Origin of the sequence: Flavobacterium soyae (assembly GCF_021245985.1) — a bacterium.
GTDB lineage: Bacteria > Bacteroidota > Bacteroidia > Flavobacteriales > Flavobacteriaceae > Flavobacterium > Flavobacterium soyae.
Map to the genome: position 1 here is coordinate 1 of NZ_JAJQXA010000025.1, position 45,702 is coordinate 45,702.

Genomic DNA, 45,702 nt, shown 5'->3' on the forward strand with positions numbered 1-45,702 from the left:
CCTAAAATCAGCAAGAAATAAAAAATTATCTTGAAAGTGGAATCCGAAAAACCTGAATTAATGTTTTTAGTGGACAATCTTGTTTTTACCAAAAAAAAGAAGCTGTCCTTTTGAGACAGCCTCTTTTGCTTTTTACTTAAAAATCATTAAGATTTCAATTCTGCAAAACGGCTAAAATTGCCCCTTAAAATTGTAACTATAACGTTATAATTGTTTATTTAGAACTATTCTTTGTGAAAATAGAGGTAAAATCCCACTTACTTTATAACATCTAATTTCGACTTTGTTAAAGAAAAGATTTTAAAATATCAATAATTCATTTTTTTAATACAAAATTGATATTTTGACAAAAACAAGCAGTGAAAATCGTTTTTTAACAATAATAATTTTTGAAAAGGCGACTTCTATTATATTATTTTTAATTATCGGCTTTAATGCTTAAATTTGCCTCAAAAAAATAAATCTGCCTTAATTATGAATATTTATAAGGATTATATCCAAGAGATTGAAGAACGTAAAAATCAGGGACTTCACCCAAAACCAATCGATAGTGCTGAATTATTAAGCGAAATTATTGCACAAATTAAAGATTTAGATAACGAGTATAGAGAAGATTCTCTTAAGTTTTTTATTTACAATACTTTACCAGGAACAACAAGTGCTGCTGGTGAAAAAGCCCAGTTTTTAAAAGAGATTATTCTTGGGCAGACTGTAGTAAAAGAAATTACACCGGCTTTTGCTTTTGAATTATTATCACACATGAAAGGCGGACCTTCTATCGAAGTTTTGCTTGATTTAGCTTTAGGGAATGACACTGCAATTGCAAAAGATGCAGCAAAAGTTCTTAAAACACAGGTTTTTCTTTATGAAGCTGATACAGACCGTTTAGTAGAGGCATTTAAAAATAATAACGCAGTTGCTAAAGAAATTCTTGAAAGTTATGCTCAGGCTGAGTTTTTTACAAAACTGCCAGAAGTAGCTGACGAAATTAAAGTAGTTACTTTTATTGCTGGTGAAGGTGATATCTCAACAGATTTACTTTCTCCGGGTAATCAGGCTCACTCACGTTCAGATCGTGAGCTTCATGGTCAATGTATGATTACGCCTCAGGCACAGCAAGAAATTAAAGCCTTACAAGCACAACATCCTGATAAAAGTGTAATGTTGATCGCTGAAAAAGGAACTATGGGAGTAGGATCTTCAAGAATGTCAGGAGTAAACAACGTGGCACTTTGGACAGGAAAACAAGCAAGCCCATATATTCCATTTGTTAATATCGCTCCAATTGTTGGTGGAACAAATGGTATTTCTCCAATTTTCCTAACAACTGTAGATGTTACTGGTGGTATTGGTTTAGACCTTAAAAACTGGGTTAAAAAGGTTGATGCAAATGGTAATGTTGTACGAAACGAAAACGACGAACCAATTTTAGAGCAAACCTATTCTGTTGAAACGGGTACAGTTTTAACAATCAATATTAAAGAGAAAAAACTTTATAACGGCGATCAGGAATTAATTGATATTTCTAAGGCGTTTACGCCTCAAAAAATGGAATTCATTAAAGCCGGTGGTTCATACGCAATTGTATTTGGTAAAAAACTTCAAACATTAGCGGCGAAAGTTCTAGGTGTTGATGCTCCTCTTGTATTTGCTCCATCAAAAGAAATTTCTCATGCAGGACAAGGACTTACTGCGGTAGAAAAAATCTTCAACAAAAATGCTGTAGGTATAGCTCCGGGTAAAGTATTACACGCTGGTTCAGATGTTCGTGTAGAAGTTAATATCGTAGGTTCGCAAGATACTACAGGTCTTATGACGGCTCAGGAATTAGAATCTATGGCAGCTACAGTGATTTCACCAATCGTTGACGGTGCATACCAATCAGGTTGTCACACTGCTTCGGTTTGGGATAAAAAAGCGCAGGCAAACATTCCGAAATTGATGAAATTCATGAACGATTTTGGTTTGATTACAGCTCGTGACCCAAAAGGTGTTTATCATTCAATGACAGACGTAATCCATAAAGTGCTTAACGATATTACTATCGACGAGTGGGCTATCATTATTGGTGGTGACTCTCATACAAGAATGTCAAAAGGTGTTGCTTTTGGTGCTGACTCAGGAACTGTTGCTCTTGCACTTGCTACTGGAGAAGCTTCAATGCCAATTCCTGAATCTGTAAAAGTAACTTTCAAAGGAGATATGAAAGGTTATATGGATTTCCGTGATGTGGTTCATGCTACACAAGCGCAGATGCTTCACCAATTTGGTGGAGAGAATGTTTTCCAAGGTAGAATTATTGAGGTTCACATTGGAACACTTACTGCTGACCAAGCCTTTACATTTACAGATTGGACTGCAGAGATGAAAGCAAAAGCGTCTATCTGTATTTCTGAAGATGATACTTTAATTGAATCATTGGAAATTGCAAAAGGCAGAATCCAGATCATGATCGATAAAGGAATGGATAATGAGAAACGTGTTCTTCAAGGATTAATCAATAAAGCAGATAAGAGAATTGCAGAGATTAAATCAGCAGAGAAACCAGCTTTAACTCCAGATGCAAACGCTAAATATTATGCTGAAGTTGTAGTTGATTTGGATCAAATTTCAGAGCCAATGATTGCTGACCCAGATGTAAATAATGTTGATGTTTCTAAAAGATATACTCACGATACAATCAGACCGCTTTCTTTCTACGGAGGTGTGAAAAAAGTAGATCTTGGATTTATTGGATCTTGTATGGTTCACAAAGGAGATATGAAAATCCTTGCTCAAATGTTGAAAAACGTAGAAGCACAAAATGGAAAAGTTGAATTTAATGCTCCGCTAGTTGTTGCTCCGCCTACATATAATATTGTAGATGAGCTTAAAGCTGAAGGTGACTGGGAAGTTTTACAAAAATATTCAGGTTTCGAATTTGATGATAATGCTCCAAAAGGTGCTGCGCGTACTGAATATGAAAATATGTTATACTTAGAGCGTCCGGGATGTAACCTTTGTATGGGTAATCAGGAAAAAGCAGCAAAAGGTGATACAGTAATGGCAACTTCAACACGTCTTTTCCAAGGAAGAGTTGTAGAAGATTCTGAAGGTAAAAAAGGAGAATCATTGCTTTCTTCTACGCCAGTTGTAGTTTTATCTACAATTTTAGGCAGAACCCCAACATTAGCTGAATATACAACGGCTGTAGACGGTATCAACTTAACTAAGTTTGCGCCTTCTAATAAATCGTTAGTAATGTAATCTTACGATTATTAATATTTCAAAAGCCCGGGTGATAAACTCGGGCTTTTTCTTTTCTGACTCTTCTATTTTTTGTAACTTGTCATGTTCTAAATAAAAAAAACAAAAACAATTATAACTTATGGCTTTTGATATTGAAATGATAAAAAAAGTGTATGAGAACATGCCGGATCGTGTTGATAAAGCACGCGAGATTGTTGGTCGTCCACTTACTTTAACGGAGAAAATTTTGTATAATCACCTTTGGGATGGAAATCCAGCGAAGGCATTTGGAAGAGGAGTAGATTATGTTGATTTTGCGCCAGATCGTGTAGCATGTCAGGATGCAACTGCTCAAATGGCATTATTACAATTTATGCATGCTGGAAAATCTAAAGTAGCAGTACCTACAACGGTTCACTGCGATCACTTGATTCAGGCTAAAGTAGACGCTGCAACAGATTTAGCGAGAGCAAAAACACAAAGTAATGAAGTTTTCGATTTCTTATCGTCAGTTTCTAATAAATACGGAATTGGTTTCTGGAAACCGGGAGCCGGAATCATTCACCAGGTAGTACTTGAAAATTATGCTTTCCCGGGAGGAATGATGATTGGAACCGACTCTCATACTGTAAATGCAGGTGGTTTAGGTATGGTAGCCATTGGTGTAGGTGGAGCCGATGCTGTAGACGTTATGTCGGGTATGGCTTGGGAACTTAAATTTCCTAAACTAATTGGAGTTAAATTAACTGGTAAATTATCAGGATGGACAGCTCCAAAAGATGTAATTCTTAAAGTTGCCGGTATCCTTACTGTAAAAGGAGGAACTGGTGCAATCGTTGAATATTTTGGAGAAGGTGCAACTTCTATGTCATGTACTGGTAAAGGCACTATTTGTAACATGGGAGCAGAAATCGGAGCTACAACTTCGACTTTTGGCTATGATGCTTCAATGGGGCGTTATCTGCGTTCTACAAACAGAGCAGATGTTGCTGATACTGCTGATAAAATCGCTCCATATTTAACCGGAGATCCAGAGGTTTATGCAAACCCGGAAAAATATTTTGATCAGGTTATCGAAATCAATTTATCTCAATTAGAACCACACTTAAACGGTCCTTTTACTCCAGATTTAGCTACTCCAATTTCTAAAATGAAAGAAGAAGCAGTCAAAAATAACTGGCCGTTACAAATTCAGGTTGGTTTAATAGGTTCTTGTACAAACTCTTCTTATGAAGATATTTCCCGTGCAGCTTCATTGGCAAGACAAGTTGCAGATAAAAATTTAAAAACAAAAGCTGAGTTTACCATTACCCCGGGTTCTGAAGTAGTTCGTTCTACAATCGAAAGAGACGGGTTTATTGATACATTCCATAAAATTGGAGCAACTGTTTTTGCTAACGCCTGCGGACCATGTATTGGTATGTGGGATAGAGAAGGAGCAGAAAAAGAAGAAAGAAATACTATCGTTCACTCTTTTAACCGTAACTTCTCAAAACGTGCAGACGGTAACCCTAATACATTGGCTTTTGTAGGTTCTCCAGAATTAGTAACTGCAATGGCTATTGCCGGAGATTTAGGCTTCAACCCATTAACAGATAAATTAATTAACGAAGACGGTGAAGAAGTAATGCTTGACGCTCCAACAGGAGACGAGCTGCCTTCTAAAGGTTTCTATGCCGAAGATCCAGGATTTCAGGCTCCGGCGGCAGATGGTTCAGGCGTTCAGGTTGTAGTAAATCCTGCATCAGAACGTTTGCAATTATTGGCTCCGTTTGATGCCTGGGATGGTAAAAACATCACAGGTGCTAAATTGTTAATCAAAGCCTTCGGAAAATGTACTACTGACCACATTTCTATGGCCGGGCCATGGTTACGTTTTCGCGGACATTTAGATAATATTTCTAACAATATGTTAATTGGAGCTGTAAATGCTTACAACCAAAAAACAAACTCGGTAAAAAATCAATTAACAGGAGAATACGATGCAGTTCCTGCTGTTGCACGTGCATACAAAGCAGCTGGAGTTCCATCTATCGTTGTGGGAGACCATAACTATGGTGAAGGTTCATCTCGTGAGCATGCTGCAATGGAGCCTCGTTTCTTAGGAGTTAAAGCAGTATTGGTAAAATCTTTTGCCCGTATTCACGAAACAAACCTTAAAAAACAAGGTCTTTTAGGATTGACTTTCGCAAATGAAGCAGATTATGATAAAATTCAGGAAGATGATACTATTAACTTTACTGATTTAACTGAGTTTGCTCCGGGAAAACCATTAACATTAGAGTTCGTTCACGCAGATGGTACAAAAGATATTATCTTGGCAAACCATACCTATAACGAAGGACAAATTGGATGGTTTGTTGCGGGTTCTGCATTAAACTTAATTGCAGCTGGAAAAGCTTAATCTTAAAATTTATTACATACCAAAAACGCTCTGTGAAAACAGGGCGTTTTATTTGTATTATTAAAGGTTTTCCATTATTTCCTCCAATTAAAAATATTTTATCATCAATCAGGATTCCATTTTACTACTTTGGCAGCCGCCATATTTGAAAACTTATACCCGGTAATATCGTAAATGAATTTTTATCCTTCATTTACCGTTCTGCATGAAGTCCTGTTTTATTCCCTTCAGAATCAATGATTATGGCAATAAACCCAGCTGGAATTTGTGTTTTAGGTACAATGATTTTTCCTCCGTTCTGTTCTACTTTGTCAAGAACTATTTGAATTTCAGGATAAGCATTTATGTATACTAATGATCCTTTGTCAGAGGGATGATTAGTATCTGATTTTGTTAAAACTCCTGTTATTCGTCCTGATGTTGCCTGAATAATTTTTGGGTCATAAGGAAAAAATGTCAGTTCTTCATTAGTTTCAGGAAATAGACGAGTAGTCATTTCAATGTCTAATATGGTTTCATAAAATTTTTTAGCTCTTTCTGTGTCTATTACAGGAATTTCAAACCAAGTTAAAACATTGGTTTGTTCATCAATCTTTTTCAGCTTTTTCATAATGTAATTAATTTTTAACAAAAATGAAAAATGAAATTTGAATAGACCTGTGACAAACGTCACATAATTACGACAGGGTTCTGCGCTTTCTAATTCGACTTAATGTTTCTCTTGAAACTCCAAGAAATGAGGCCAATTGTGAAAGTGGAACTCTTTGCAAGATTTCAGGGTGCATGGTTTCTAAATATTGCAACCGTTCCTGTGCTGAATAAAGTTTGAACAAAACAGAGAATTCTTCTTGTTTAGAGGCAAATAGGCGAATACAATTACGCCCCAAAGTTTCTATTTCTATTGCTTGTTTTGCTGCTTGAAATAATCTATCCTTGTCAAAAATTATGGCAGTTAATGGTTCGCAGGCTGCAATGTTAAATTCGGTTTTCTGTCCGCTGCCAAAACTGCTGATATTTGTAGCAATTTCATTTTCAAAGAAAAATCCTGTGTTCTTAACAATACCATCTATTTCGTAATAGCTTTTGCAATACCCATTGTCAATATAAAATAATGAATTACAAACTTGTCCTTGTTTTAGTAGAAATTCATTTTTCTTAAATGCTCGTTTCTCCAATGCAGGCTGCAGCAATTCCCAGTTTTCATCAGAAAAATTTGTCAGCGTACGGATATATTTTAAAAGATTGTTCATTGTTTATACGGATTTCTGTAAAATTCAGGCTAGCGTTTCATCAGGCTGCAGATGATAAAACATCATCCAAATCTAAATCGTTAGGTTTTAGTTCAAATTTAGTGATTGATTTTTTGATAGCAACCGTAAGCTTTATTTTTTCTAGTAATACCTTATGAAAGCAAAATTTGCTCTATGTTATTAAAGGCAGTAAGTTTGTTAATTAGTTTTAACCAAATCTGATTCTGGAGATAAAGTTTTAATACGATTTGGTATTGTATTTTCAAATTCCTCAATGGAAATGCTATAGGTTTTATCAGATGGCATCTTAGAATAATCATTATAAGTATAACCGCCAATAATGTACAATTTATTATTGTAGAAATGCATCGCACCAAATTTTAAAGGAAGATCAACTAAATATTCTTTTAAGATTTTTAATTTTATATCATATGCATACATTTTTTGATCTTCAAAAAAACAGATGATATTATCATGATAAGTAATGGCAGGTCTTTCCAAAACCGAAAAAAGGCAGCCTTCTGTCTGCCATTTTCGGTAATTAAATCGAAAGTCTCAATTTCAGATAAAAGCTTTCCGTTATTTCCTCCAATTATATAAATTTTGCCATCTTTAGAAATGACCCAAAAGAGAAAATAGGGTTTTTGAGTGGAGCTAATAACTCATAACTTAATTTTGATTTTAGCTTAACTCATGATTAGCTTTAATTGTTAATTCAGATAAATCTTCTGTCTTTTGTTTTAAAATAACTTTGAAATTTACTTTTTTAAGTTCATTTACGGTGATTTTTGTTGTCTTGTAACTAATGTGAGAGAATTGTAGGGTGTCATTTTCATGGAAATTAATTTCGGATTTTAAACTAAACTGCCCTTTATTATTAGTTAAAGCGGTTATATTTTTAGATAAATAAAAAATATTTACATCTTGAACAGGTTGATTATTGGCAGAATCAACAATTCCTTTTAACTCTTGCGCAATTGAAAATATCGGAAATAAAAGAAAAATGAAAAGTAGTTTTCTTACAAGTTTTAAGGCTAAGTTATTTTTAGTTTTTATGAATTTTATGATTATTCTTAAAAAACTGCGGTTCAAAAAGTTGGCTCAATTTTTATGCCGAGCTTGTTAATTTGAAGTAAATTAGTTGTTAAAAAAGGTTTGTTTTTTAGTTTAAAGAGTTAAATTCGCCTTTTTAGGTAATATATTAGCGCTCTTTTGAGTTTAAAATATTGTCTAAACTTAAAAAGGGTTAATAAACTTTAATAGGTAAACATGGTTTTTAGATTGATTATAGTATTGTTTTTTTTTAGTGTTGGAGTTTTTTCTCAGGAAAAATTTATCAAACATAAAATCTCAAAAGGAGAAAATCTTACTGTAATTGCTAAAAAATATGGATTAAAAGCTAAAGATATTAAAGAGGCAAATCCTGACGCACCTAAAGTTTTAAAACTCAATTCGATTTTATTAATTCCGAATAAAAGCACAAAGACTTCACAAAACACTACCCAATCAATTGCAGACAATACTTCTGGTTCGCATGAAATTTTACAAAAAGAAACGCTTTGGGGAATATCAAAAAAATATAATGTTTCTGTTGAAGATTTAAAAAAAGCAAATCCCACATTAGAAACGGAAGGATTGAAAATTGGCCGGAAAATTATAATTCCAATAAATAGTAATTTGGCAGTTTCTGAAAATACAGTAAAAAATCCAGAACCGGAAAAACAAGAAACAATTCCTTCTGCATATACTGAAATTATTGTTGAAGTAAAGCCCAAGGAAACAAAATTTTCAATAGCCAGGAAATACGGAATAACTGTTGCAGAATTAGAGCGTCAAAATCCTTTTATTAAAAGGAAATTAGCTGTGGGTTACATGCTGAAAATCCGTACTTCAGCAGTAAATCAGGATATAAAAGATGCTTCTATTGCTGCTCAAACTCCGGTTTCTGAAAAAAATATTATTAAAAATAATGTTCCAGGAATTGATTTGAAACAAGATGATAGTACATCTGCGGCAACTTCAGAAAGTACAATTAAAGCTGACGAAGGAAAAACAGAAATTGATCCTGCAGCAGATGTTGAAATTGTTGTTGAAGTACAGCCAAAAGAGACAAAATATGCAATAGCCAGGAAATATGGAATAACAGTAAAGGAATTAGAACGTCAAAATCCGTTTATAAAAGGGAAACTTCCGGTTGGGTACGTTTTAAAAATAAGGACAACCAAAGAAAAAGCAGATGCTGCCGGCTCTGTAAGTTCTCCTGAACCTCAATTAAATGAAAATCTGGCTCCTGCAGCTCAAATTGCAGACAATTCAGTAATTAAAAAAGATTCCACTTTTGTTTACAATGGTAATCACTCTGATTTAATTGATCGATTAATTCTAACCGCAACAGAAAATATAGGTACCCGTTATCGTTCTGGAGGAACTACAAAAGCTGGTTTTGATTGTTCTGGTTTAATGTTCTGTACCTTCGGGAATTTTGATATAAAACTGCCAAGAAGTTCTATTGAGCAATCTCGCATTGGGACAAAAGTAGCTGCTACAGAAGCGCAAAAAGGAGATTTAATTTTCTTTAAAACTAACGGAAGACGTCAAATTAATCACGTAGGAATGGTAGTTGAAAATACTGACGGCGAAATTAAATTTGTTCATTCCTCGACTCATGGAGGTGTTATGATTTCTTCAACTAAAGAAGCATATTACCAAAGAGCTTTTTCACAAATAAACCGAGTTCTAGAATAAAAAATTACTGGTAAGTTGTTTTTTTAATTCTTCGATCGGAAAAGGTTTATTTAAAAAATCCTTTACATATATATTCTTTTTTATACGCTCAATCTCTTCCTGATCTAGAGTTGAAGACATTACGAAAATCTGAATCTCGTTTTTAATTTCTTCATTTAATGTTTCGAATATATCCAGAAATTCAAAGCCATTCATTATCGGCATCTGAATATCTAATAAAATAATTAAAGAGCGGCAGATTCTTTTATTTTTAATAATCCACTGCAAACCTTCAAGTCCGTTATTGGTCACAAAAACCTGATCTATATCCAGAACTTTTTTCAGCAGTTTTCTGGTAACAAGCTGATCAATTAAATTATCATCAATTAATAAAAATGATGGTTTAAGCTCCATAAGAAGTAGGTATTGTTACAATGAATTTACTCCCAATATTGCTTTCAGAAAATACCGAAATATTTCCTTTAATATTTTCTACTGCTTCTTTAACGATATACAGACCTAATCCTGAACCTTTGTTTTTGTTTGTCCCAAAATACATTTCAAAAATATAATCCTTACAATCGTCGTTAATTCCAATTCCATTATCAGCGACTTCAATTTTATTAAAACCTTCATGGATATAAGTTTTGATAGAAATAAACATCTCCTGTTTAGTGTTATCAGCATATTTAATAGCGTTAGAAAGTAAATTGCTGATAATGATTTTTAAACGAAGACCATCACTTTCAATCTGGTCAACTAATAGTTCCTGTTTAAAGGTTATTTTACTGGCATTTTCAATATGCATCAATTGCGAAATAGCTTCATTAAATATCTCCTGCAGACTTACAGGTTCCATAATAATTTGCTTTCTTTTATTCTTAGAATAGTCAATAATATCGCTGATAAATTGATCCTGCTTAGCAAGGCTCTGATGCATTAAACGCAGATAATCTTTTATTTGATCAACATCATCCTCTAATTGTGTAATTTCTATTAAGCCTTTTAAAGAAGTTATGGGCGATCTTAAATCATGTGAGGCGCTGTATACAAAACGGTCTAACTCATTATTTGCTAAAATTAGATTTTCATTTTTAATTTCAATTTCTTTTTTTGAAACAATTAAACGTTTTACCATTATTGAATAATAAGAACAAACACTTAAAATAATAATTAAAGTAAAAATAATATTAGTAATGATAAGTAGGTTTTTGATTTTACGGGTTCCTTCTCCCAGCGTATTCGAAAAATTTCGTTCGTTAATAGTCAGCTTATTGCTAATATTGTTTATTTGATGAAGAAAACTTATTTGATCAGCAGCAGTTAATGTGTTATGCTGTATTTTGGCATTAACCTGAGTTCCAATGATAAAAAGTTTTTCTATTAAAGCATCTCCTTCTTCCCATTCATGAATAGCCTTTGCTAAAAATGGAACTTTTTTAAAATTCACAAATAACCAAACAAGGTCATCTAAATCATCCTTATGATTTCGACCAATTGTAAAACCCTGCCTTGCGACTTTATTATCGCCGACTTTTAAAAGTGTTTTTCTGGCAATTCCGTCACCTTGAGGAACTTTTAGTTCTTCTGTATATAGTTTAAACTGATTTGGGTCTTTGTTGTATAGATAGGTAATGAGATGAAGCGAAGCATCTTTTTGTCCTTTGGAGTAATGAGATTCGCCGTTTACATATGCTCTGTTTGCAGATAATATTTTGATCGTAAAAAAGTTGATGCAGATTAACAATGCACAGGAAATAAAAACGATCAAAATTAAAATAAAAACATTTGGTAAGCGAAAGCTTTTTAAAGATCGAATCTTGTACATGATTTCCATATTAGTAGGTTAATATTAATATCCGGTCTAAATCAAGCTTGTATAATTTTCTCTTTTAGAATAGTTTTGAGGCAGACTATTTTAAAGGTAGAAAATGAACAATTGTTAATGAAAATACTTAAATTTTAAGACTTATCGAGCCTTTAACCAAATTTAATAAAAAATATGAATCTTTTTACAAGGAGCTGTTTTTTTCTTGTTAATTTTTATATTTTAGTTTTAAATTTCTGATAGTTAATTGTTTGTGTTTGCTTTTGACTATTGAAAACTAAAAGGTTGAATTTAATCATTATTTTGTTTGACACAAAACGTTGTAATGAAGAATTTTTTTTTGTTTAATAAAAAAGGCTGTATAATAGTGTTTGTTTAAGTTTTAAATATCACTATTCCAGTTCATGCAAAAATGACTGCATCCATTTTTGCATTTCGTATTTCTTCTTTCAGTATCTGTTATTTTAAAGATCCAAAGCATTGACGTTATCGTTTTTTTATTTTCAGATTCAGGAAGTTAAACCAACTTTTGTAATGCAATTTTTGTTGGATAAGTTTTTAGAAGTACAATTGGGGTATAAGTTGGTTTTAACGGAATAGTATTTATTGCCGTTTGATAGGTTTCTGTATTATAATCGGTTTTATTTGGAATAGAATTAATAATATAATTATTCAAAGTGATAAAAAGGCTGTGAAAGTCATATCCATTATCATCTAGCAGCAGTTGTAATCCTATTTTAAAATCAATTTTATCTTGTGCAATTTGATTAATAAGTTTTTCTCTAAAATTCAAATCCACGATGCAGTTTTATTTAAGTTTTGAATGCTTTAATTTATTTTTTTTTGCTGATTTTGTGTTTAAATCCCCGATTATAAGGCATAATTCTATTTAATTCCGACAATTGTTTCAGAAAAAAAAGAAAAATATTTTTGATCAGACAGTATTTCTCTTACCTTATTTAGTGTTTCAGATTTTATTTCAGAAGTGTAACTATCGCCTAAAAAGCCAATTTTATCATAAGATACTAAAATTGAAATTAGATCAAGGAATGACTCAAAATCTTTTGAAATATAATTTACTACTTCAAAATTTTCTTCATCTAATAAAGCAATTTCATTGGTTTCTTTTATTACAATTAATAAGTCAGAATCACGAAAACCAATACTAACGAAATCTTTATGATCTTCATGATTTTTTAGTGTAAAACCTAAAAACGAAAAATTTTTAAAATTTACATTTTTATTGAATTGCTCCAATAAAATTGCATTTTCTAGAAATACAGCATTGGGTTTTATTGAAATTGAAAAATCAGAACTTATTTGTTCAGCATAATCCTGATCAAAACCCTTTTTTAGAAAATCTTCGATTGTAGGACAGACGTTTTTAATAGCGTCGATTTTGGTTTTTAATGTAAGGCTCATAATGTGATTTAATATTAAAATAAAATTAATCTGTAAAAAATGTTTACATTTTAAAAAGCAGTATTTAGTAGCTAAAGTATTAATATTATTTTAATTTAAAGGAATACTATTATAAAACAAGATTTGATAAAATAATTGTTTTAGAAATAATTAATTATTATGTAGTTTTCAGATTGTTTTTATTACTATCTGCAGACTTAATTCAAATTTATACTCAAGAGGCTGATTATGTTATAAATTTTTAATAATCTAAAATCTATAACAGAAAATCTAAAATTTCAGAAAAAAGTATATCTTTAACCAACCCAAAAACCAAAAAAATGCAAGAAGAAAACCAAGAACACTTTAAAAGAGAACTAGGATTATTAGACGGAACCATGCTTGTAGTTGGTTCTATGATTGGATCTGGAATATTTATTGTAAGTGCCGATATCGCCAGACAAGTAGGATCTGCCGGATGGCTTACTTTAATTTGGCTGATTTCAGGATTAATTACCATTATTGCAGCCGTAAGTTATGGCGAATTAAGTGCGATGTTTCCAAAAGCCGGAGGACAATATGTATACTTAAAAGAAGCTTACAACAAATTAATTGCCTTTTTATATGGCTGGAGTTTTTTTGCCGTTATTCAAACCGGAACAATTGCAGCAGTTGGAGTTGCTTTCTCAAAATTTGCCGCTTATTTATACGAACCTTTGAGTGATGAAAATATACTTTATGAAATAGGTTCTTTCAAACTAAATGCTGCGCAGTTAGTATCGATTTTTACTATTATTTTATTGACTTATATTAATAGCCGCGGTGTTAAAAACGGAAAAATTCTTCAAACCGTTCTTACGATTATCAAAATTTTATCATTGCTTGGATTAATTGTTTTTGGATTAACGCTTGCAGCAAAAGCTTCGGTTTGGGATGCCAACTGGGCTGATGCCTGGAATACACGTTCGTTTGACAAAGAAACGGGTTCTTGGCTGCCAATTGGCGGAACAGCTTTAATTACAGGAATTTCTGCCGCTATGGTTGGATCATTATTTTCGAGTGATGCCTGGAACGGAGTTACTTTTATTGCCGGTGAAATTAAAAATCCAAAACGTAATGTAGGTTTCAGTTTATTCCTGGGAACTTTTATCGTAACAATTATTTATGTACTAACTAATATTATGTATCTGGCTGTAATTCCGTTAGAGGAAATTGCAACAGCAAAATCTGATCGTGTGGCAGTTGTAGCTTCACAATATATTTTCGGAAATATTGGAACGTTGATTATCGCGATTATGATTATGATTTCGACTTTTGCCTGCAACAACGGATTAATTATGGCCGGTGCGAGGGTTTATTATACAATGGCAAAAGATGGTTTGTTCTTTAAAAAAGCGGCTGTTTTAAACGAAGCAAGTGTTCCTGCCTGGGCGCTTTGGGCACAATGTATCTGGGCTTCTGCTTTATGTTTGACCGGAAAATACGGCGATTTATTAGATTTCGTAATTATCATTGTTTTGATTTTCTATATTCTAACAATCTACGGAATCTTCATTTTGCGTAAAAAAATGCCAGATGCAGAAAGACCTTATAAAGCTTTTGGATATCCATTTTTACCATTATTATACATTATTACAGCAACGGCAATTTGTGTTTCATTATTAATTACAAAATTCTCAACCTGCGGATGGGGAGTATTAATTATGCTTACAGGAATTCCGGTTTACTACTTAACAAAACCAAAAGAGTAAAAATTTGTTTCAAGTTTGAGGTTTCAAGTTTAAACTTTATAAATAATAAAAGCGCCTTGATAACCTCAAGGTGTTTTTTTGTGCAGCAAATTTATAATCAAAAATAAAATTCTTCAAAAAGTCTGGAAAATGTGCCCACGGATTTTATGGATTAAATGGGTTATTATTTTTGAATCGCATAGTAAAAAAGAGACAGCGTAAACCCGTTTAATCCGTAAAATCCGTGGGCAAAATAAAAGAATTAAAGGTTAATTAAATCGTTGTTAACTCTTTCTTCTGTTGGTCTCAGGAAAATAAGATATATAATAATAAGAAGTCCAAATAATACGAAATCTGGTTTTAAAAACAATATTAAAAAAGCTGCCCCTTCTAAAATTGCCCATCTCATTATAGAAGCTGTCTGATAAATGGGGAACTTGTTTTCAGTTTTTAATTTAGGATCAATTTGTTTTAATTGTGATTTGAATAAAAAAGTGCTCAAAACAAAAGCCAAAACAGGGATGAAAACATAGATCAATGATGATGAATCAATATTGGGAATATTTAGTTTTTCGACTGAAAGTTCGCCTAAAAAGAAATAAACAGCAATTGTTCCTGCACAAACTGCAAGGTGAATAATCTGAAGAGTTTTGATTTTTTTGGTCATGATTTGTTTTTTATGCAAGGTAAAACTAAATACATTAGAAATATAAAACTTTATGTTTTCGTGTTTGAAGACAAAAAATGCAGCAGAGAAAAACAAAAAAGGCACTACAATTATGCAGTACCTTAATATGTAAAAATCTATGAATGTTGTAAATTATAAAGCAACAGTTTCAGCAGATGATTTTATAGTTGAATTAATAATAGCTATAGTAAGCGGGTCTGATTCTCCAGAGAAAAAAGCATTTAAAATTTCCTGAAATATTGGATTGGTATTTTCGGCCATCGAAAAAAGAGTCATCGATGAACGCAATTTTCGAGCGTCTAAATCGCCAAAAATCCCGTCAGCTGATTTTCTTTTAAAAGTCAATAAGATTTCAGAAATTTCAATAAGATGTTTTCCTAAAATAGGATGCTCCAGAAATTCTGAAGCTTCTTTTAGATCGGCAATCGCATAAAGATTTGAAGTATCACTAGTGCCCAATCCTTTAATCTGAGGAAAAATAAACCACATCCAGTGTGTTTCTTTTTTTCCTTTTTTGATCTCGGCAAGGGCAGTAAGATAAAGTTTATTTTGCGCATCCAAGAAACGCGTTAAATCATTGTTTGAATAAGCCATTTTGGTATTATATTTTAAAAAAGGGTTGCAAAACTAGTAAAAAAGAAAGGGTCTGCCTAATAAAACCTTCATACAATCAGTATTTTAACTTTTTTCGACAGAATTTTCCTTATCGTTATTAAACGGTAAAAAAACTCATTTTGAATTGTTTATAAATCATACACTACGTTTGGTTTGTCTAAAAGTAAGGTTGATTCTTGGTAAAACATTTCGTGCTGTTTTAGGAATCTGATGCTGCCAAAAACTATTTGTTGTTCCCGCCATGAGTAAAAAAGATCCATGATGGAGCGGAATTTCGACTTGCGGAATTTCCTTACTGTATTTATGACGAAGCCTGAACATTCTCGTTTCTCCAAAAGTGACCGAAGCAATAATAGGATTTGGTCCTGTATTATGTTCTTTGTCGCTGTGCCAGCCCACGCCGTCATTTCCATCTCTGTATAAATTAAGTAAAACGGTATTAAAATCCTGCTGTGTTTCTTTTTCTACGCGGCCTCTAATAGTTAGTAATTCATAGTTCCAGTCGGGTCCTTTTTGATCTGCTCCGGGATTATCTTTATCTTCATACCAAGCAATCATTCTGGGAACTGTATAGGTTTTGTCATAAATTTCCATTTCATATTCTCTCCATTTCGTCTTACGAAGCAGTCTTTCGTAAAAACGATCCGATTCTTCTTTTGTGAAGAAGTTATCGATCAAAATTAATTCAGAATCAGGAATGTCAAACACTTTTTTTCCTGCCAAACCTGTGGTAAATAATTCGGTGTCGTTAAATAATGTCATTTTTCCATTTATTTTTTGTCAATCTCAATCCAAACAGGGGCATGATCGCTTGTTTTTTCCCAGCCCCGTACATGACGGTCAACACCGCCTGAGCGTAATTCTTGGACTATTTGCGGACTCAGTAAAAAATGATCAATTCTTAAACCGGCGTCTCGCTCATAAGCATTTCTAAAATAATCCCAAAAAGTGTAAATTTTCTCGTCAGGATATAATTTCCGAATAGCATCTGTCCATCCCTGCGAAACTATAGCTGCAAAAGCTTTTCGAATTTCAGGTCTGAAAAGAGCATCGTTACCCCATTTTTCGGGTTTGTAAACATCCAGTTCTGTCGGCATAACATTAAAATCGCCAATCAATATTGCTGGAATTTTTAGATTCAATAATGTTTCTGCATGTTCAGCAAGACGATCAAACCATTTCAGCTTATATTCAAATTTCGGGCCCGGCAAAGGGTTTCCGTTTGGCAGATAAAGACAGCCAATCACAATTCCATTAATCAAAGCTTCGATATAACGGCTCTGAATATCTTCATCATCTCCCGGAAGAATGCGTGTTACTTCTTCAATTTCCATATTTCGGGCAAGAATCGCAACGCCGTTCCATTGTTTTTGTCCGTGCCAAATGGCATTGTAACCTGCATCATTAATTGCTTTAAACGGAAAATTATCCTGCGGCGCTTTTAATTCCTGCAGACAGACAATATCTGGAGCCGTTTCATCAAGCCAGCGCAATAATACAGGTAAGCGTCCGTTTATTCCGTTTACATTATATGTTGCTATTTTCATGGTGCAATTAATTAATTTGTATTATTAAATTTACTGATTATTAAGCATTTAATCTAAATAGATTTTCTATTCTTATTTTAGTAACTGTTTGTTAAATAATACTTTACCCGGGTATTTTTCTGCGAAAGCAAAAATCAGCTGTTCAATATATTGATTGCTTTTATAAGTTGTGACATAGTTTTTTATTTCTACGGGATCATGAATCGAAATATCTGATGGAATGTATCCCATACCATAAAAACGACCGTTTTCGATCCAAATACAGCTGCGTTCTTCTTTTGATCTTCCTTTGTCTATAATGGCAAAAGTTGGCCTGTTGTTTAATAAAAAATCAATTGCGTTATCAACTTGTTCATTGTGAAGTAAAACATCAGGTAAGCTTTTTGTATCATTATTTTGAAATAAATCCCCTTCTTCCGGTCTTGTATACTTGCAAAAGCGATGATCAATTTCAAACTGCTCTGCCAGGCTTCGTAGTAAATTAATCCCATCGTACTGGCTGTTAAATTCATGGATACAAACCTGAAATTTGCTCACTTTTCCAATTGCCAGATATTTATAACCGTTTCGGGCTTCGTATTGATAAATTCCAAATTTTGCTTCAAAACGTTTTAAGGCACGATTATAAGTTGGCCAGAGTTTTTTGATTTCGGTACATTCTAATAACAAAGCCATTAATTCAGTAGCGCAGATTTCGAAAGAAATTCCATAAATGTCCCTTAAAAAGTGCTGCCTTTGCGGGTTGATGTTATTACCGCTGAAATGAGAAGCCACACGTTTTTTTAAGTTGATGGCTTTTCCAACATAAATCACCTTTTTTTGTTGATTATAAAAATAATATACGCCCGGTTTTTCGGGTAAATTATTAAAATCATCAGGCGGAAGATTCGGTGGTAAACGTTGATCTTGTGCTGTTTTTTTGATCATTTTATCGATTTCTCCGGCATCGTCCCATTCCAGTAAAAGCGAAAATAATATAGCCGTTGCATCTGCATCTCCGCCGGCGCGGTGTCTGTTTTCTAAACCTATATTTAAGGAGTTGCAAAGATTTCCTAAACTGTAAGAACCTAAACCCGGTTTGATTTTTCTGGCTGCACGAACGGTACAAAGTTTTTTTGCCGACCATTTAAAACCTGCTTTTTCAAGTTGATGATGAACGAATGAATAATCGAAGTTTACATTATGGGCAACAAAAATACGATCAGTAAGCATTTCTAATACTTTTTCTGAAATGTCATCGAAAATAGGTGCATTAGACACCATTTCGTTATTAATACCTGTTAATCCAAAAATAGAAGGAGGAATGTCTTGCTCTGGATTTACAAGTGTTTCATAACGGTCAAGTACATTTTTGCCATCATGAATAATAATGGCAATTTCTGTAATGCGGCTGCCACTGGCATTTCCGCCTGTGGTTTCAATATCGACTATGGCATACTCCGTATTTCTCATCTGTATATAACGTAAAACCGATTGTTTTTCTGCTGCTTATATTTAAACTTTAACCGTAATAACATCTTTGAGCAAAGTAGAAAATTTGGGAGATAATCTGTTCTGCCTCATTTTCCATTGCCGTCCCAAAGACTGTACACCGAATTTAATTTTATTATTACCATAACTTTGGTTCATTTTATCAATCACACTCATTAAAGGCTGATGTTTAGGATTCGAAGTTTCGAATAAATTAAGCTGTGTTTCACTATTTGGTGTTAATCCCATTACGATTACACCAGCTTTTTTATAACGATAGCCTTTTTTAAAAATAGCTTTAAATCCTTTTTGTGCGGCTTCATTGAGTTCTATCGTCGAATTGGTTGGAAAATTAGTAGTGATGGTAATACTTCGTGAATAGTGTGATTCCTCGTTCTTTAAAAAACTAGTCTGGATAAAAACCGTTACCATATTACAATGACAATTCTGACGTCTTAATTTTTCAGCACAGGAAGCTGTAAACGTGCTGATTCGTTCTGAGATTTCTTCATAAGTGGTATATCTTTTTTCGAAAGACCTTGTAGTGGCAATCATTTTCCGGTCTGCGGCGGCTTCTAATTCCAAAGTTGGTTTCCCTTCTAATTCATGTTTTAACCGAAGCCCGACTACAGACAGTTCTTTTCTTACCCAAGCATCCGGAAGCAGGGTAAATTCATATGCTGTGTTGATTTTTTTTAATTTAAGCCGTTTGGCGTGTTTTCTGCCAATTCCCCATACATCTTCAATTTTAGCCCACTTTAATGCTTTAATTCTTTTTTCTTCTGAGTCAATACAATAAACACCCTGCGTACGATCTGCAAATTTTCGGGCAATTTTATTCGCCATTTTTGCCAAAGCTTTGGTAGGAGCAAAACCTATACTAACAGGAATGCCTGTTCCTTGTGTCACTTCTTTCCGCATTTTTAAACCCAGTATATTCAGATCAAATAAATCGTAACCTGAAAATTTCAGGAAGGCTTCATCAATACTGTAAATTTCGATTTCGGGAGTATAAGTTTGCAGCAGGTTCATGACCCGATTGCTCATATCGCCGTATAACGGATAATTAGAAGAATAAACAAATATGTTTTTTTCTTTAAAAACAGATTCATACTTAAAAGCCGGAATAGCCATTGGTATGCCAAGGGCCTTAGCTTCATCAGAACGTGAAATAACACACCCGTCATTATTAGAGAGAATAACGATAGGTTTTCCTCTTAAATGTGGATCAAATACTCTTTGACACGAAGCATAAAAATTGTTACAATCGACTAAAGCAAACATTTTCTAAATGTGTTTTTTTATTTCTATTTTGTCAGTCTGAGCAAAGTCGAAGACCTTTTGTGTTATAAAGCGCTTCGACTTCGCTCAGTGTGACATTCAACTTAAAAAGATTTAATACTATGAACCACAATTCCCCAAATTACAAAATTATTTTCCGGGGTTACTTTTATAGGCTGGTAATCTTCATTTTCGGCAATAAGCCAGATTATGTCTTTTTCTATTCTGATACGCTTTACAGTAAACTCGCCATCAATTTGGCAAACAGCAATTTTATTGTTTTGTGGTTCCAGGCTTTTATCAATAATCAATAAATCGCCATCATTGATACCGGCATTTTTCATAGAATGTCCTTTTACCCTGGCAAAATAAGTAGTGTATTTATGTTTGATAAATTCTTTGTTGAGATCAATCGATAATTCGATAAAATCATCAGCAGGCGAAGGAAAACCTGCGCTGATACCAACGTCAAAAAAAGGCAGCATTACCTTCGAACTTACATCCGGGATGTACAATTCTATTGATTTTGTGGTATTTATATTGCTCAATTTCATAATCACTTCAAAAAAGTTTTTTTGTATAAAGCAAAATTAGTACAGATAATAACATTTTTTTATATATTTGCTGTTCTAAATTATAACAAATTAATTATGTCCTTATTTTCAGACAACATCAGAGCATTAAGGGTTAAGCATAAAATATCGCAGGAGAAATTAGCTGGAAACCTAAAGATTACCCGAGGTAGATACGTTAAATATGAAGACGGAACTTCAGAAGCACCGTATGATATTTTAAAGCAGATTGCTTTATATTTTCATATGAGCATTGATTTATTATTGTCTGTCGATGTGCGTAAAATTGACGTGGAAAATTTGATAAAATTAGAAGGCAATCGACTTATTTTGCCAATTCAAGTGGATCAATTTGGAGAAAATTATATCGAAATTGTATCTCAAAAAGCAAAAGCAGGCTACTTAAACGGATATGCCGATCCGGAATACATTGAAAGTTTACAGCAGGTTTCACTCCCGTTTTTAGGACCGGGCAAGCACAGAGGTTTTCCTGTAGAAGGCGATTCGATGCCGCCGCATGAAGATGGTTCAATTATTATTGGCCGTTATGTAGAAAGGCTGGGAGAGGTGATGGATGGCAGGACGTATATTTTGATTACCAAAAATGAAGGGATGGTATACAAACGTCTCAATAAAAATAAAAAGAACGCTTTGGTTTTAGAATCGGATAATAGTTTTTATCCAAATTATGAAGTGAAAGCTTCTGATATTTTAGAGATTTGGGAATACGAATGCAGCATTGGCCGATCAGATAAAAAACAAACATTATCTGAAACCGAAAGCATGAAAGAACTGCTTTTAGAAGTTAAGAGAGAAGTTATGGAGATTAAGAATAATACGACGAATGCATAAAAGTTTATTTTAGCATAAAAAGATTTTTATAAATTCTGAAAAGTGCAAATGGACAAAAAAGTTCTTAAATTTTAACTCCTCTTTTTCTATAATTGACTGTGACAGACATGGATTTTATCAGCCAATATTTTGCGTTATTTCCATTTGCTGCTTTTCAATATATTTGGTCAAACGATCTTTCCTTTATAAATTTAATTTCCTTTAACAATCGCCGATGCAATTTGTCCGCAATGATGTGAATTGTGAAAAAGAATAATAGATAATAATTTAATTCTTGGAACTGTTCCTAAAAAAGAAGTTTCTACTTCTTCGAACCAATCCTGATCAGAAGAATTATTTATAACATCTTCGAGTGTTTTGTATCCTTGTTCTATAAATGTATGACTTGTTTGAAGATCATAATCTTTTCCGGTATCAGATTGTCCGATTGTTGTGTTTTCGACATCCGTTTTATTTCCAAAAAACGTTCCCAGAATGTTTGCTGTTTCTCCAATATGTCTGTAAATAAATCCAACCGAAGCTGTTTTTTCATTCAATTGAAAGCGGCTGTTTTCCAGAGTTATATTTTTAAATGTAAGATTACAGACAAAGCGGTTATGATCTAAAAGATCAAGCAAGATTTGTTTTTGCATGATTTCTAATTTTTTAAATTAATCTTTCTTTTTGTTCAAAATAATTTCCAGTCTGCTGAGTTTGTTTTCCCAGAACTGGTCAAAATGACTGATCAGCGCTTTAACATCATCAAATCCTTTTTGATTTAAAACACAATGACGTTCCCGTCCAATTTCCTGGATAGAAATAAAACCCGCCAGCTGCAATATTTTAATATGTTTTGAAACAGCAGGACGGCTCATATCAAAGTTTTCAGCCAGCGCATTTATATTATACGTTTCTTTAGTAAGCAATTGCAGAATTTGCCTGCGGCTTGGATCTGCAATTACTTGTAAGGCATCAAGATTAGGCAGTGACATTATTTTTCATTTAAAAGATTCTCCACTTTCTCCATTTTTTTCAGCCAGCCTTCTGTCATTCCGGTTAGGATTGAAACATTTTCTTCTTTAAATCCGGTATGAAGGAGATGCAATTCGGTACCATTATCTTTTTTTTCCAATGTCCATTCGACAATAGTCTCAAAGATAGTTTCATCATTTCCTGGCCCCCCTTTCCAACTGTAAACAAGTTTTTTGAAAAGAACGATTTCTAATATTTTGCAATGAAAAATTCCATCAAGATTTAAACTTGGAATCGGATTGGTACGAAATGTAAAATGATGTCCTAAAAGAAGTTTAAAATCATTTGGCATGATCCATTGTGCAATTAATTCTGTCTCTGTAAGATACATCCAAATCTCCTCAGGAGTTTGACTGTAAAACCATTTGTGGTTAATTTCTGTCTTCATATTTAAGTAACTTTAAGGTTACACAAATTTATATGTAACTTTTGAGTTACGCAAATATTTTTAGATTTTTTTTTATGAATACTGTTAAGAGTGAACTACTTAACTTTATTAACCAGATGATAGTAAGCGATAAATGAATCTTTAAAAAACCTTCACAAAACTCAAACCATATTGCTGTCCATTATAAAAAGGTGCAATCATAGAAGTTGACTTAATTTCAGATGATGACTTGAATAATTTTTTAGTAATATATGGATTCATCCAATAAGCAATTTTTGTGCTCAAAATGCCAATTCCGGCCCCTGCCGCAACATCGGTTAACCAATGGCGATTGTTATAAATTCTAAATAATCCGGTTCCGGTTGCGACGGCATAACCGGCAATTCCGTACCAAATTGATTTGTCTTTATATTCCTGCCATAAAAATTCGGCTCCGGCAAAAGCAGTGGCGGTATGTCCTGAAGGAAAAGAGTTGTTCGAGCTCCCGTCAGGTCTTTGTTCATGTACAATCGATTTTAAACCTAAAACGGTTGTTGCCATAATAGCGTACGAAGTCACAAATATAACAGAACGGTCACGCATATTATTTTTACCTTTTACACCAAATGCATTCAAAGCATAAACAGATGCCGCAGGTGCGTATTGTGAAAAATCATCAATTGTAATTTTCTCATCAATATCTTCGGTAACTTCAGCTTTGATTTGCGAATTGAAACTCAGCAGCTGATCGCTTTCCAGACCTATAACTTCGTAGCCAATTAACACCCCAGGAATAATTAATTGTTTGTAATTGAATTTTAAATGATTTGAAGTGCTGTCAATTTTTGTAATGGAATCATTTTGTTGTGCATTCGCAGAAAATAAACCGAATAGGAATATCAGAGAAATTGTTTTGTAAAACATCTTTCATTATTGTTATAAATTGCAATAATAACGAAGGCATGATCTAACTATTTTTTGCTTAATTGAACCTTAAGCGAATATTAATTAATGGAATATGAATGACAATGAAAATAACAAATTCAATAAACGAGTAATTTTAATATGTTGTGAATTTGATGTTATCTCACATTTTTAAGCCCCGAAGGGACAATTTATATTACAGGGCCGGATTTCCGGTTAAAATATATTCATATTGCAAAAGGTTCACAGGGACGATCGTATTGTTTAATAGACAGCCCTGCAATATGGATCGAGCCTGCGGCTTTTTATAATTTTTTCTTTTAACAATTAATCTTATATTTTCAACGAAAACCAAAATGTACTTCCCAATCCCAAATTACTTTCTACACCAACATTTCCATTCTGCGCTTCAATAAATTCTTTACTAATCGCTAATCCCAATCCCGTTCCGGATTTCTGGCTTCCCGGGACTTGAAAATATTTATCAAAAACTTTGTCTTTATACCTTGTGTCAATTCCTTTTCCGGTGTCGATAACCTGAAATACGATTTGGTTGTTTTCTTTTTTTAATTTGATGAAAATGGTACTTTTTTCGGAAGAATACCGAATTGCATTTGACAAATAATTAATCAAAACCCAGCCTGTTTTTTCACTGTCGGCTTTCACGTCTTGCAGATTTTCATCAGCATCAATTATCAGTTTTATCTGCTTTTGATCGGCCTGGACTTTTACGGCTTCAACAGCGTAATTTACAATTTCGTGCGGGTTGCTTTTTTCGATGTTCAGCTGAATATTTCCAGTTTCCAACTGCGATAAATTAAGCAGTTCACCTGTAATTTTCAACAGCCTCTGACTATCATCTTTAATACTTTCAACTAATTGTTTCTGATCGTCGTTCATATCGCCCGTTTTACCATTTTCAAGCAATTGAAGGCTTAATTTTATAGAAGCAATTGGTGTTTTTAATTCGTGCGAAACTGTTGCAATAAAATTGGTTTTAGCAAAATCCAGTTCTTTAAAAAGCGTAATATTTCGCAGAATAATCACATCGCCAATATTGATTTCTTTTTCTTCCCCGGTTGGGATTATAGTAATGTTAATAATTTCTTTTTCGAAATAGCTTTCTTTTCCGTGAGCAAAAATTTTAAGTGGTTGTTTTTTAGGAGACTCACTATTTTCTTTTAAAATTAAAGAACGAATCAAATCATTTGATAAAGCTAAATCTGAAGCCGATTTTCCAATAACATCTTCCAGTTTCATTCCAACAATTTTGAGAGCTTCATCATTGGCAAATAAAACGATATGTTTATTATCTAAACCAATAATTGGATCATGCATATTATTAATAAGCGTTTCCAATCGTTTCTTTTCGAAGAATAGTTTGTATAAATTACTATCATTATATTCCTGAAGTTTCTGCGCCATCGTATTAAACGATTTTGCCAAATCTCCATATTCGTTATGATTGGTAAAATGAACGCGTTCAGAATAATTTTTATTCGCAATTTCCTTAATACTCAGCGTTAATTCTTTTATTGGGTTTGCAATATTAGTTGGTAAGTTGATTAATAAATTAAAAGCAATCAAAAAGCATAAGGTTCCCACAATGGCAATCCATAAATTGGCAGTTTCGGCGGTATGTTTGGCGATATCGCTTTTTTGTTTTATGGCATTCATATTGAGTTTCATGATCTCAAAAATATCCTGTCTGATTTGCATTTTTAAAGATTCATCAGAGCTGTTTTTTTCTAAAAGAGCAAAGCTTCTTTCGAGATTATCCGTTTCTTGTTTCTCTCCGGCTTCAGTAACATTTTGGGTTTGTTTATGAAGATTATCTTTAAAAATAATAATTGCATTATCTTTACTAGTATTAATTTCGTCTAAAGACAAAAGCATGTTTCGCGAATATTCAAGCGTATTATAATTCGCTTTCAGAATATTTTCAGTGTCTTTTTTTATAGAAAAAATATAAAAGGCACTCACTAATGTGAGTATTATTATTAGTACAAATAATAATCCAACTCCCAGATTCAATTTGGTTTTAATTCTCATTTTATAAAACATTTAATTTTTTTTGAACCATATGAGTGATATAAGAAAATATAAGGGGATGTATAATTAAGGAAGGAGCAAAAGACTTTGCAGTCTTGCGCCTTCGCGAGCAAAAATCCCAGCAAACTTTGCGTTTAAAAAAATTAACGCCCAGTATTAAATGAACTTATATAACTTATATGGTTTAAAAATTTTTCATGACAGGATAACAAGATCAACATTTGATAAAGACAGTTTGTTTAACAAACGTCTGAAAATTGTTGTAGACAAAATTACTTTAAATAAATTCAAATGCGGTTTTCCGATACATACAGTTGTAATTTGTTTTTCTTCGACGGTAATTAAAATCGCATCGGCAATATTTTTGTTTTCTAATTTAATTACTTCTGCGCCTAATTGTACGGCGAGTTTAAAATTATTAATTAAATGTCTCTGTTTGTCTAAAGCAATTTTTGTACTGCTTTCCTGCGGAGTTTCTACATACAAAACATACCAGCTTCCGTTGTAATAACTTGCCAGTCGCGCCGCTTTTCTAATTACAATTTTGGCCGTTTTATCATTACTGCTAATACAGGCCAAAAGTTTCTCATGTCGTAAAGCATGAAGATTCGGAACTTCATTTTCTACTTTTCGAACGACCTGACTCGCTACTTCTTTCAAAGCCAGTTCTCGAAGCTGTAAAATTTGTTCCGATTTAAAAAAGTTCGTTAAAGCCGTCTGAATTTTATCCGGAGTATAAATTTTTCCTTCTTTCAAACGCGCAATCAAATCTTCAGATGTTAAATCGATATTTACGACTTCATCTGCCAATCGTAAAACATTATCAGGAATACGTTCCTGAACATCAATGTTTGTAATACGCTTTACATCTTCATTTAAACTCTCAATATGCTGAATATTTACAGCCGAAATTACATTAATTCCAGCCTCCAGAATTTCTAAAACATCCTGCCAGCGTTTTTCATTTTTGCTTCCTTCAACGTTCGTATGCGCCAATTCATCAACAATAACCACTTCGGGTCTAAGATTGATGATGGCTTGAACATCGAGTTCTTCAAGTTCTTTTCCTTTATAAAAAATAGTCCGTCTCGGAATTATAGGCAGACCTGCTAATAATTCATGAGTCTCCTTTCGCATGTGCGTTTCGATGTAACCAATTTTTACATCAATTCCGTTTTTTAATAACGAATGTGCTTCCTCCAGCATACGAAAAGTTTTGCCTACACCGGCACTCATTCCAATGTAGATTTTAAACTTTCCTTTTCGTGATTTCTGAATTAAATCTAAAAAGTGCTGAGCATTATTTTCTTTTTCTTCTTTCATAGTTTTGCCACGAAGGCGCTAAATCACAAAGTTTTTTATTTTTTTAGCCACAGATTACACAGATTACACGGATTAAAAGGATTATTGCATGCTTTGTGTTGTTTATTTGCCACAAATTACACTAATTTCCACGAATTATATTTAATAAAAATTAGTGAAAATTAGTGTAATTCGCGGCAGAAAAAAAATCCTTTAATCTGCAGCAGGAAATATTTTTCTAAAAAGAAATCGCCAGCGAAGTCGTTACAAATGTATTTGTATCCGTTGGAAGATTATCTTTATTTGTGAAGATTTCATCTTTACTAGAAAGATTTCTGGCTTCAATTCTAAACATAACATTATCAGTAACTAAGTAATCAAAGTTAGCTGAAAATCCATAAGTTTTAAAACCATTTGGAGTTTCTGTTGCAATAATTACACCTTTTTCATCACTATAATATTCACCGCGTGCCGCAAGCTGAATTTTATCTGTTGGTTTGTATTGCAGAATCAAAACGGGTGAAAACCAAGTATCATATTTATTACTGCTTTTAGCCGATTGCTGGGATCCAACATCAAAACCGGCCGTAACATTTGTTTTCTCTGTTACTTTAAACTGCCCATAAAAGTTATTAAAATAACGCCATTTTTTGTCAATATCCGGCTGTTCATTTCCAACATAAGTACTCCAGTTCAAAACCACTTTATCTGATGGTTTGTACGTAACCTGAGTTCCAAAAGCAGGCGTCTGATTTCCTTCTGCTTTCTCAATTCTCTGCCAGCCATTTAAGTACATACCAGCCAAATACCATGCTCCAGATTCAGAAGTATAACCAATTTTAACTCCCGTTTCATAATAAGGAGAATTCTCAGCCAGAATACTTCTCGTTAAAGTCTGGCAGTCTTTTCCAATTGCACTTTCAAAACCAATATGCGAAGGCATAATTCCGGCATCAATCCATAAATTATGGTTTTTCGAAATCTTTACCCCAACATTTGCTTCATAAACATTTTTCAATAAACCTTGCTCGGCAGCCATATTATATTCAGCATAAGTTCCGGCCATTAAAGCAAAATTTCCACGAATATTTTCTTTCGAATAATTCACTTTTGCCATACCTAAATTTAGGTTTACCTCGTTGCTTTTATTGTAACTGTAAAAAAATCCCGGGCGTGTATGATCTTCCGGTTTTGCAAAATCATAACTATAATAAGCATCTACATATCCTGAAAACGTAAACGGACTTTTTGATTCTTCTTGTGCATGTAAATTGCTAAAACCAAAAGCGATTAAAGCAGTAAGTATTATTTTTTTCATTTTTGTGGTATTCTATTATTTATTAGTAGATTTTTTAGGAGCTAATCCCGCTATCCGTTTCAATCTTTTTCTGGCTAAAGGAGCCAGAAAAAGGATTTCCACTACTATCGGGGCTAGGGCATTTGGGGTAAAAAGGCGTTTTGTTTCCTGCAAGGTTTTCAAAACCTTGTAGGTATTTAATTTTAAAGATTAGTTTTTATCGTTTAGTTTGTCATTTCGACGAAGGAGAAATCACACTAGAAATTCCGCACAGTTAATTGCCAATCTTTGTCGAATTACTAGTGTGATTTCTCCTTCGTCGAAATGACAAGAATGCGCATAGAACAAGAATGAAAATTCGTATCAACTAGTCTATCATACCTGCAAGGTTTTTAAAACCTTGCAGGAGAAAAACTTAGAATCTCAGTATCTTAGAACCTTAGCATCTTAGCGAAGCTGATCCAGCGCCACATTCAATTCCAAAACATTAACCGTTTCAGGTCCAACAACAGCGGTATTAATTTTAGATTCAACCAAGGCTTTTACTTTGGTTTCATCCAGTTTTCTTTCTTTAGCGATTCGTTTTACCTGAATCAAAGCACCTTGAGGAGAAATATTTGGATCTAAACCACTTCCTGAAGCTGTAACCATATCAGATGGAATTTCAGATTTTTTCAAGTAAGGATGAACTACTAAAAAAGTATCAATTCTTTTTTGAACTAAAGCCAAATAATCGGCGTTACTTGGGCCTTTGTTACTTCCGGCACTTCCTGCAGCATTGTAATCAACAGCCGAAGGTCTTCCCCAGAAATAATTCGACTTATCGAATTTTTGACCAATTTTTTGATAACCAACAACTTTTCCGTTAACCGAAATAGTTTCTCCTTTTCCTTGATTTGGAGCCAGTTGTGCAATTCCGTAAATTGCTAAAGGATAAATCACTGCAAATAAGATTAAAGTAAGCAGTGTAAGTTTTAATAGTGAAAATATAGTTTTCATTTTTTTCATTTTTAGAGGTTCTAAGGAGCTAAGGTTCTAAGGGACTAAGAAAAAACTTAGCACCTTAGTATCTCAGAACCTTAGTAACTTTTATTTACATAAATAAGGCAACCAGTAAATCAATAACTTTAATTCCGATAAATGGAACAATCAATCCGCCAAGACCATAAATCAAAAGGTTCCTTTTTAAGATGGCACTTGCTCCAATTGGACGATAATCAACACCTTTCAGCGCAAGCGGAATCAAAATTGGAATGATAATCGCATTGAAAATTACAGCTGATAAAATTGCACTTTCTGGACTGTGTAAGCGCATAATATTTAAACCTTGCAAAGCAGGAATTGCTGTAATGAAAAGTGCCGGAACGATTGCAAAATATTTAGCAACGTCATTAGCGATTGAGAACGTAGTTAATGTTCCACGAGTCATTAAAAGCTGTTTTCCAATTTCAACAATTTCAATTAATTTTGTTGGATCATTGTCTAGATCGACCATGTTTCCTGCTTCTTTTGCAGCCTGCGTTCCGCTGTTCATGGCAACTCCAACATTTGCCTGAGCCAAAGCCGGAGCATCATTTGTTCCGTCACCCATCATGGCAACCAGTCTTCCCTCGGCCTGTTCTTTTCTAATGTAATTCATTTTATCCTCAGGTTTAGCTTCGGCAATAAAATCATCAACACCAGCTGCTTCGGCAATAAATTTAGCCGTAAGCGGATTATCTCCTGTTACCATTACCGTTTTGATTCCCATTCTGCGTAAGCGTTCAAAACGTTCTTTCATTCCGGTTTTTATAATATCCTGAAGTTCGATAACACCTTGAACTACATTATCTTTAATGACAACCAGCGGAGTTCCTCCATTAGATGAAATCGTAATCACCTGCTGTGCAGTATCTTCGGGGAAAGCATTTCCTGCCTGCTGCGCAATATTCTTAGCCGCATCCTGCGCGCCTTTTCTAATATTAGTTCCGTCTTTTAATACAACTCCAGAAGTTCTGGTTTCGGCAGTAAATTTGATCGTATGTGAAATGTTATCTGTGAAATGTGAGATGTCATCCTGCATTTTACCATTTAAGTTGATCGTTTTACTCAACTCAATAATACTTTTCCCTTCCGGAGTATCATCTGCAAGCGAACTCAACACAGCAGATTTAATAAAATCATCTAAAGAGATTCCCTTTGTTGGATAAAAATTAGTTGCTTTTCTGTTTCCAATTGTAATTGTTCCTGTTTTATCTAAAAGCAGTACATCAATATCTCCAGCAGTTTCAACCGCTTTACCCGATTTTGTAATTACATTAGCTCGTAAAGCTCTGTCCATTCCCGCAATACCAATTGCAGAAAGCAGCCCTCCAATAGTAGTTGGAATTAAACATACAAACAAAGCAATGAAAGCCGCAATCGTGATGGGTGCATTTGCATAGTCGGCAAACGGTTTTAGCGTAACGCACACAATCACGAAGATTAAAGTAAATGCGGCTAATAAAATGGTTAAGGCAATTTCGTTTGGTGTTTTCTGACGGCTCGCACCTTCAACCAAAGCAATCATTTTATCTAAAAAACTTTCGCCAGGTTCAGAAGTTACTTTTACTTTAATTTTATCAGATAAGACTTTTGTCCCTCCGGTTACAGATGATTTATCTCCGCCAGCTTCCCGGATTACAGGAGCACTTTCTCCAGTAATGGCACTTTCGTCGATAGTAGCCAGACCTTCGATAATTTCACCATCGGCAGCAATTAAATCACCGGCTTCACAAACGAAAATATCGTCTTTTTTTAATGCCGAAGAGCTAATGTTTTTAATTTCTCCGTTTGGCAAAATTTGTCTAGCAGGAGTTTCTTCTCTTGTTTTTCGTAAACTGTCGGCTTGTGCTTTTCCTCTTGCTTCGGCAATTGCTTCGGCGAAATTGGCAAATAAAAGTGTTGCCAATAAAATTAAAAATACAATTAGGTTATAAGTAAAACTACCCTGATCATTTGCTCCCATTAATATGGATATACAAACGGCAAACATAATGGCAGTTCCAATTTCTACGGTAAACATTACCGGATTTTTGATCATCAATTTTGGATTAAGCTTCACAAAAGACTGCGCTAAGGCTTCTTTTACTTGCTTACTTTCAAACAATGATGTGGATTTATTAGTTGTCATTTTCTTGTAAAAAGTTAAATGTTATTTGTTAAATGTTATGCCCTAAAAAACACATAGATTATAGAACATAGCCAGGCGGTTTCAACCGTTGGGACGCAGCGTATATCGCAATCTGTCTCTCCGCAATCCGTTTCCCGTGGTTTCAACCACGGGCTATATTGAATTGCCTAACTATGTGTGAAAACGAGTTTTCTTTTATTCTTTTTTTATAGATTTAAATTCTATGTTTCGATGTGTTTAAAATATCCAGCATTTTTATTTTAGTGTAAAATATTCCGCTAAAGGACCAAGCGCCAACGCTGGGAAGAATGATAAAGCAGCGATAATTGCGATTACAGCAAAAGTCATGATTCCGAAAATTGATGTATCAGTTTTTAAAGTTCCTGCACTCTCTGGAATGTATTTTTTACCTGCCAGTAAACCTGCAATTGCCAATGGACCAATAATTGGAATGAAACGGCTTAACAGTAACACAATTCCTGTAGTAATATTCCAAAACGGATTATTATCTCCCAGACCTTCAAAACCAGAACCATTATTGGCCGCACTTGAAGTGTATTCGTATAACATTTCTGAAAATCCGTGATTGCCGGGATTATTTAACCAGCCTGTTGCGTTTCCGTTGAACCAATAACCCATTGCAGTATCATGTGCAGCAAAATAAGAAGCTAAAGCAGTTCCGGATAATATTAATAATGGGTGAAGAATAGCAATAAAAGCGGCAATTTTAACTTCCCTGGCTTCGATTTTCTTCCCTAAAAACTCAGGAGTTCGGCCTACCATTAATCCAGAGATAAATACAGCCAGAATAATGAAAATGTAATAGTTTAAAATACCAACCCCACATCCGCCGTAATAGGCATTCACCATCATAGATAATAATTGCATAGCACCAGAAATGGGCATTGAACTATCGTGCATACTGTTTACAGAACCTGTAGAAATTACCGTTGTAGCAATACTCCAGAAACCTGACATTGCGGGTCCAAACCGAACTTCTTTTCCTTCCATCGCTCCAGTTGTCTGTGCAATACCCATTTTTTCGATAGCAGGATTTCCGTTGATTTCGCTTATAACTGTTGGAACTACCAAGAATAAAAATCCAACGGTCATTACCCCAAAAATAATATTAGAAAGTTTTCTTTTGTTTAGGAAAAAACCAAGAGCAAAAATCATCGCAAACGGAATAATCATCTGTGCCCAAAGTTCAACTTGATTAGTAAAATAAGTTGGATTTTCTAATGGATGCGCTGAATTGGCTCCAAAAAATCCACCACCGTTTGTACCAATATGTTTGATAGCAATAAATGCAGCAGCAGGTCCGCGAGAAACTTCTACATGATCGCCTTGTAAAGTTGTAATAGCATCTTTACCTTCAAAAGTCATTGGAGTACCACTGAAAACTAATATAATAGCCACAACTGCTGAAAGCGGTAATAAAACACGAGTACAGCTTTTGATGAAATAATTGTAAAAATTACCTAATTGCTCTGTCGTTCTTTCTTTCATTGCGGTAAAAATCATTGCGGCAGCAGCCATTCCGATACCAGCAGAAACAAATTGAAGGAACATCAGGAGGATTTGTGAAAGGTAAGAAACCCCGCTTTCGCCTGAATAATGCTGTAAGTTACAATTGACTAAAAATGAAATAGCTGTATTAAATGCCAGATCAGGTGTCATAGATGGGTTGTTATCCGGGTTAAGTGGCAAAGAACCCTGAAATAATAAGACAAAAAAGCAAAGAAAGAACCAAACCATATTAATACTTAAAAGTGCTTTTAAGTGTTGTTTCCAGTTCATTTCTTCGGCAGGATTTATACCACTGATTTTAAAGATAAATTTTTCAATTGGATTGAAAATCGGGTCAAGAAGTGTTTTATCTCCCAAATAAACTTTAGCAATATATTTTCCTAAAAGGATTGCTAAAATAATAGTTAGGATAAAAATACCAATGACGCCTAATAATTCTGTGTTCATATATTTAATATTAGATTGTTGATTTTAGATTTTAGATTTCTTTGAGACAATCTTAAATTCTAAAAATTCATATTTTAAAATTTTTCGGGTTTGATTAATACATAAACCAAATACACGAAAACGGCGATTGAAATAATAAATAGTGCGGTCATGATTTAGATTTTTTCAAAAAATTCAACAGAGAGAAAACAAATTGCAAACAGTAAAACTGCCAGTGCGAGTAAAAGAAAAGTGACCATAGGATGATTATTTTAGATTTTAGATTGTAGACTTTAGATTTTAGATTTTTCCGATTAAACAGTTAACCAATTGAACTTTTATACACCCGAAGCATTGACCTGCTTGATATATTCTGCTTTAAGCGTTTGTGGAAAAAGATGTGAAATATTGCAGTGACGTACTTCCATAAAAGAAGAAACCGAAAAAACATACACATTAGAAATGGCATTTTTAGTTTCGATACTTCCGGTTATAAACAAACGTTCAGCAAGAGCCAGACATTTCTTAGCTCTCACGATATTGCCGGAAATAATCGATTTTTTAGTGATTTCGGCAAATCGCTCCGCTTGTTTGTAGATTGAGGTAACTTGATTTTTCATTTGAAATGAATTTTTAATGTTCTCTCTCCTTATGCCAAAATATGTTCCGAAAAAAAGAAGTTATAGGTAAAGTGCTGTCAATAAAAGGAATGTAGTTTTATGCTAAAAATCGGGCATAAAAAAAGCCTATCATTTTGATAAGCTTTTCTCGTTTTGATATGTTATTTTCAAGTTCCGGCGAAATGTTATGTTTATAGAAAACAACAAGCACAGATATTAGAGTCCCACCGGGGTAACATATTTTTGGATTGTGTAAGTGTCGCTCCGCTGGAGTTTTTTATTAATGGTAATGGGAATCTATAAATATTACGTTTCTCCAAAGCTTTGAAAATTGATGCTGAAGTTTGTCATTGCTATTACCATTGGAATTTAAATTTTGGAATTTTCAATTCCATATTCTTCCAGCTTTCTATACAAAGTCGCAATTCCAATTTCTAATAATCTTGCCGTTTCAGCTTTATTTCCTTTAGTATAATTTAAAACCTTTTGTATATGGAGTTTTTCAATACTCTGCATGGAGAAAGCTGACATTGGTTTAGTACTTTTTTCAGTTTGATGCTGGATTTCGTAAGGCAGAACATCCGAAGTTAAAGTATTGCCATTACTCAAAATAACCGATCTTTCGATGATATTTTTAAGTTCGCGGATATTTCCCGGCCAGGAATAATTTTCTAGTTTCTGTAGAAAATCATCAGCGATATGTAATGTTTTTTTATTTGTTTTTTCAGAAAACTGCTTAACAAAATGATGAGTCAATACCGAAATATCTTTGATTCTTTCTCTTAAAGAAGGCAGTTTAATTTCGAAGATATTCAAACGGAAATACAAATCAGAGCGGAAACGATGTTCATCACTTTCTGTTTTTAAATCCCGATTTGTAGCGGCTATTAATCTGAAATTTGATTTTTTTGGAGTGGTATCGCCAACCGGAATATATTCGCTGGTTTCTAAAACCCTCAATAGTTTGGCTTGCAGGTCAATTGGCATTTCGCCAATTTCATCCAGAAACAAAGTACCGCCGTTTGCTTCTTCAATAAAGCCTTTTTTATCTTTTAAAGCTCCGGTAAAAGCTCCTTGTTTGTGACCAAAGAGTTCGCTTTCCAGAATTTCTTTACTAAATGTACTGCAGTTTAAAGCTACAAATGATTTTCCTGCACGATTGCTGTTTTCATGAATTGCCTGCGCAAAAACTTCTTTTCCAGTTCCGGTTTCTCCGGTAAGTAAAACAGTCGAATCTGTTTTGGCTACTTTTTGCGCGAGATCAATAACCTGTTCAATTCCTTTCGATTTCCCTATAATGGTACTAAAAGAGTATTTGTCGCTGATACGTTTTTCGAGCTGCTGTACTTTCTTTTGCAAATGTACTTTTTCAACTGCTTTATAAAGAAGCGGGATAATTTTATCGTTATCGTCGCCTTTTACAATATAATCAAAAGCACCATTTTTCATTGCCTGAACGCCATCCGGAATATTCCCGAAAGCAGTCAGCAGAATAACTTCTGTCAGCGGAAAACTTCCTTTTATATTTTGAAGAAAATCAACGCCGTTTCCGTCCGGCAGTTTGACATCACATAAAACGACATCAATATCCGTCTGTTCTAATTTCTTAAAACCCGATTTTAAATCCTTGGCTTCGATAACTTCAAACCCTTCTGATTTTATAATACGCGCCAGCAGACTTCTAAGTTTTTCTTCGTCGTCTATAATTAAAATTTTGTGTGTCATTTGCAGATAAACTAAAACCGAATTGGTGTTTTGATGTACAAATTTAGGTTTTAAATCACTTTCCTTTTTTGATTCAGCGGAAATTCTTGCGAAAATTCGATTTTTAAAATCGTTCCGTTATTATTTTTCATTGTTAATTTTCCGTCAAGATCATCTGTTAAGCCGTATTATTAAGCTCATTACGAAAGAGTTTGCTTTTATTGCTGAGGTTAGTGTCAAAACCAATGCCGTTGTCTGAAATTGTCAATAAATATTGATTTTCAGCTTTGGTTTCAAGCGTTATATAAATCATTCCTGTTCGATCTTCGGGAAAAACATATTTGATAGAGTTCGTAATGGCTTCGTTCAAAATCAATCCAAGCGGAACGGCATGTGCAACATCTAATTCCAGCGGATCAATTTTTACATCAAAACGAATCCTCTGTTCAAGCGAAAAAGATTCTCGTAAATATTCGACTAATTCCTTAATATAATTCGGCATATTAATCGTCGAAATATTCTCGGAATTGTACAGTTTCTGATGAATCAATGACATAGAATGTGTTCTGTGCGGACTGTTTTTAATTGCAGATAAAGCCATATCATTTTCCAAATAAGCCGATTGCGAGTTTGGCGTGATTTCGCTGTTTCAATCGGTATCGGTTATACAATAATCCAATTGTAATTAGTAATAAAACTAAACTCCAGATCGACACACTATTTATAAGTTTCGATTTTTGTAATTCACTTTCCTGAAGTTTAGATTGATTATTTAAGAGATTGATTTTTTCTTCTTTATTTTGAGTTTCATATTGAATTTTTAACTCTTCAATTTGTTTGTTTTTCGAAATATTATAAAGAGAATCATTCAGTTTTTTAAAGATTTTATAATTGGCAAGGGCAGAACGAAAATTACCTTTTAAAGAATCAATTCGATACAAGGACGTCATTAAAGTTTAAGAGTTGAAACTTTTGTCATAATTTATTAGAAAGTGCTAAAACTTTATTAGAGTAATAAGTAGTTTTTTTGATATTTTTTCTTCCAGCATAAAAAGCAGCAATCGCATAATTTCCTTTTGCGAAGCATTAATCGTAAAGGATTTCTTGCTTTTTGATCTTAATCAGACTTATTATATTTCGTTAAATATGTTTACTGTGTTGAAATATCATTCTTTTTGTTATTAAAATCTGCTAAAAATAGACGCTGATTTTACGAAGTGAATCCGTTTTATCCGTGTGCAATTATTACACTCAAAACTTATCAATTATCTTGTATCTTTAAAACCTCTAATTCTAACCTTAAAATGAAAGTACCACATTCACAAATAAAACCATTTTTATTGACTTTCGTTCTCCTGATTAATTCAGCATTTTTTTGTTTTGGAAATGATTATACTACTAAAACAGATTCTACAAAAACGAAAATTATTTCCTTTAAAATTAAATTAAAATCAGACAATAAAGTAAAAATAAAACCAGCTCCTTTAAAGTTCAACAAACATTTCGCCTATAGTTTTACGCTCGATGATGGGTATCGATCGGCTTACTTAACAGCATTTCCGTTACTGAATGGAGGAAAAATCAGTAGTCCAGATAAAAACGAATGGAAAATTGACCAGGGCGGAGACGGAACAATATCAAAAGGTCTTTTTTATTCGGACGGATTTGAAAATAAAATTCCGTTTAAATTGGCTTTGGCTGTTAACGGCGGTTTAATTCACGATTTACCAATAAATCGCGGACGTCTTTCGTGGCCGGAAATTAAAGAAATGTACAATGCCGGCTGGGATATTTTGAATCACGGTTTTCATCATGCAACAAAACATGGCACGAATTATTTAACAGAAGTAACCGAAAATACAGCTTCGATACAGCAAAATATTGATTTTACAATGTCACATTTTGTGGTTCCGGGAGGAGATGGTGACGCAGGTTATCATTTAGAATATGAAAAAGAGGCACTGGCAAATGGCTCTTTTTCAGTTGCATCTTCTGGCGTTGGACCCGTTTTTAATGTTAACTCAAAAGTAAATTTAGATAAAATGATTACGTCCAGAACTTTTGTGCAAAGCTCAAAAGACACAACAAGTTTTAAAACGATGGATCATTATTTAAAAACGTTAGACTCTATCGTAAAACTGCCAAATCCGGTTTGGTTTAACGAATTTACACACGGAACAGGAAACACAAATTTGTGGAATTTAAGCATGTGTTTTCCTGATTTTAAATATTACATGACAACGCTTGCTAATAAATATGGCACAAAAGGAAACGATTCAATCTGGATGGCGCCGTGGCAGGAAGTTTACGAATATATTTGGTTAAGAGACAGGATTAAAGTCGATTACAAACAAAAAAATAAAGAAATAGAAGTTACAATTGAACTGCCGGAAATTCCAGAAAACTTTCGATACAGAGATATTTCATTAGCAGTTGATACTCCTTCAAAATTTGAAATCGAATCAAATAAAGATTTAAACATTAAAGATGACGGAAAAACAACTCACAAACAGATTTTTATTCAGTTGGAGTAAAAGTTTTTTGCCACAGATTAAAAGGATTAGAAGGATTATTTATTTTCAGGATAAACTTTAGCGCAAGCAAAAAAATCATTTTAATCCTTTTAATCTGTGGCAAAAAAAATAATTCGTGGAATTTGTGGCAAAAAAACTAGTCAATTTCCTTTTCGTTGTCCTTTATAAAAGTATCAATATTCATTAAATATGGATCAATAACAATGCGTTGAGGTTTCATTTTTAGTTTAATTTTGTCCTCAATTTTATTGTTTTTGATATCAAAAGGATAAAGAGACAACTTTCCGTTTTTATCATAAATACCAATATATATAGTGGCATCGTTTGCAATTTGTTTTCGTTCTCCAGTTGCATTTTCTCTGAATTTTTCAGAAACCGCTTTAAAAGAAACCTCATAAAAACCATTTTGTTTAATACTTGAAACCGATTCTATTTTTGACGAATACGTAATAATCTGCTTAAACATTTCATTTAATTTAGCATGCAGTTTTTGATCTGTCACAGCATAAATCTCTTTTAGTAAATCTTCAGAATCAGGAAACGGGTTTGGATATTTATAATGATTCAGAAAATTTTTCAAAGCCAGGTTTACTTTTTCTTCACCAATTAAAATTCTAAGCTGATGCATAACCAGCATTCCTTTGTCATAAGGCAAATGTGGCGTATCATAATTGGTTTTATACAAAGATGTTTCAGGATCATAACTTCGGCTGCTCAAATATAAATCGAGATGAATTTTTAAAGTTTCGAGCGTTTTTTCCAAACCATGTTCTTTATCATAAAGCATCAGCTCTGTGTATTGCGCCAATGTTTCGGTCAAAATCCAGCTTCCTTCTTTTTGTTCCGGGCTTATTTGTGAATTTCCCCACCATTCGTGCGACAATTCATGAGCCGTTAATTGATTAATAACATCTTCTTTATCCTTATTTTTGAGATCACTATAGAATCCAAAATTCTCTTTCATAAAAACTGTTGACGGATATGAAGTTGCTGCAAATCCATCGGCGAAAGCAGAAACTTCGGCATAACGAATCGTTTTATACGGATATTTACCAAAATTACCTTGGCAATAATCTAAAGTGTTTTTTACATCCTGAATTAGCTTCTTGATGTTTCTGGAATGTCTTTTATCATAAAAAACTTCAATAGAAATGCCTTTATAATTCGTTTTTTGGATTTGATATTCGGCAGAAGAAAAAGCAAATCGAAACGGAATCCTGCCATTAGATTTATAATGAAAATAATTGCGGTTGTCTTTTTTCCATTTCCCAATTAAATCTCCAACACCAATCGCGGTTTGATTTTTAGAAGTCGAAACCACAGCATCATAATCAACAAAATCATATCTAATTTCCGATTTATCTTCCAGTTTTTTAAGAGGCGTCTGTGGTTTTAAATGTCTTTTTGCCCGCTCTTTTTTATTGCTGATTTCATTCGATTCCTGATAACCAAAAAGTGGAAAGTAACGGCTTACTCGCATAAACGATCCATTTTCGATTATAGAATTAAAAGCCGTGTGTCCTTTAAATGGCGACCATGATGACTCAAAAGAAAAGCTCATTTTTATTTTCTGCTGAGGTTCTAAAGGTTTTTCCAATCGATACCAATAATGATGAAATGCCGAAACATCATCCAGATTTTTAGAATTCGGAATTTCAACAGAAGTTAGTTTTGAATTTTGATCTATATATAGGAGTAAACTATCAATTGGTTTTTCAGAATTATTGATCAGTTCATAAGTGCCATTTACTTCATAACGATTCTCTTCAGGAAATAAATCGACTTTACTTTTTACAGAAACAATTGCAGGCTGTGCAAGATTTGTATATTTTTTAAATTGAGTTTCATATTTCTCGCTCCAGTTATTTTGATCTTCTTCGGTCAAATACGGATATTCAATATTAGTTTTGTAAAAAAGATAACTTCCAAAACCAATAAAAAGAATAATTCCCAACGCGAAAATTGTTTTTTGAATAGCATTACATGAATTTCTTTTGAAAGTTTTTCCGATTGAAGCATTTCGTTTCCATAAAATTCCTGTCAAAGTAAGAAGTAGTAAAGCCAATCCGAAATTGTACAACATCATAATATGAAAAGGAAAAGTGTATTTTCCGAAACCATTCAAATCAAAATATTCAGTTTTAAAAGCATTTCCAAATCGCAGTAAAGGATGCGAAATTCCTAATTGTTCTCCAATTCCGGTACAAAACAAAATAGAGATAAAAGCAGCAGATGAAAGTCCGATATATTTGTTTTTAATAAAAGTCTGAATCGCAATTACCAAAATAGAGATCAGCAGCAACGGAAATCCGAGATAATAAAACAAAGAAAGATAAAGACCAATTTCTATTGGAGCATTGGCATTTGCAATCTGAAAGGCGCACCCAATCAAAATACTAATGCTGATAATGATTAACGGAATTATAAAAAGCGCTGTTAATTTAGATAGTAAAACTACAAATTGAGAATACGGCGCCGTGTTTTCGAGCATTTCAAATTTTGAATTTTCGTTTCGGTTTAATAATTCACTGCTGTAAAAAAGGAGAATTAAGATCAGAATAAAAGGCAGACGATCCATTATAGTGGAAATCATTAAAGCCGTATCCGTAATTTTTTCTGCTAGTCGGATTCCGCCGTCAATTTCATCCGAAATCTCAATCATTAATAATCCCGAAAGTAAAAGAACAATCAATAAAAACGGAATTCCTTTTAAAACTAAAAAAATATCCATTTTGATATTGCTTTTAAAAATAGCAAAATTATGCCTGAAAGTTTTGTACTCGATGCTTTTTGGAATTTCCGAAGAAAGGACTTTTACTTCTTTTGAAACAATTTTAGGCGTTTTTATCTTTTTAGTTTTTGTTTTTCGGAAAGAAAACAAGCGATAGGAAATAAAAAGCAAAGACAGGGAAACCAAAATCCACAACAATCGGTTAAATAAAAAGTTCCCCGAAAGAGAAACCAATTCGGTATTTTTTTCAATTGAAGTCCAATATCGCGTTTGTTCTAAAAACGCCGCCAAACCAAACGGATCTATTTTTGCGGCCAAAGACATGGCTTTCGCCGAAGATGGAGAAGCATTTGCAAATAGGGGTGAATTAGAAAAAATCGAACCCGCTATATATAAGATGTAAATTAATAAACCGCCAACATAAATGAAGAGTTTGCTTCGCGTAAGCCAGGCCAAAGCGGTCAATATCGAAAGGCACAGTAAAATATTCGGGATCACAATTACAAGATATGGCCAGACATAATTTATAATTTCAAAAGGCCCAATTTCGCTTTTAGAAAGCCACAACATTTGATGCCCTGCGATCATTCCTATAATAAACATTCCAAAAGAAACTACGGCGATTGCAAACGCGGTAATAAATTTAGGTGCCAAAAAATGAAACTTAGAAATAGGAGAGGAGAAAATAATGGAATCGAATTTCGTTTCATATTCCTTTAAAAAGCTTTGCGCAACCTGAAGTGTAATCGAAAAAATAGTCATTAACGAAATCAGGCCAATCGCATACGTAAGCACATACGGGCTATTTTTGTAAGCACCCGAAAAAGAGAAATTGGCAAAAGCGCTCACAAAAAATCCTAAAACCAAATAAATGATAAATGTGGCATAAAAAAACCAGCTTCTGGTATTGTTATGCCATTCAAATTGAATTAATTTAGAAAGCATAACACTAATTTTTAAGTTGATTTTGAGTTAAAACACTAAAATAAACATCGCTTAAATCTGGCGATATCAATTCGAAGCCAGAATCTGGCCGTCCATCTGAGAAAACATGAATGTTGATTTTCCCTGAATTTAAGTTGGACGAAATAATATTAAAGTTCAATTGATGATCCTTAAGCTCTGCTTTTTCAATCGTCTTCATCCAGATTTTATCTTTCAAAGAATCGATCGCTTCATTCGGTTTTCCTTCCAAAATCAATTTTCCGTTAGAGATAATTGCCATTTTTGGACATAAATCGCGAACGTCTTCTACAATATGTGTCGATAAAACCACAATAATGCTTTCGCCAATTTCACTTAATAAATTATTAAATCGGTTTCTTTCTTCCGGATCAAGTCCTGCAGTTGGTTCATCCACAATGATAATTTTCGGATTTCCAAGTAAAGCCTGAGCAATTCCAAATCGCTGACGCATTCCGCCAGAAAAAGAATGAACCGCTTTATCCTTATGCTGTAATAAATTAGTCTGCTGTAATAAATATAAAATTTGATCGTGACGTTCCTTTTTATCAACGATTCCTTTTAAAACTGCCAGATGATCGAGCAGGCGATAAGCAGAAATTTTAGGATAAACACCAAATTCCTGTGGCAGATAACCCAGATTTTGCCTGATAAACATTGGATTTTCCAGAATATTAATTCCGTTAAACTCAATAATTCCCGAAGTTGGTTCCTGCAATGCGGCAATAGTTCGCATTAAAGTCGACTTTCCGGCTCCGTTTGGACCTAATAAACCAAACATTCCGTTTGTAATTTCAAGCGATAAATGGTCAATCGCTTTTGTACCGTTCTCATACGTTTTGCTGAGATTTTGGATTGATAAACTGTTCATTTTTTGATTGATTTAGATGATTGAATTAAACTACGATTTGAAAAATTTAGGCAATAGAATACCTGTCGGCTTCAAAAACCGATTTTTTATGATAAAGAAATAAGATTTAAAAGAAAGCTATTCTGTTACATACTCTAAAATATCGCCAGGCTGACAATCCAATATTTTACAAATAGCTTCGAGAGTATCAAACCTGATTCCTTTTGCTTTTCCAGTTTTTAGAATCGATAAATTGGCAGGCGTAATATCTAGTTTTTCTGCCAACTCTTTACTCTGCATCTTGCGTTTGGCAAGCATTACATCAACATTTACAATTATTGGCATAGTTATATAAATAAGTCTTGTTCGTTCTGAAGATTTAAACCTTGCTTAAAAATAGCTGCTAAAAAATAAGCAAAAGATCCAAGCATTCCATGTAGTATAATAAAAAGCCAAACTTCATTATCCAGCGAAACAAAGAAGAAAGCAATAAATAATACAATACCCGGAATTAATAAATTCGATAAATAGAAACGCCTTAAATGAGAAACCCCGTAAGGAGTAAATAATTTAGGCTGAAAAAATACTTTAAAAACATTACTGCTCAATAAAAAGAAAAGTCCGTACAAACTCAAAGGAGCCAAAAAATCAAAAAGAATATACGGCAGGTTGTAATCACCAAGCATTAAAGGATGAGAAGTAAAAGGATAACAAACCTGAAAATATTTTCCATTGTCTTTAAATGTCAAAAATAATCCCGTTACCAAAGTAAAAACAGAATATGAGGCTAAAAAGAAATAAACAACCGACAAAAATCGGGTAAAGTAAAATAATATTCTGGATACAATATGAGTTGTTTTCATATATTTAAAAATTAAATTGATATTGCAAATATATAATTAATTATCGTAAAACAATAATTAATTATTAAAAATTACAAATTTGAAGAGTTTTTAGAATATTATAATTCTATTAACATTAGAAAATAAAAGGCATCCGTATAAATGAACTAATTTTGCCTATTAGCATTTTTTATATGAAAAAACCAATTTCAGTCTCATTATTAGACCTCGCTATCATTACTCAGGATAGCAACGCTTCAGAAACATTTCAAAAAACAAAAGACATAGCACAATTAGCAGATAATTTAGGATACAAACGGTTTTGGCTTGCAGAACATCACAATATGGCGCACGTTGCAAGTACGGCGACAGTTGTTTTAATTGGTTATGTTGCCAGTCAGACAAAAAATATCCGTGTAGGTTCTGGTGGTATTATGCTTCCAAATCATTCGCCTTTAGTAGTTGCTGAGCAATTTGGAACTCTTGAAACACTTTATCCAAACCGAATCGATTTAGGTTTAGGAAGAGCACCGGGAACAGATCAGCCAACGGCAGAAGCAATCCGAAAAGACTTTTTTGAGCAGGCACAACGTTTTCCACAAAACGTAAGCAAACTTCAAGAATATTTTTCAACCGAAAACGCAACAGGAAAAGTGCGCGCATTCCCAGCCGAAGGCTTAAAAGTTCCAATCTGGATTCTAGGATCAAGTATGGACAGTGCGGCTTTGGCAGCTGCTTACGGTTTGCCTTACGCATTCGCTGGACACTTTGCACCAAAGCTGATGATTCAGGCATTTGAATTTTATAGAGAAAATTTTCAGGCTTCAGAATATTTAGACAAACCAAAAGCAATGGCTTGTGTTAATGTCATTGCAGCAGATACAAATGAAGAAGCAGAACTATTGTCTACAAGTTTATATCAAATGTTCCTAAACTTAATTAGAAACGATCGTAAAGGTTTGCAGCCGCCAATTCCGTCATTAGATGACATCATGAACGGGCAAGAACGTTTCCATGTTAATCAAATGACAGCCGGAACCTTCACAGGAAACAAAGAACAGTTAATAACCGATTTGAAAAAGTTCATTGACTACGCAAGAATCGACGAATTAATGGTTACAAGTCCAATCTTCGATCATCAGGCAAAACTAAAAAGCATTCAAATCACAAAAGAAGCAATCGATAGCTTAAACGAAAGTATACATATATAAGCATACATAATATATAAGTGTAAATTTCATTCTCACAACCCGACAGATTTAAAAAACCTGTCGGGTTTGTTTTTTATACATATATATGTATAAGATAAATTGAATCCCAATTTTCCGTAGAGACGCACAGCAGTGCGTCTACATCACGTATAAACACAGTGCATCTCTACAGAAAATCTAACCCCCGAAGACTATACTATATAATAATGTCCGGCTGAGCGAAGCCGAAGCCCTTTTGAGTTTAGAATTTAATAAGGAGCTATTTCCCGCTATCCGTTCCAATCTTTTATTTTGAACTCCAAAATAAAAGGATTTCCACTACTATCGGGGCTGGGGCATGAGTTTCCAGAATAAAATTCCCGAAGGAAAAGACAATCTCAGAAGAAAAAACGAAGAAAAAAAAAGAAACCTCTTCGTCTTTACGTCTCTGCGAGATTAAAAAGAACCCCGAAAAAACCAGACTTCATGTCTTACTGCCTTCGCGGCAGAACCGGACCAAGCAGGGCAAAATGGCTAAAAACCGCAATAGAGATAAAACGATGAAAAAAACTTTGCGTTGTAAAAAACGCAAAACCAGCGGTTTATAAAAAAGATTAA

The 45,702-nt window shown here is 33.6% G+C and carries 41 protein-coding genes and 1 pseudogene; 7 read left to right on the top strand and 35 right to left on the bottom strand.

Annotation, left to right across the window (positions count from 1 at the left end):
• Positions 1-474: 474 nt before the first annotated feature.
• Entirely contained in the window at positions 475-3,246 is a 2,772-nt protein-coding gene (locus LUU93_RS20520; RefSeq protein ID WP_232683032.1) for a bifunctional aconitate hydratase 2/2-methylisocitrate dehydratase, read from the top strand.
• Between the two features lie 121 nt (positions 3,247-3,367).
• A complete protein-coding gene (locus LUU93_RS20525; RefSeq protein ID WP_232683033.1) occupies positions 3,368-5,632 on the top strand; it encodes an aconitate hydratase in 2,265 nt (754 codons plus the stop codon).
• 193 nt (positions 5,633-5,825) lie between these two features.
• Here LUU93_RS20525 and LUU93_RS20530 read toward each other — a convergent pair whose 3' ends face one another.
• From LUU93_RS20530 to LUU93_RS20545, 5 genes are all read right to left on the bottom strand, one after another.
• A complete protein-coding gene (locus LUU93_RS20530) occupies positions 5,826-6,242 on the bottom strand; it encodes a VOC family protein (protein ID WP_232683034.1) in 417 nt (138 codons plus the stop codon).
• A 67-nt stretch (positions 6,243-6,309) separates the two neighbouring features.
• Entirely contained in the window at positions 6,310-6,882 is a 573-nt protein-coding gene (locus tag LUU93_RS20535; protein ID WP_232683035.1) for a Crp/Fnr family transcriptional regulator, read from the bottom strand.
• A 198-nt stretch (positions 6,883-7,080) separates the two neighbouring features.
• The gene (locus tag LUU93_RS20540) at positions 7,081-7,323 is read right to left on the bottom strand and encodes a hypothetical protein (protein ID WP_232683036.1); all 243 of its coding nucleotides are present in this window, start codon (positions 7,321-7,323) and stop codon (positions 7,081-7,083) included.
• Positions 7,305-7,541 (bottom strand): kelch repeat-containing protein, encoded by a 237-nt coding sequence (locus LUU93_RS21840; RefSeq protein ID WP_369010203.1) that lies wholly within the window; start codon positions 7,539-7,541, stop codon positions 7,305-7,307. Before LUU93_RS21840 ends, LUU93_RS20540 begins: the two co-directional genes overlap by 19 nt.
• Before the next feature lie 22 nt (positions 7,542-7,563).
• Complete coding sequence (locus LUU93_RS20545; RefSeq protein WP_232683037.1) at positions 7,564-7,974, bottom strand: carboxypeptidase-like regulatory domain-containing protein; 411 nt, start codon at positions 7,972-7,974, stop codon at positions 7,564-7,566.
• Between the two features lie 177 nt (positions 7,975-8,151).
• On the opposite strand from LUU93_RS20545, the gene LUU93_RS20550 reads away from it, so the two are divergent.
• Positions 8,152-9,627, top strand: coding sequence for a C40 family peptidase (locus LUU93_RS20550; protein ID WP_232683038.1), 1,476 nt, complete (start codon positions 8,152-8,154; stop codon positions 9,625-9,627).
• Here LUU93_RS20550 and LUU93_RS20555 read toward each other — a convergent pair.
• The 4 genes and pseudogenes from LUU93_RS20555 to LUU93_RS20570 form a co-directional block, all read right to left on the bottom strand.
• The gene (locus tag LUU93_RS20555; protein ID WP_232683039.1) at positions 9,619-10,020 is read right to left on the bottom strand and encodes a response regulator; all 402 of its coding nucleotides are present in this window, start codon (positions 10,018-10,020) and stop codon (positions 9,619-9,621) included. The genes LUU93_RS20550 and LUU93_RS20555 overlap by 9 nt on opposite strands.
• On the bottom strand, positions 10,010-11,434 hold the full coding sequence (locus LUU93_RS20560) for a sensor histidine kinase (protein ID WP_232683040.1): 1,425 nt from the start codon (positions 11,432-11,434) through the stop codon (positions 10,010-10,012). Before LUU93_RS20560 ends, LUU93_RS20555 begins: the two co-directional genes overlap by 11 nt.
• 382 nt (positions 11,435-11,816) lie before the next feature.
• Positions 11,817-12,233, bottom strand: a pseudogene (locus LUU93_RS20565) (DUF5958 family protein).
• Between the two features lie 86 nt (positions 12,234-12,319).
• Positions 12,320-12,856 carry a hypothetical protein gene (locus tag LUU93_RS20570; protein ID WP_232683041.1) on the bottom strand — a complete coding sequence of 179 codons (537 nt, stop codon included), beginning with the start codon at positions 12,854-12,856 and terminating at the stop codon, positions 12,320-12,322.
• 320 nt (positions 12,857-13,176) lie between these two features.
• Between LUU93_RS20570 and LUU93_RS20575 the strand changes: the two genes are divergently transcribed.
• A complete protein-coding gene (locus LUU93_RS20575; protein ID WP_232683042.1) occupies positions 13,177-14,586 on the top strand; it encodes an APC family permease in 1,410 nt (469 codons plus the stop codon).
• Between the two features lie 241 nt (positions 14,587-14,827).
• Here LUU93_RS20575 and LUU93_RS20580 read toward each other — a convergent pair whose 3' ends face one another.
• From LUU93_RS20580 to LUU93_RS20610, 7 genes are all read right to left on the bottom strand, one after another.
• A complete protein-coding gene (locus tag LUU93_RS20580; RefSeq protein ID WP_232683043.1) occupies positions 14,828-15,232 on the bottom strand; it encodes an MFS transporter in 405 nt (134 codons plus the stop codon).
• A gap of 153 nt (positions 15,233-15,385) precedes the next feature.
• A complete protein-coding gene (locus LUU93_RS20585; RefSeq protein WP_232683045.1) occupies positions 15,386-15,847 on the bottom strand; it encodes a DUF1810 domain-containing protein in 462 nt (153 codons plus the stop codon).
• A gap of 156 nt (positions 15,848-16,003) precedes the next feature.
• Positions 16,004-16,630, bottom strand: a complete 627-nt coding sequence (locus LUU93_RS20590; RefSeq protein WP_232683046.1) for an alpha-ketoglutarate-dependent dioxygenase AlkB family protein — start codon at positions 16,628-16,630, stop codon at positions 16,004-16,006.
• An 8-nt stretch (positions 16,631-16,638) separates the two neighbouring features.
• On the bottom strand, positions 16,639-17,415 hold the full coding sequence (gene xth, locus LUU93_RS20595) for an exodeoxyribonuclease III (RefSeq protein WP_232683047.1): 777 nt from the start codon (positions 17,413-17,415) through the stop codon (positions 16,639-16,641).
• A gap of 72 nt (positions 17,416-17,487) precedes the next feature.
• The gene (locus LUU93_RS20600; protein WP_232683048.1) at positions 17,488-18,867 is read right to left on the bottom strand and encodes an exonuclease domain-containing protein; all 1,380 of its coding nucleotides are present in this window, start codon (positions 18,865-18,867) and stop codon (positions 17,488-17,490) included.
• Between the two features lie 42 nt (positions 18,868-18,909).
• Positions 18,910-20,169 carry a Y-family DNA polymerase gene (locus LUU93_RS20605; RefSeq protein ID WP_232683049.1) on the bottom strand — a complete coding sequence of 420 codons (1,260 nt, stop codon included), beginning with the start codon at positions 20,167-20,169 and terminating at the stop codon, positions 18,910-18,912.
• Positions 20,170-20,270: 101 nt separating this feature from the next.
• Positions 20,271-20,720, bottom strand: a complete 450-nt coding sequence (locus LUU93_RS20610) for a LexA family protein (protein WP_232683050.1) — start codon at positions 20,718-20,720, stop codon at positions 20,271-20,273.
• A gap of 96 nt (positions 20,721-20,816) precedes the next feature.
• On the opposite strand from LUU93_RS20610, the gene LUU93_RS20615 reads away from it, so the two are divergent.
• Positions 20,817-21,590, top strand: a complete 774-nt coding sequence (locus LUU93_RS20615; protein ID WP_232683051.1) for an XRE family transcriptional regulator — start codon at positions 20,817-20,819, stop codon at positions 21,588-21,590.
• A 191-nt stretch (positions 21,591-21,781) separates the two neighbouring features.
• Here the strand turns inward: LUU93_RS20615 and LUU93_RS20620 are convergent, their stop codons facing one another.
• From LUU93_RS20620 to LUU93_RS20690, 15 genes are all read right to left on the bottom strand, one after another.
• Positions 21,782-22,222 carry a DinB family protein gene (locus tag LUU93_RS20620; RefSeq protein ID WP_232683053.1) on the bottom strand — a complete coding sequence of 147 codons (441 nt, stop codon included), beginning with the start codon at positions 22,220-22,222 and terminating at the stop codon, positions 21,782-21,784.
• An 18-nt stretch (positions 22,223-22,240) separates the two neighbouring features.
• Positions 22,241-22,561: an ArsR/SmtB family transcription factor gene (locus LUU93_RS20625; protein ID WP_232683054.1), complete on the bottom strand. Its 321-nt coding sequence runs from the start codon at positions 22,559-22,561 to the stop codon at positions 22,241-22,243.
• Positions 22,561-22,989, bottom strand: coding sequence for an SRPBCC family protein (locus LUU93_RS20630; RefSeq protein WP_232683056.1), 429 nt, complete (start codon positions 22,987-22,989; stop codon positions 22,561-22,563). Before LUU93_RS20630 ends, LUU93_RS20625 begins: the two co-directional genes overlap by 1 nt.
• Before the next feature lie 141 nt (positions 22,990-23,130).
• Complete coding sequence (locus tag LUU93_RS20635) at positions 23,131-23,892, bottom strand: phosphatase PAP2 family protein (RefSeq protein WP_232683057.1); 762 nt, start codon at positions 23,890-23,892, stop codon at positions 23,131-23,133.
• A 333-nt stretch (positions 23,893-24,225) separates the two neighbouring features.
• Positions 24,226-25,944, bottom strand: a complete 1,719-nt coding sequence (locus LUU93_RS20640) for an ATP-binding protein (RefSeq protein ID WP_232683058.1) — start codon at positions 25,942-25,944, stop codon at positions 24,226-24,228.
• A gap of 195 nt (positions 25,945-26,139) precedes the next feature.
• Positions 26,140-27,267 carry a sensor protein KdpD gene (locus LUU93_RS20645; protein ID WP_232683059.1) on the bottom strand — a complete coding sequence of 376 codons (1,128 nt, stop codon included), beginning with the start codon at positions 27,265-27,267 and terminating at the stop codon, positions 26,140-26,142.
• Between the two features lie 217 nt (positions 27,268-27,484).
• Positions 27,485-28,564, bottom strand: a complete 1,080-nt coding sequence (locus LUU93_RS20650; RefSeq protein ID WP_232683060.1) for a porin — start codon at positions 28,562-28,564, stop codon at positions 27,485-27,487.
• Positions 28,565-28,990: 426 nt separating this feature from the next.
• Complete coding sequence (locus tag LUU93_RS20655; RefSeq protein ID WP_232683061.1) at positions 28,991-29,542, bottom strand: K(+)-transporting ATPase subunit C; 552 nt, start codon at positions 29,540-29,542, stop codon at positions 28,991-28,993.
• 94 nt (positions 29,543-29,636) lie between these two features.
• Positions 29,637-31,694 carry a potassium-transporting ATPase subunit KdpB gene (kdpB, locus tag LUU93_RS20660; RefSeq protein ID WP_232683062.1) on the bottom strand — a complete coding sequence of 686 codons (2,058 nt, stop codon included), beginning with the start codon at positions 31,692-31,694 and terminating at the stop codon, positions 29,637-29,639.
• 255 nt (positions 31,695-31,949) lie between these two features.
• The gene (kdpA, locus tag LUU93_RS20665; protein WP_232683063.1) at positions 31,950-33,671 is read right to left on the bottom strand and encodes a potassium-transporting ATPase subunit KdpA; all 1,722 of its coding nucleotides are present in this window, start codon (positions 33,669-33,671) and stop codon (positions 31,950-31,952) included.
• A gap of 74 nt (positions 33,672-33,745) precedes the next feature.
• Positions 33,746-33,823 (bottom strand): K(+)-transporting ATPase subunit F, encoded by a 78-nt coding sequence (gene kdpF, locus LUU93_RS20670; RefSeq protein ID WP_081909388.1) that lies wholly within the window; start codon positions 33,821-33,823, stop codon positions 33,746-33,748.
• Between the two features lie 165 nt (positions 33,824-33,988).
• Positions 33,989-34,270 (bottom strand): DUF7674 family protein, encoded by a 282-nt coding sequence (locus LUU93_RS20675; protein WP_026730398.1) that lies wholly within the window; start codon positions 34,268-34,270, stop codon positions 33,989-33,991.
• Positions 34,271-34,639: 369 nt separating this feature from the next.
• Positions 34,640-35,995: a sigma-54-dependent transcriptional regulator gene (locus LUU93_RS20680; RefSeq protein WP_232683064.1), complete on the bottom strand. Its 1,356-nt coding sequence runs from the start codon at positions 35,993-35,995 to the stop codon at positions 34,640-34,642.
• Positions 35,996-36,152: 157 nt separating this feature from the next.
• On the bottom strand, positions 36,153-36,575 hold the full coding sequence (locus LUU93_RS20685; RefSeq protein WP_232683066.1) for a sensor histidine kinase: 423 nt from the start codon (positions 36,573-36,575) through the stop codon (positions 36,153-36,155).
• 1 nt (position 36,576) lies between these two features.
• Positions 36,577-36,924, bottom strand: a complete 348-nt coding sequence (locus LUU93_RS20690) for a hypothetical protein (protein ID WP_232683067.1) — start codon at positions 36,922-36,924, stop codon at positions 36,577-36,579.
• A 354-nt stretch (positions 36,925-37,278) separates the two neighbouring features.
• Here LUU93_RS20690 and LUU93_RS20695 point away from each other — a divergent pair, with 354 nt between their 5' ends.
• Positions 37,279-38,508 carry a polysaccharide deacetylase family protein gene (locus tag LUU93_RS20695; protein WP_232683068.1) on the top strand — a complete coding sequence of 410 codons (1,230 nt, stop codon included), beginning with the start codon at positions 37,279-37,281 and terminating at the stop codon, positions 38,506-38,508.
• Between the two features lie 136 nt (positions 38,509-38,644).
• On the opposite strand, the gene LUU93_RS20700 is transcribed toward LUU93_RS20695, so the two are convergent.
• The 4 genes from LUU93_RS20700 to LUU93_RS20715 form a co-directional block, all read right to left on the bottom strand.
• Positions 38,645-42,184, bottom strand: coding sequence for a M1 family aminopeptidase (locus tag LUU93_RS20700; RefSeq protein WP_232683069.1), 3,540 nt, complete (start codon positions 42,182-42,184; stop codon positions 38,645-38,647).
• Between the two features lie 4 nt (positions 42,185-42,188).
• Positions 42,189-43,073 (bottom strand): ABC transporter ATP-binding protein, encoded by an 885-nt coding sequence (locus LUU93_RS20705; protein ID WP_232683071.1) that lies wholly within the window; start codon positions 43,071-43,073, stop codon positions 42,189-42,191.
• A 117-nt stretch (positions 43,074-43,190) separates the two neighbouring features.
• Entirely contained in the window at positions 43,191-43,397 is a 207-nt protein-coding gene (locus tag LUU93_RS20710) for a helix-turn-helix domain-containing protein (RefSeq protein ID WP_232683073.1), read from the bottom strand.
• A gap of 2 nt (positions 43,398-43,399) precedes the next feature.
• Positions 43,400-43,915, bottom strand: coding sequence for a DUF2975 domain-containing protein (locus LUU93_RS20715; protein ID WP_232683074.1), 516 nt, complete (start codon positions 43,913-43,915; stop codon positions 43,400-43,402).
• Between the two features lie 173 nt (positions 43,916-44,088).
• Between LUU93_RS20715 and LUU93_RS20720 the strand changes: the two genes are divergently transcribed.
• The gene (locus LUU93_RS20720; protein ID WP_232683075.1) at positions 44,089-45,105 is read left to right on the top strand and encodes an LLM class flavin-dependent oxidoreductase; all 1,017 of its coding nucleotides are present in this window, start codon (positions 44,089-44,091) and stop codon (positions 45,103-45,105) included.
• Positions 45,106-45,702 lie beyond the last annotated feature (597 nt).

Bases quoted from the DNA above. Each gene is read 5' to 3' on its own strand.
- LUU93_RS20520 (WP_232683032.1), top strand. From the start codon at position 475: ATGAATATTTATAAGGATTATATCCAAGAGATTGAAGAACGTAAAAAT.
- LUU93_RS20525 (WP_232683033.1), top strand. From the start codon at position 3,368: ATGGCTTTTGATATTGAAATGATAAAAAAAGTGTATGAGAACATGCCG.
- LUU93_RS20530 (WP_232683034.1), bottom strand. From the start codon at position 6,242: ATGAAAAAGCTGAAAAAGATTGATGAACAAACCAATGTTTTAACTTGG.
- LUU93_RS20535 (WP_232683035.1), bottom strand. From the start codon at position 6,882: ATGAACAATCTTTTAAAATATATCCGTACGCTGACAAATTTTTCTGAT.
- LUU93_RS20540 (WP_232683036.1), bottom strand. From the start codon at position 7,323: ATGTATGCATATGATATAAAATTAAAAATCTTAAAAGAATATTTAGTT.
- LUU93_RS20550 (WP_232683038.1), top strand. From the start codon at position 8,152: ATGGTTTTTAGATTGATTATAGTATTGTTTTTTTTTAGTGTTGGAGTT.
- LUU93_RS20555 (WP_232683039.1), bottom strand. From the start codon at position 10,020: ATGGAGCTTAAACCATCATTTTTATTAATTGATGATAATTTAATTGAT.
- LUU93_RS20560 (WP_232683040.1), bottom strand. From the start codon at position 11,434: ATGTACAAGATTCGATCTTTAAAAAGCTTTCGCTTACCAAATGTTTTT.
- LUU93_RS20570 (WP_232683041.1), bottom strand. From the start codon at position 12,856: ATGAGCCTTACATTAAAAACCAAAATCGACGCTATTAAAAACGTCTGT.
- LUU93_RS20575 (WP_232683042.1), top strand. From the start codon at position 13,177: ATGCAAGAAGAAAACCAAGAACACTTTAAAAGAGAACTAGGATTATTA.
- LUU93_RS20580 (WP_232683043.1), bottom strand. From the start codon at position 15,232: ATGACCAAAAAAATCAAAACTCTTCAGATTATTCACCTTGCAGTTTGT.
- LUU93_RS20585 (WP_232683045.1), bottom strand. From the start codon at position 15,847: ATGGCTTATTCAAACAATGATTTAACGCGTTTCTTGGATGCGCAAAAT.
- LUU93_RS20590 (WP_232683046.1), bottom strand. From the start codon at position 16,630: ATGACATTATTTAACGACACCGAATTATTTACCACAGGTTTGGCAGGA.
- xth (WP_232683047.1), bottom strand. From the start codon at position 17,415: ATGAAAATAGCAACATATAATGTAAACGGAATAAACGGACGCTTACCT.
- LUU93_RS20600 (WP_232683048.1), bottom strand. From the start codon at position 18,867: ATGAGAAATACGGAGTATGCCATAGTCGATATTGAAACCACAGGCGGA.
- LUU93_RS20605 (WP_232683049.1), bottom strand. From the start codon at position 20,169: ATGTTTGCTTTAGTCGATTGTAACAATTTTTATGCTTCGTGTCAAAGA.
- LUU93_RS20610 (WP_232683050.1), bottom strand. From the start codon at position 20,720: ATGAAATTGAGCAATATAAATACCACAAAATCAATAGAATTGTACATC.
- LUU93_RS20615 (WP_232683051.1), top strand. From the start codon at position 20,817: ATGTCCTTATTTTCAGACAACATCAGAGCATTAAGGGTTAAGCATAAA.
- LUU93_RS20620 (WP_232683053.1), bottom strand. From the start codon at position 22,222: ATGCAAAAACAAATCTTGCTTGATCTTTTAGATCATAACCGCTTTGTC.
- LUU93_RS20625 (WP_232683054.1), bottom strand. From the start codon at position 22,561: ATGTCACTGCCTAATCTTGATGCCTTACAAGTAATTGCAGATCCAAGC.
- LUU93_RS20630 (WP_232683056.1), bottom strand. From the start codon at position 22,989: ATGAAGACAGAAATTAACCACAAATGGTTTTACAGTCAAACTCCTGAG.
- LUU93_RS20635 (WP_232683057.1), bottom strand. From the start codon at position 23,892: ATGTTTTACAAAACAATTTCTCTGATATTCCTATTCGGTTTATTTTCT.
- LUU93_RS20640 (WP_232683058.1), bottom strand. From the start codon at position 25,944: ATGAGAATTAAAACCAAATTGAATCTGGGAGTTGGATTATTATTTGTA.
- LUU93_RS20645 (WP_232683059.1), bottom strand. From the start codon at position 27,267: ATGAAAGAAGAAAAAGAAAATAATGCTCAGCACTTTTTAGATTTAATT.
- LUU93_RS20650 (WP_232683060.1), bottom strand. From the start codon at position 28,564: ATGAAAAAAATAATACTTACTGCTTTAATCGCTTTTGGTTTTAGCAAT.
- LUU93_RS20655 (WP_232683061.1), bottom strand. From the start codon at position 29,542: ATGAAAACTATATTTTCACTATTAAAACTTACACTGCTTACTTTAATC.
- kdpB (WP_232683062.1), bottom strand. From the start codon at position 31,694: ATGACAACTAATAAATCCACATCATTGTTTGAAAGTAAGCAAGTAAAA.
- kdpA (WP_232683063.1), bottom strand. From the start codon at position 33,671: ATGAACACAGAATTATTAGGCGTCATTGGTATTTTTATCCTAACTATT.
- kdpF (WP_081909388.1), bottom strand. From the start codon at position 33,823: ATGACCGCACTATTTATTATTTCAATCGCCGTTTTCGTGTATTTGGTT.
- LUU93_RS20675 (WP_026730398.1), bottom strand. From the start codon at position 34,270: ATGAAAAATCAAGTTACCTCAATCTACAAACAAGCGGAGCGATTTGCC.
- LUU93_RS20680 (WP_232683064.1), bottom strand. From the start codon at position 35,995: ATGACACACAAAATTTTAATTATAGACGACGAAGAAAAACTTAGAAGT.
- LUU93_RS20685 (WP_232683066.1), bottom strand. From the start codon at position 36,575: ATGGCTTTATCTGCAATTAAAAACAGTCCGCACAGAACACATTCTATG.
- LUU93_RS20690 (WP_232683067.1), bottom strand. From the start codon at position 36,924: ATGACGTCCTTGTATCGAATTGATTCTTTAAAAGGTAATTTTCGTTCT.
- LUU93_RS20695 (WP_232683068.1), top strand. From the start codon at position 37,279: ATGAAAGTACCACATTCACAAATAAAACCATTTTTATTGACTTTCGTT.
- LUU93_RS20700 (WP_232683069.1), bottom strand. From the start codon at position 42,184: ATGCTTTCTAAATTAATTCAATTTGAATGGCATAACAATACCAGAAGC.
- LUU93_RS20705 (WP_232683071.1), bottom strand. From the start codon at position 43,073: ATGAACAGTTTATCAATCCAAAATCTCAGCAAAACGTATGAGAACGGT.
- LUU93_RS20710 (WP_232683073.1), bottom strand. From the start codon at position 43,397: ATGCCAATAATTGTAAATGTTGATGTAATGCTTGCCAAACGCAAGATG.
- LUU93_RS20715 (WP_232683074.1), bottom strand. From the start codon at position 43,915: ATGAAAACAACTCATATTGTATCCAGAATATTATTTTACTTTACCCGA.
- LUU93_RS20720 (WP_232683075.1), top strand. From the start codon at position 44,089: ATGAAAAAACCAATTTCAGTCTCATTATTAGACCTCGCTATCATTACT.